Source organism: Phenylobacterium aquaticum, assembly GCF_022695515.1.
Taxonomy (GTDB): Bacteria; Pseudomonadota; Alphaproteobacteria; order Caulobacterales; family Caulobacteraceae; genus Phenylobacterium; species Phenylobacterium aquaticum.
In genome coordinates this window covers 1-55957 of record NZ_JALDPT010000017.1, presented here as the reverse complement: position 1 = coordinate 55957, position 55957 = coordinate 1, and the positions used below count along the sequence as shown (strand labels likewise).

General features: G+C 67.4%; 55 protein-coding genes. 9 read left to right on the top strand and 46 right to left on the bottom strand.

The features are described 5' to 3' along the window. Window positions 1–225: 225 nt before the first annotated feature. Window positions 226–483, bottom strand: a complete 258-nt coding sequence (locus tag MQH10_RS13930) for a hypothetical protein (RefSeq protein WP_242564642.1) — start codon at window positions 481–483, stop codon at window positions 226–228. A gap of 24 nt (window positions 484–507) precedes the next feature. Then, window positions 508–2031 carry an alpha/beta hydrolase family protein gene (locus MQH10_RS13925; protein WP_242564641.1) on the bottom strand — a complete coding sequence of 508 codons (1524 nt, stop codon included), beginning with the start codon at window positions 2029–2031 and terminating at the stop codon, window positions 508–510. A 188-nt stretch (window positions 2032–2219) separates the two neighbouring features. Here MQH10_RS13925 and MQH10_RS13920 point away from each other — a divergent pair, with 188 nt between their 5' ends. After that, complete coding sequence (locus tag MQH10_RS13920) at window positions 2220–2822, top strand: TetR/AcrR family transcriptional regulator (RefSeq protein ID WP_242564640.1); 603 nt, start codon at window positions 2220–2222, stop codon at window positions 2820–2822. Window positions 2823–3052: 230 nt separating this feature from the next. Here the strand turns inward: MQH10_RS13920 and MQH10_RS13915 are convergent, their stop codons facing one another. The 4 genes from MQH10_RS13915 to MQH10_RS13900 form a co-directional block, all read right to left on the bottom strand. Next, the gene (locus tag MQH10_RS13915; protein ID WP_242564639.1) at window positions 3053–4042 is read right to left on the bottom strand and encodes a hypothetical protein; all 990 of its coding nucleotides are present in this window, start codon (window positions 4040–4042) and stop codon (window positions 3053–3055) included. Between the two features lie 53 nt (window positions 4043–4095). After that, window positions 4096–6204 (bottom strand): hypothetical protein, encoded by a 2109-nt coding sequence (locus MQH10_RS13910; protein WP_242564638.1) that lies wholly within the window; start codon window positions 6202–6204, stop codon window positions 4096–4098. Between the two features lie 62 nt (window positions 6205–6266). Then, entirely contained in the window at window positions 6267–6926 is a 660-nt protein-coding gene (locus MQH10_RS13905; RefSeq protein ID WP_242564637.1) for a hypothetical protein, read from the bottom strand. After that, entirely contained in the window at window positions 6923–7717 is a 795-nt protein-coding gene (locus tag MQH10_RS13900; RefSeq protein WP_242564636.1) for a hypothetical protein, read from the bottom strand. Before MQH10_RS13900 ends, MQH10_RS13905 begins: the two co-directional genes overlap by 4 nt. 129 nt (window positions 7718–7846) lie before the next feature. Here MQH10_RS13900 and MQH10_RS13895 point away from each other — a divergent pair, with 129 nt between their 5' ends. Beyond that, window positions 7847–8443: a hypothetical protein gene (locus MQH10_RS13895; RefSeq protein ID WP_242564635.1), complete on the top strand. Its 597-nt coding sequence runs from the start codon at window positions 7847–7849 to the stop codon at window positions 8441–8443. Window positions 8444–8472: 29 nt separating this feature from the next. On the opposite strand, the gene MQH10_RS13890 is transcribed toward MQH10_RS13895, so the two are convergent. Together MQH10_RS13890 and MQH10_RS13885 are read right to left on the bottom strand one after the other, a co-directional pair. Next, window positions 8473–9033, bottom strand: a complete 561-nt coding sequence (locus tag MQH10_RS13890; protein WP_242564634.1) for a HEPN domain-containing protein — start codon at window positions 9031–9033, stop codon at window positions 8473–8475. Window positions 9034–9083: 50 nt separating this feature from the next. After that, entirely contained in the window at window positions 9084–12356 is a 3273-nt protein-coding gene (locus tag MQH10_RS13885; protein WP_242564633.1) for an NERD domain-containing protein, read from the bottom strand. A gap of 384 nt (window positions 12357–12740) precedes the next feature. Here MQH10_RS13885 and MQH10_RS13880 point away from each other — a divergent pair, with 384 nt between their 5' ends. Beyond that, window positions 12741–14234, top strand: a complete 1494-nt coding sequence (locus MQH10_RS13880) for a gamma-glutamylcyclotransferase family protein (RefSeq protein ID WP_242564632.1) — start codon at window positions 12741–12743, stop codon at window positions 14232–14234. Between the two features lie 31 nt (window positions 14235–14265). Here the strand turns inward: MQH10_RS13880 and MQH10_RS13875 are convergent, their stop codons facing one another. The 20 genes from MQH10_RS13875 to MQH10_RS13785 form a co-directional block, all read right to left on the bottom strand. Next, window positions 14266–14478 carry a hypothetical protein gene (locus MQH10_RS13875; protein ID WP_242564631.1) on the bottom strand — a complete coding sequence of 71 codons (213 nt, stop codon included), beginning with the start codon at window positions 14476–14478 and terminating at the stop codon, window positions 14266–14268. A 21-nt stretch (window positions 14479–14499) separates the two neighbouring features. Continuing rightward, window positions 14500–14763, bottom strand: coding sequence for a helix-turn-helix domain-containing protein (locus tag MQH10_RS13870; protein ID WP_242564630.1), 264 nt, complete (start codon window positions 14761–14763; stop codon window positions 14500–14502). Window positions 14764–14892: 129 nt separating this feature from the next. Next, the gene (locus tag MQH10_RS13865) at window positions 14893–15561 is read right to left on the bottom strand and encodes an LPD7 domain-containing protein (protein WP_242564629.1); all 669 of its coding nucleotides are present in this window, start codon (window positions 15559–15561) and stop codon (window positions 14893–14895) included. Further along, the gene (locus MQH10_RS13860; protein WP_242564628.1) at window positions 15551–17416 is read right to left on the bottom strand and encodes a type IV secretory system conjugative DNA transfer family protein; all 1866 of its coding nucleotides are present in this window, start codon (window positions 17414–17416) and stop codon (window positions 15551–15553) included. Before MQH10_RS13860 ends, MQH10_RS13865 begins: the two co-directional genes overlap by 11 nt. Next, window positions 17382–18383 carry a P-type DNA transfer ATPase VirB11 gene (virB11, locus tag MQH10_RS13855; RefSeq protein ID WP_242564627.1) on the bottom strand — a complete coding sequence of 334 codons (1002 nt, stop codon included), beginning with the start codon at window positions 18381–18383 and terminating at the stop codon, window positions 17382–17384. The genes MQH10_RS13860 and virB11 overlap by 35 nt, the downstream gene beginning before the upstream one ends. Before the next feature lie 4 nt (window positions 18384–18387). Continuing rightward, window positions 18388–19518, bottom strand: a complete 1131-nt coding sequence (gene virB10, locus MQH10_RS13850) for a type IV secretion system protein VirB10 (RefSeq protein WP_242564626.1) — start codon at window positions 19516–19518, stop codon at window positions 18388–18390. Continuing rightward, window positions 19515–20366, bottom strand: a complete 852-nt coding sequence (gene virB9 / locus MQH10_RS13845) for a P-type conjugative transfer protein VirB9 (protein ID WP_242564625.1) — start codon at window positions 20364–20366, stop codon at window positions 19515–19517. Before virB9 ends, virB10 begins: the two co-directional genes overlap by 4 nt. Then, window positions 20363–21037, bottom strand: coding sequence for a VirB8 family type IV secretion system protein (locus MQH10_RS13840; protein WP_242564624.1), 675 nt, complete (start codon window positions 21035–21037; stop codon window positions 20363–20365). The genes virB9 and MQH10_RS13840 overlap by 4 nt, the downstream gene beginning before the upstream one ends. Further along, window positions 21034–21276: a hypothetical protein gene (locus MQH10_RS13835; protein WP_242564623.1), complete on the bottom strand. Its 243-nt coding sequence runs from the start codon at window positions 21274–21276 to the stop codon at window positions 21034–21036. Before MQH10_RS13835 ends, MQH10_RS13840 begins: the two co-directional genes overlap by 4 nt. Continuing rightward, window positions 21276–22211, bottom strand: coding sequence for a TrbL/VirB6 family protein (locus MQH10_RS13830; protein WP_242564622.1), 936 nt, complete (start codon window positions 22209–22211; stop codon window positions 21276–21278). The genes MQH10_RS13835 and MQH10_RS13830 overlap by 1 nt, the downstream gene beginning before the upstream one ends. Window positions 22212–22219: 8 nt before the next feature. Continuing rightward, window positions 22220–22444 (bottom strand): EexN family lipoprotein, encoded by a 225-nt coding sequence (locus MQH10_RS27100; protein ID WP_419720776.1) that lies wholly within the window; start codon window positions 22442–22444, stop codon window positions 22220–22222. Continuing rightward, complete coding sequence (locus MQH10_RS13825; protein WP_242564621.1) at window positions 22441–23148, bottom strand: TrbJ/VirB5 family protein; 708 nt, start codon at window positions 23146–23148, stop codon at window positions 22441–22443. The genes MQH10_RS27100 and MQH10_RS13825 overlap by 4 nt, the downstream gene beginning before the upstream one ends. Continuing rightward, window positions 23145–25394, bottom strand: a complete 2250-nt coding sequence (locus MQH10_RS13820; RefSeq protein ID WP_242564620.1) for a VirB4 family type IV secretion/conjugal transfer ATPase — start codon at window positions 25392–25394, stop codon at window positions 23145–23147. The genes MQH10_RS13825 and MQH10_RS13820 overlap by 4 nt, the downstream gene beginning before the upstream one ends. Before the next feature lie 120 nt (window positions 25395–25514). Continuing rightward, window positions 25515–25859, bottom strand: coding sequence for a VirB3 family type IV secretion system protein (locus MQH10_RS13815; RefSeq protein ID WP_242564619.1), 345 nt, complete (start codon window positions 25857–25859; stop codon window positions 25515–25517). Between the two features lie 3 nt (window positions 25860–25862). Then, complete coding sequence (locus MQH10_RS13810; RefSeq protein ID WP_242564618.1) at window positions 25863–26183, bottom strand: TrbC/VirB2 family type IV secretion system protein; 321 nt, start codon at window positions 26181–26183, stop codon at window positions 25863–25865. Further along, complete coding sequence (locus MQH10_RS13805; RefSeq protein ID WP_242564617.1) at window positions 26180–26812, bottom strand: lytic transglycosylase domain-containing protein; 633 nt, start codon at window positions 26810–26812, stop codon at window positions 26180–26182. Before MQH10_RS13805 ends, MQH10_RS13810 begins: the two co-directional genes overlap by 4 nt. A gap of 120 nt (window positions 26813–26932) precedes the next feature. Beyond that, complete coding sequence (locus MQH10_RS26435) at window positions 26933–27136, bottom strand: helix-turn-helix domain-containing protein (protein WP_272886930.1); 204 nt, start codon at window positions 27134–27136, stop codon at window positions 26933–26935. A gap of 281 nt (window positions 27137–27417) precedes the next feature. Then, on the bottom strand, window positions 27418–27633 hold the full coding sequence (locus tag MQH10_RS13795; protein WP_242564616.1) for a response regulator transcription factor: 216 nt from the start codon (window positions 27631–27633) through the stop codon (window positions 27418–27420). Next, the gene (locus MQH10_RS13790; RefSeq protein WP_242564615.1) at window positions 27626–28015 is read right to left on the bottom strand and encodes a response regulator; all 390 of its coding nucleotides are present in this window, start codon (window positions 28013–28015) and stop codon (window positions 27626–27628) included. The genes MQH10_RS13795 and MQH10_RS13790 overlap by 8 nt, the downstream gene beginning before the upstream one ends. Window positions 28016–28148: 133 nt before the next feature. Further along, window positions 28149–29339 (bottom strand): acyl-CoA dehydrogenase, encoded by a 1191-nt coding sequence (locus tag MQH10_RS13785; RefSeq protein ID WP_242564614.1) that lies wholly within the window; start codon window positions 29337–29339, stop codon window positions 28149–28151. Between the two features lie 226 nt (window positions 29340–29565). Here MQH10_RS13785 and MQH10_RS13780 point away from each other — a divergent pair, with 226 nt between their 5' ends. The 5 genes from MQH10_RS13780 to MQH10_RS13760 all read left to right on the top strand — a co-directional run bounded on the left by MQH10_RS13780 (window position 29566) and on the right by MQH10_RS13760 (window position 34240). Then, on the top strand, window positions 29566–31215 hold the full coding sequence (locus MQH10_RS13780; RefSeq protein WP_242564689.1) for an AMP-binding protein: 1650 nt from the start codon (window positions 29566–29568) through the stop codon (window positions 31213–31215). Between the two features lie 28 nt (window positions 31216–31243). Next, window positions 31244–31996 (top strand): enoyl-CoA hydratase/isomerase family protein, encoded by a 753-nt coding sequence (locus MQH10_RS13775; RefSeq protein WP_242564613.1) that lies wholly within the window; start codon window positions 31244–31246, stop codon window positions 31994–31996. Next, entirely contained in the window at window positions 31993–32769 is a 777-nt protein-coding gene (locus tag MQH10_RS13770; RefSeq protein ID WP_242564612.1) for an enoyl-CoA hydratase-related protein, read from the top strand. The genes MQH10_RS13775 and MQH10_RS13770 overlap by 4 nt, the downstream gene beginning before the upstream one ends. Window positions 32770–32785: 16 nt before the next feature. Further along, window positions 32786–33190 carry a hypothetical protein gene (locus MQH10_RS13765; RefSeq protein ID WP_242564611.1) on the top strand — a complete coding sequence of 135 codons (405 nt, stop codon included), beginning with the start codon at window positions 32786–32788 and terminating at the stop codon, window positions 33188–33190. Window positions 33191–33268: 78 nt separating this feature from the next. Beyond that, entirely contained in the window at window positions 33269–34240 is a 972-nt protein-coding gene (locus tag MQH10_RS13760; protein ID WP_242564610.1) for a PaaX family transcriptional regulator, read from the top strand. On the opposite strand, the gene MQH10_RS13755 is transcribed toward MQH10_RS13760, so the two are convergent. From MQH10_RS13755 to MQH10_RS13690, 14 genes are all read right to left on the bottom strand, one after another. Next, entirely contained in the window at window positions 34237–35058 is an 822-nt protein-coding gene (locus MQH10_RS13755) for a Phenylacetic acid catabolic protein (protein ID WP_242564609.1), read from the bottom strand. The two genes, MQH10_RS13760 and MQH10_RS13755, sit on opposite strands and share 4 nt — an antisense overlap. A 51-nt stretch (window positions 35059–35109) precedes the next feature. Continuing rightward, window positions 35110–36297 (bottom strand): FAD-dependent oxidoreductase, encoded by a 1188-nt coding sequence (locus MQH10_RS13750; protein ID WP_242564608.1) that lies wholly within the window; start codon window positions 36295–36297, stop codon window positions 35110–35112. Beyond that, the gene (locus MQH10_RS13745; protein WP_242564607.1) at window positions 36294–37475 is read right to left on the bottom strand and encodes an epoxide hydrolase family protein; all 1182 of its coding nucleotides are present in this window, start codon (window positions 37473–37475) and stop codon (window positions 36294–36296) included. The genes MQH10_RS13750 and MQH10_RS13745 overlap by 4 nt, the downstream gene beginning before the upstream one ends. Window positions 37476–37481: 6 nt before the next feature. Beyond that, window positions 37482–38291 (bottom strand): AMP-binding protein, encoded by an 810-nt coding sequence (locus MQH10_RS13740; protein ID WP_242564606.1) that lies wholly within the window; start codon window positions 38289–38291, stop codon window positions 37482–37484. Continuing rightward, window positions 38288–39328: an AMP-binding protein gene (locus tag MQH10_RS13735; RefSeq protein ID WP_242564605.1), complete on the bottom strand. Its 1041-nt coding sequence runs from the start codon at window positions 39326–39328 to the stop codon at window positions 38288–38290. Before MQH10_RS13735 ends, MQH10_RS13740 begins: the two co-directional genes overlap by 4 nt. 59 nt (window positions 39329–39387) lie before the next feature. Then, window positions 39388–39912: a flavodoxin domain-containing protein gene (locus MQH10_RS13730; RefSeq protein WP_242564604.1), complete on the bottom strand. Its 525-nt coding sequence runs from the start codon at window positions 39910–39912 to the stop codon at window positions 39388–39390. 90 nt (window positions 39913–40002) lie between these two features. Then, window positions 40003–40965 (bottom strand): NADPH:quinone oxidoreductase family protein, encoded by a 963-nt coding sequence (locus MQH10_RS13725; protein WP_242564603.1) that lies wholly within the window; start codon window positions 40963–40965, stop codon window positions 40003–40005. A gap of 17 nt (window positions 40966–40982) precedes the next feature. Further along, window positions 40983–41531 (bottom strand): 3-phenylpropionate/cinnamic acid dioxygenase subunit beta, encoded by a 549-nt coding sequence (locus MQH10_RS13720; protein ID WP_242564602.1) that lies wholly within the window; start codon window positions 41529–41531, stop codon window positions 40983–40985. An 11-nt stretch (window positions 41532–41542) separates the two neighbouring features. Then, complete coding sequence (locus MQH10_RS13715) at window positions 41543–42862, bottom strand: aromatic ring-hydroxylating dioxygenase subunit alpha (RefSeq protein WP_242564601.1); 1320 nt, start codon at window positions 42860–42862, stop codon at window positions 41543–41545. A 45-nt stretch (window positions 42863–42907) separates the two neighbouring features. Next, window positions 42908–43726: a DODA-type extradiol aromatic ring-opening family dioxygenase gene (locus MQH10_RS13710; RefSeq protein ID WP_242564600.1), complete on the bottom strand. Its 819-nt coding sequence runs from the start codon at window positions 43724–43726 to the stop codon at window positions 42908–42910. Beyond that, window positions 43726–43998, bottom strand: coding sequence for a hypothetical protein (locus tag MQH10_RS13705; RefSeq protein WP_242564599.1), 273 nt, complete (start codon window positions 43996–43998; stop codon window positions 43726–43728). The genes MQH10_RS13710 and MQH10_RS13705 overlap by 1 nt, the downstream gene beginning before the upstream one ends. After that, window positions 43995–44840, bottom strand: a complete 846-nt coding sequence (locus MQH10_RS13700; protein WP_242564598.1) for an alpha/beta fold hydrolase — start codon at window positions 44838–44840, stop codon at window positions 43995–43997. The genes MQH10_RS13705 and MQH10_RS13700 overlap by 4 nt, the downstream gene beginning before the upstream one ends. Before the next feature lie 118 nt (window positions 44841–44958). Next, window positions 44959–46686, bottom strand: a complete 1728-nt coding sequence (locus MQH10_RS13695; RefSeq protein ID WP_242564597.1) for a class I adenylate-forming enzyme family protein — start codon at window positions 46684–46686, stop codon at window positions 44959–44961. A gap of 194 nt (window positions 46687–46880) precedes the next feature. Then, on the bottom strand, window positions 46881–47522 hold the full coding sequence (locus MQH10_RS13690; RefSeq protein ID WP_242564596.1) for a TetR/AcrR family transcriptional regulator: 642 nt from the start codon (window positions 47520–47522) through the stop codon (window positions 46881–46883). A 198-nt stretch (window positions 47523–47720) separates the two neighbouring features. On the opposite strand from MQH10_RS13690, the gene MQH10_RS13685 reads away from it, so the two are divergent. Beyond that, window positions 47721–51254, top strand: coding sequence for an indolepyruvate ferredoxin oxidoreductase family protein (locus MQH10_RS13685; protein ID WP_336605103.1), 3534 nt, complete (start codon window positions 47721–47723; stop codon window positions 51252–51254). A gap of 198 nt (window positions 51255–51452) precedes the next feature. On the opposite strand, the gene MQH10_RS13680 is transcribed toward MQH10_RS13685, so the two are convergent. The 4 genes from MQH10_RS13680 to hpaH form a co-directional block, all read right to left on the bottom strand. Beyond that, complete coding sequence (locus tag MQH10_RS13680) at window positions 51453–51728, bottom strand: hypothetical protein (protein ID WP_242564594.1); 276 nt, start codon at window positions 51726–51728, stop codon at window positions 51453–51455. A gap of 179 nt (window positions 51729–51907) precedes the next feature. Further along, the gene (locus tag MQH10_RS13675) at window positions 51908–54217 is read right to left on the bottom strand and encodes a TonB-dependent receptor (protein WP_242564593.1); all 2310 of its coding nucleotides are present in this window, start codon (window positions 54215–54217) and stop codon (window positions 51908–51910) included. A gap of 224 nt (window positions 54218–54441) precedes the next feature. Continuing rightward, a complete protein-coding gene (locus MQH10_RS13670; protein ID WP_242564592.1) occupies window positions 54442–55254 on the bottom strand; it encodes an aldolase/citrate lyase family protein in 813 nt (270 codons plus the stop codon). A 1-nt stretch (window position 55255) separates the two neighbouring features. Continuing rightward, window positions 55256–55909, bottom strand: a complete 654-nt coding sequence (hpaH, locus tag MQH10_RS13665; RefSeq protein WP_242564591.1) for a 2-oxo-hept-4-ene-1,7-dioate hydratase — start codon at window positions 55907–55909, stop codon at window positions 55256–55258. Window positions 55910–55957 lie beyond the last annotated feature (48 nt).

Sequence of the window (55957 nt, the reverse complement as noted above, 5' to 3'; positions counted from 1 at the left end):
GGCGACGCCGTTGCGTCGATCAGCGGGGCCGGTACGGCCCGAACCCCTCGGCTTTCTTGCGCCAAGAGAGGCGGCATGGGCCGGTCTGACACATCGCGGAGAACGGCGTGGCGACCACGCCGCCGTTCAAAGGACGCCTGCCCACGGACAAGAGAAAGACCGCACGCCTGACGACGCGCGGCCCTCCATGAAGTCTAGGTCGGAACCGCTGACGCGGCGCCCGTTCTATGCAGCCGCCCGGGCCTCCGCCGCAGCCGCCGGATCAACCGTCTCCGTCGCCGGGATGGGCGCTCGCAGCAGGCTCGGCAACCAGCCCTTGCCCGCGAGCAAGGCCTCAGCCTCCGACGCCATATCGGGCTTCTTCAGGCCCTCGATCCGGGCCGCCGCCTCTTCCGACACCGCCTCCCGCACGGCCTCGCCGATCCTGGCCTTGGTGACCCGGCCGAGATAACTGCCGACGCTGGGCGACCAGTAGCTGCTCATGTCCAACTCAACGGCTTGCGCCAGCTAGTCTGCATGGCCCCACGCCCCCGGCTTGCGGTCGAACGGCGCCCGCACGGCATTGACCGTCAGGCTCGCGCTATGCGCCAGAAGGTCCAGCAGGTCGGTCGCGGCCAGGGCCTGCACGAAGGCCCAAACGTCCCCCGCCTCCTTTGGCAGACGCACAGCCCAGCGCTCATGGCGCTCAGCGATGCTGCGTCCGGCGCGAGTGTCGTCGATGCCCGGCGCATGGCCGTCGAGGTAAGCGGACGAGCCCTTGATCTCCAGGCACGAAGCGCGGTCGTAGGGTGGGTAGAAGGCGGTCAACGCCAAGCTGTGAACCACGGCGCTCAGCGCCACGGTCGGCTGCGCGGCCAGGGCGTCCCGCAGCGCCAGGGTGCGGTGGGCCGTAAGGTCCAGAACCAGCCGCTCCGACAAAGGGGCGCCCGCATCGTCGTCCGCCTCCTCGTCCCGCACCGTCTCGGCGGAACCGCCCTCCCCGCCGTGTTCTTCCCCGCCTGCAGCTACGCCATCGGGCTCCACTTCGGCTGCGGGCTCGGGCGCCGGGACGTCCTCGGGCCGGATCAGGCCCCGCTCTACCCGGGCGACACCGTCCTGACCCAGGATGACGAACACCCCGCCCCGCGCGATTTCGTCGGGGTCGAAGGCGGTCCCATCACCGAAGGCTTCCAGCGCCGCGTCGATCTCGGCGAAGCGGGCTTCGATCTCGGGCGGAAGCGTCTCGACGGCATCCCACTCGCTGACCAGGGCGTCGTATTCCTCGGACAGCGCCGACATGCGGGCCGTCTCTTCCTCCGGGCGCTCCACCGGGTGCGGATAGACGCGGGCAAGGCCGAGCGCGCGCGGGTAGTCGATGTGGGCCTCGGCCCATTTCCATCCCTCCGCGTCCCGCACCGCCTGGGCGATCCCAGCCAGCTTCTCGGCGGCGAGCCGGTCCAGCAAGGCCGGGTCCTCGAACCAGCCGCCGCCGTCTTCTGTGAAGAGGTCGCGCAGGATGGTGCCGCCCGCCTCGCCGTAGGCCTCGGCGCCGACGAAGATCGCCCTCCGATCCGTCGCCATGACCTTGGCCTCGGTCATGGTGCGGCGGATCAGGTAGGACGGGCGATCCGGCCCGAGTTGATCGAACACCTGCTCCTGGCGCGCGTGATCCACGCTGACCGCATAGGCCATCATCTGGTCCAGGGTCAGCTCGCCCGCGCGATAGCGCTCCATCAGCACAGGGCTGACGGCGCCCAGCCGCCGACGCACCCACTCGGTCACCTCGATCCCGTCGTCGACGAAGCGGGCATAGGTGAGCGGACCGGGGTCGGCCTCGTTCTTCGACCAGGTGGCGCCGCCGCCAGGCTGGTCCCATTGGACGAGCGTGAAGCGCTTCTCCCACTCGGCGAAGACCGGCGCCATGAAGCTCATTGGGAACCCGGGACCCCCATGCAGGATGAGCAGCACCGGGTTCTTGAGGTCACGACCGCGGATGGTGATCCACTGCTCCTGGCCGTTGATGCTGACGAACTGACCTTCATCAATGGCCATGGCGGCCTCCCCCTTTGCAGTTTGACCATAGGCGGCCCCGGCCGCGCAAATACCGGCGCCAAGCGCGCCGAGGCTGAATTGACGTCGTGAAGGCGATGACATGCGGCTCTCCTTGCCAGCGATCCCGCAAAACAACATACTTCAGGTATGTAATGAGGGTACTAATAGTACGTACTATAGGTATGTCAATGACCGAACTGGGCAAAATGAGCGCGCGACGCGCCGCGACGCGAGGCAAGCTCCTAGAGGCCACGCTGGCGGTGATCGGCGAAAAGGGCCTGCACGGCGTCTCGGTCGACGGCGTCGCCAAACGGGTCGGCGTGACCAAGGGCGCGGTCTACGACAACTTCGAAAGCAAGGACGCGATGATCGTCGCCGCGCTGGCCGGTCTGCCCGACGAGGCGATGGCGCCCTTCGCCTGGCCCAAGGGACGGCAGGGTACTGTACGTGATCGGCTACGCCGGCTTGGCGAGGCGATCTACGAGGGCCGGGGGGACGTGGTGCGCGCGGCGGTCGGAGCGGCGGAGTTCCAGCTCTATGCCCTCACCCACGAGGACATGAAGAAGCGGTTGGCGGACATCACCTCGATGGGGCCTACCCGCACAAAGGCGCGGCTGTTGGAACTCTTCGATGAGAACGAGTTGCCCATGCCGGTCGAGTCCTTCGCCCTGTTGTTGCACGCCATCGTACCGGGCCTTAACCAGTTCCGCGCGTCCGCGCCGCGTCCGCCAAGTCGCGAGGTGGTAGTAGCCATGTTCGAGGGGCTGGCCGGTCAGCAGTCTGGAGCCTGACTGGCGGATGGGCCACGGCTCGCCTCTGCGGTACTGCCGAGCTTGACACCAAAATCCCCATGTGAGGCTGCAAGGAGCCTGCGCGCCTTCAGGCGCTGCAGGGCGGGAAGCGCCGTCGAGCGGCCGGCGACGCCGCAGGCGCCCGCAGGGGCGGACCCGTAGGAGCCGCGGCACGCGGCGGGACCGAGCACGCTCGCCGGCCGCTCTCCGTTAAGGACGGAAATCGGCCGCTAGTCTGGCACTGCGGTGCGGTCGTTTGAGAAAAACGCGTATTGAGAATCGACGTGCTGGAGGCATCGGGAATCGCCTTGCTCCCGATCCTCGTCGGTGAGGATTGCATTGCAGACCTCGCACCGGAGCTCGTAACCGCTTTTCCCGCAACAGGCGCATTCGCCCTCTTGGGCCACCACCGCGACTTCACGGCAGACATCGCATTTGAAAACCGGCGGCAGGCCTCCCTGGGTGGCGGCCTCATATAAATCCTGGCCGAAATACTGGACGAGGGTCGGCCAGATGCGTTCCTTGGCGGAGAAGGTCCACCCACAGGCCCGACACTTGAGCCGAGCCGTTTCCTGGTCGACGTTGTCGGGATTTTCGAGCTCAAGCAACTCCGAGCGGCAATTGATGCACGACAGGTCTGTTATCGCGGCGCGAGCCATCGTGGGGGACCGCCAGCGCATCATTTGGATCGACGCACGGCTGCGCGCGAGCTCTTCCTGGAAGACCGCTTCGTTCTCGAGCAGGAACTCCCAGCAGTCGGCATCAAGTATGTCGACGGGGTCTAGGCCCAAGACATCGAACAGCCTGCGGATCATTGTCGCCGACTGCGCCACCACCTCGCGGAGCTCCTCGCGGCTTCCCAAGTATCGGTAGTGCTCAAGGACGTTCCGATGGCTGGTCAGCTTGCGCAATGGCGACCAGTCGAGCTGAATCCCGAGCTGACCGAAGCGCTCGACGATCTGTTGTTCGTCGACGGTCTTTTCGCCTTGTCCTCTGAAGGCAAGCTGCCCCGCCGAATCCAGGCCTGGCGCGATCCGCGCTTTGATCAGGACCTCGTCGGTCCCTGGCGGCGATAAGCGGCGCAGCTTCTCTTTGCACAGGAGTAGCATGCCGGCCTGCACGTTCCGGACGGCCGAGACGAGCCTTCGCTGATCGGACGATCGGAAATCCTCGACGCCGATCTCGATGGACTGAACCGCGTTAGAGAGGAGTGAGTCCATGGGATCCTTGAGCGTCTACGGCGGATAAGGATCTCGCCTCCCTTTTGGCAACGCTACGCTGCTGGCACCTCTTTGGCGGGCGTGGCCGGCAGGCGCTCTACCTTCAGCTTTCGGAAGAAGGCCTCATTGCGAAGCGCCGCATTCTTGAGGACCTGGTCATAAGGAATGAACTCAAAATAGGCGTTCAAATCCTCAAGGTAAGCGAAGCGCCCGTCTCCGTCTGGAGTCGGTTTGTGGATCTGATGCTGCCGCAGCAATTCATATAGCTGCTGCGACGGTTCGGCGATTAAGAAGCACAGGAACGGCGTGCCCTTGTTGATGTCAGCGATGCGTTCACCGTCGTAGGAGTAACAGGTCTTCTCAAGCAGGGACTCGATGTACTTCCGAATTTGTATGACTGGATTGTCGCCCGGCGCGCCCGAATAGGCCGTCTTGCTGGGGGCTTTGAATTCGATAATGACCGCGGGGTCCATGGTGTTGGCGCGGCGGAATAGCATCGGCCGCTTGAAGATCGCCAAATCGGGTTCGCCGGCTTCGCCGAATGCCCCCATCGCTGTCAGGTCAGACCGACGCTCGACTGTCTCCGGCTCCGGCTCCGCTGTGTCGGCGGCGAACGACCTAATTGGGCGATCGGACGTGATGTAGCTGTAGTAGGCAAGGCGATCGTCGATGAGCCACAGATTGTGGTCGTCATAGTCCATGGTGTCGCTGGTGACGCCGAGTGGGCAGAAGACCTCGTGAACGATGTTCTCCGGCTCGTGCCGAGAGGTCGATAGATCAATCTTCCGACGTTCCTTGAGAAGTTCAATCACCCAGCGGCGCTCGACGACATATTGCGCCAAAGCACTTTTCTCGGCATCGCCCAGCTGCGCCGTGAGCCTGGATACGTGTGCCGCGAAGGTCTCGTCTGACATGCTGGCGGTGTTGGCTTCCAGCTTCTCGATCTGCTTGAAGAGCGCCTTGGTGTAGCGGTGTCGCTTCAGAGCCACGTCCTGAACTAGGCGCGTCTCATCCCAATTGAGCGGCATGCCTGCAGCGTAGCCTTCGATATCGTCGATTGCTGATGCGTAGAGCGGATTGGTCTCTAACAGCTTGTCGAGCATCTCCCGATTTCGGCGGCGCGGTTCCGCTAAGTAAGGGTCGAGGAAGCTCTTAGCGGTATCGACTAGCACCTTGTTCACGACCTCAAAGTCGATGTCGCCGAAGTCAAAACCGGTACGCTCGTGGTTCAGGGAGTCGTCGAAAAGCGGTCCCGACACGAGGCCGATGTAGATGAGCGGGCCGAGCGTGTCGTTCGGCAGCGCCTTTAGCCCGATCATCTCCGAAATAGGTTTCGTGATGACCGAGCGATCCGCTGCGCAGTAGATCAGGGAATTGCCGATCGGCGCCAGCTTCTTTGGGAGAAGCACGTGCAGGATCGAGGCTGCGTGGTGCTCGTCGATCACGACCTGGACCGGCACCTTTGAACCAACGATAGAGTCGAAGAACAGGTTGGAGAGGTTGGTTGTTTTCCGCTCGTCGATCAGGTCGATCTTAAGGCGTTTCGGCTGGGCGAACAGCGCAATGAAATGCGCTAGGAGACTATTCCGAATATCCGCCGGGTCGACATAGGCCTTGGCATTGTAGGTCTCCCGGAAGCTGTCCAGTTTGACCTGGGTGCCAGTTGCCGCATCGTCATCGCGTTCTGACTCGAGATACGAGTCGAACGGCCTCTCGTTGGAGAGCCGGAAGGCGAAGGAACGGGCAACCTTCTCGCCGTCTCGGTCAAACACCGACGAGACTTCCGCCGTGTTGAACACCTTGATCCAAGAGAGGCGGCCGATCCCGCGGCCTTTCTTGTCGGCGCGGTATTCAGTGTCCAGCTCGCAAAAATGTCCGAACAACGCGTCACCAAGGCCGATGCCGTTGTCGGTCACGAGGAACCCGGTCACTGGGGCATGCGCTCCAATGTCCGAGGATTCGCCCCTGAGAACCTCGATGGTGATCTTGCCGTCGTCGGCCCAAGTCTCAGGGAAACGCTCTTGAATGGCGTAGAGGGCGTTGGTCACGGCCTCATAGACCGGCATCATGCAGTTCGATGCGGTCGGCGGGAGGTTGAAATTCCTGACTCGGCCCGTGAAGCTGTGGCGAAGCTCGGGCAGCGGCAAAATCACTTCGGACATATCGTTCGTTCCCCTGCCCACGACGCTACGATGTTTCCCTTCCTCGATCGAGCGCCGGCCCCCTACGCGGGCCTGTGATCGGCCTTCCGCTTGGAAACCCTTGGTTTGCGGCGCTTCCTATTGGGCGGGATGTGCGTTCGCTTATAGCCGGCATCAACAAGCGCTAGCGACCGGAGAACAGGCCGCCGGGGCGCGGCTTTCCGCACGCCATCGACCGGCTTCAGGCGGCGCCACAGCTCGCCAACGTAGTGCTCGAGGCGCCGCAGGTCGTCGCATAGCGCAGCCATCAGCTCATGGAACGGGGTATCGATCCGCTGCTGCTTCAGGACTCGCCTGAGCGAGTTCTGCCCGGACGACAAATGTGTGGTCAGGCCATTCTCGGTGATCAGAAATCCAGGATAGCCGTGAACGATGTCGTTGCGGTGCGCGCCAAGTTTATCGGTTTGGTCGAGCACCCAGCCGAGGCGCTCTCTGTCCACCTCCCGGAAGCCGTCGGCCCAATCGACCGCTGTCTTTAGAAGGTCGCGCTGCGCCTTATCGCTGCCGGGTGTGAGCCAGAGCGCGTTTGAAACATGGGTTTGACGGTCGCCCAGCAAGGACATGAAAATGTAGCCAAGCGTCCGATGGAGAGCGTTCCATTCCCAGACCACCTCCCCCGTGACCATGAAATGTCGCTGCATCGCCGCCTTTCGGGCGGCGTCCATCTCGGAATGGTCGGTCATGCGGCCTTCCGGGGCAGGTTCCGGTCATCGGCGACGCGGTCGAAGGCATTGCGGATGGCCAGCGAAACATTGACCCGGACCCGCGTCACCGCGTTCTCACGCGCCCCCAGATAATCTTCCTCCAGGGCCTTGTAGCGCGCGGCCGACACCGGGTCCGTGGAGAAATCGAGGGTGTCGACTTCATCCGTGATCGGGACGATCTGAACTGAGGAACCCCGCCCGATGATGCGGTAGTCCGGATTCGCGTCCAGACCCTTGGCCGCGACCGGCGAGAAGATCTTGATTTTGGCGCCATGGTGCTCGGTCAGGACAAATTCATGGTCAGCGATGTCGATGACCATGTCGCCGACCATGGCCACGCCGCGGCGATAATCGACAACGCTATCGATCAAGCGGTTGTGGACCCAAAAGTCGTCGTCGACCTGGTCTGTCGAAGACGCCGTCCACGGCCTGAAGCCCGGGCGTGGGTTGTGAGGGGCCTGGATGTATGTCTGGATGTTGGAGAACAAGCGTCCGTAGGTATGCTTGGCTTCCTCGGCAAAGGCCTCCGCCAGCTTCGCCGCGACGAGAAGCTCGAACCCAGCCAGGTGCAGCGCTCCAATCAGGGCGGCCTGGGCCACAGCCGGGCTGTCGTAGGTGCGGTGCCCTCCCTTTCCGCCGCCGCCGCCGGCCGCGGCCGGCGCCAAACCCTGCTCGTGGAGGAGGCTGAAATTGCGGAGCGTCAGTCCGCCGGCGAGCGCCAGCTCACGGGAGGTGAAGGCGGATCCAGGATGTTTCGAAGGACGGCCCATGTAATTTCCAGTTGGTGGAAGTTTCCTTATCTTCCAGTTTGTGGGAGTTTTGTCAAGCCGCCCTTGGCTGCGTCCGGTTCTGACGTATCGTCCACCTAGCTTGGCCAAAGGCGGCTTGGAGGCGATTGAATGACAGACCGGCGTTTCGACACGGGTGACCCGGTGACGGACTTCAACCTGCGCCGGCTCGAAGGCCTGTCCAGAAACGACGCTCGCGGGGGCGATGTGGGTCTGTTCCAAATCCACATCCACGCCACCATCGACAGCTTCGAAATGCTGCCCGCGGTCGTGAAAAGGCACTTCCGACTGAACCCCTATGTCGGCGACTATGCGCGGCCCAGCGACGCTTGGCGGCTGCAGACGTGGACTGGGATCGCGAAAGACTTGGACGTAGGGCTGACCGCCGTCATGGAAGACGTCACCCTTCAGAAGGGCGGCGGCGCAAATCTAGGCGACAGGCCGCCTTCGCGTGGCGAGCAGATCGCGGCGATCTGCCAGAAGCTTGAGGCGATTTACGACCGAGGCGGCTCGTGGGATGCGGCGGTGGCGGAGTTGGAACGCGCCGCGAGCGGAACGAACGTGCGCAGCGAGGTTGAGGCCATGAAGCGTCTGATCGCGAAGAAGCGGATCCCGGACGTCGGCGCCTGGCGCTCGGACATGATCGGCTACATCTGGCGAGCGAACAGCGCTGCGCAGCATCTCCACCACCTGCGTGGGCCGCACTAGTCGGTGCCTGTAGGGCGTAAAACATGGATTCAAATGGGGCCGGCGGATTCGCGGACCTCGATCGCGGCTCCCTCGCACCAGGTCACGATGATCCAGTGCGCCTGGAAGAGCTCATCCAGGTCGACCTGGATACCCTCAAACGGTGTTCCATCTTTCGTCGTGGGGTAGCGGAAGCGGTCAGCGAAAGGATCGAACCTCTGAACGAGGTCGATCATTCGCGCCACGTCGCGCGCGAGATCGTCGTCGTCGTCGTGCCCGAGCGCGGCTCGCTCGGCGAGTAGCCGGTCGAATAGGCCTCGCAGATCGTGACTCAGCTTGCCGCTCATGCCCCCGGCGATTTCGAGGATAGAGGCCTTCAAAGCGAGTTCGACGCTCTGTCGCCACAGGGAGAGCAGCGGTCGCGTCAGAAGCCCCGAAGACTCAGCGCAGGCTTGGTCCCACATCAGCTCGAAGCCGCGCTGAAAGCTGAAGGACAGCAGATCCCACGATCCAGCGATCATATCGCTGGGAAGAGGCCGAACGAAGCTTACCAGGCGCGGTTGGCTTTCGACGATCTGTTCGACGAGGCGATCACGGCGATCGACCGACATGCCTTATCGGGCCTCTTGCCTGTGGCGGGTTACATGAGCTGGGGCCCGGCTCATGTCGCGGCCGCCGCTGAATCCAGGATTCTGAGGGCATCAAGCGCGTACCGGGAGTAGCGGTGCGCCCGCCCGAGGCGCCGGAGAACCTCCACATCGCTTCGGTCACCAAATCGTCCGAGCGTGCCGAAGACCAGGTCAGGCCCCCGCTCCCGTAACGGCACCTTGTGAAAATACTGGGGATCCGCGGCTTCTTCGACAAAGCGGCGCGCGAGCCGAAGGCATTCGGTGGGATAGGTGTCGCGCAGGTCAACGGGGGGATAGGGGCGATTATTGTCGTCCGCCCAGTGTCGCTCCATGAGCGCGGCGTTGACCTCGGAAAGGCATCCCACGACCAGGCCTGGAGCCTGCGAAAGGAGACGCGCCCAGGCGTCATGCGCCGCGGCCACGTCTCCAGTCCGGCGCGACTCGGCCGCATGCACCAGGACCCGGATGTCGTTGAGGCAGGCCTCCTCGGCGGACTCGCCTTCACTCGCCGGTAGCGGCGCCCCATGGCGGCCGAGGAAGCGAAGGCTGAGGGTGAAGGCACCCCACTCTTCCTGGGGAAACGGGTTGCTCCGGTCTGGCAGGGACACGAACCTTACGAATAGAGGCGCGTCGGCAGGGTCCTCGAGCCGGGCGACCTCCGCCGTGATCCACCCCAGGCTTAGGCTGCGCTTGATCTCCACCGAGGCCAGCGCCCGTCGATAGAGCGTTCGGCGCTGATCCTCCGAAAGCTCATGGATTTCTTCGTAGTAGATGGCGCTGAACGGGTGATCGAACATCCGGACATAGAGCGACAAGGCGTCGTTGCCGTCGGATCCGTCCACCAGCGCGTCCGCGATCTCGGCGCGAATACCCTCGCGCGCGTTCTCGGCGTCGTCCTCGAGCGCCCCGAGGAGGCCCAGGGCGTCGATGATGCTGGAGTTGATCGCCCAATTGTGTTGCGGCACCTCTAGGGCGTTGATGGCGCCCACCAGTTCGCCCAGGACCTCGTCTGGAGCCTCACGGGCGAATCCCACTGCCGACAGGGCAGCGAGCTGCACGTGGTAGGGCTCGCGCGCGAAGCGCTCGCCCAGGACGAAGATCAGTTCTTCGGCGAACTTCCCCCGGTCGTCAGCGCCGAAAAAGGCATGCCGGTTTTCCAGGTAGAAGTGCAGCTGGCCTGAGGTGAGCGTCGCCACGTCGAGCGACGGCAAGGCCTGGGACGTGTCGCCCATGCGACGGCGTGAGCCGTGGTGGTCGATGCGGTTGAACCCAATCCTGGTGCCCATGCCGTAATACGCCAGCGCGAAACTGGGACTTCTGATGCCAATGCCGGCGGCCTTCAGCGCCGGCGCGAGCCGGCGGCGTTCCTCGATCAGTCGGGCATCCATGACGGCGCACAGATCCTGATAGTCCTGGAAGCCCGCCAGCGACGTCGCCAATCTGCCGATGGCGCCGAGACGAGCTTCCTCTGGCGGCGTCCATTCACGCCGGCCCGCCTCTCCCCAGCGCGCCGCGTAAGCCTTGTTGTCAGGATCAAATTCCAGGGTGACGGCCTCAATCTCCTCGATGCAGGCTTGCTTGGTCGTTTCGATCAGCTTGCGAGCGTTGGATGCTGCGACGCGTCCCAGGCTCCCGGCCGCTGCAGCCGCGATAAGATCGGAACTGGTCGCCGACTCGAGCACGCGCATTGAGGCGTCCGCGTTCTCCATCGCGGTGACAATTTCGCCGGCCAGGGGCGCGAGTAGCGGCGTTGAGAGACGTTCCCCGAACCTTCCTGGATCTTGGGCTGCAATGTTCGCCAGGCCAAAGGCCGCGCACCCATTCAAGATCATCTCATGGGAGAAGGACACGCGACCGACGCGCCGGACAAGCAGTCCAGCTGCGAACATCGCATCGCACACGTCGAAGCCAACGGTCTCGTGGCGCATGAACTCATCAAAACGCGCCTCGGCCATGGAGAATGCGACGTCGGCGTGCAGGGCGACGGCGAGGCGCCGCAGACCAAAGGCGCCGGCGCGGGCGTGAGCGCCAAGCCGCGTCCGAATGTATTGATCGATGAGGGCAAGGCGGGTCGCCTCGCCCGCGAGCCTTGAGCCGACGTCGCCCACCATCTCCGCCTCGAAGCCGCTGCCCACGGCTTTCAGCAGGTCAGCGACGCTGCCGCTGACGCGTCGACCATTACGCTCGGCGATGCGTTGCTTGAGGTTATCGCTCGGCCGGGAAACCTCGAAGGTCGAGAGGCCGTCAAAGCCGGCGGCTGGTCCTTGTGACGTCAAAACGACTTTTGCGTCGAGCCGCCGCGCGAGCGCGCGTAGCCCCCGCAGAGCAAGAGCCTCGGTTCCGGCGAGCTCATTGATCCCGTCGAGGATCAGGAACACGGGGTGTCCGCCATTAGCGACGGCCCGCAGGAGTTCCGCGGGGGAGTCGTCCGTCAAAAGGCTGATTTCGCGACGGACGGCCTTGGCCCACTCACCGGCGAAATCCTTGGATGCGAAGAACAGAACAGGAGATCCAGCAGCGGCCAATCGGCTAGCCAGAGCCGCTGCCATTAGGGTTTTTCCGCAGCCGGACGGACCGACGATCACACATCCCCCGCTGTCCGACGCAGCGCGTTCGAGGGCGTCTGGAACACCCTCTTCGTGGAGCCACTGCTCACCAGCGCGGCCGTATTCTTGCGCAACGGCGGCGTTGTAGAGACGCAGGCGCTCGAGGTCGCGGCGGACCTGATCGCCGCCGACGGCTTCGTCTAGACTGACGGCCGCCAGCGACAAGGACGCCGCGAACGCATGCCATTGGTCCAAGCTCCAGGGCGGCCGCTTTGCCGGCCCGGCGGGAAAGTCGGCAAGGAAGTTCGTTAGGGTCGTGACACGGGCCTTGAAATCACCAACCGTGAGCTCTGAGCCTGCAGGCAGAGCGTCGGCAAAGATCACGCAGGCGTCGGGGTAGTAGTCGCCGACGGGAGCCACCGCCGACATCGCGTCCCTGAGGGCGTTCTTAGCCCCGACCGCCTGCTGATAGCCGTTTCGGAAAGGCCTCCATGACTCGCTGGCGTCTCGCCTTGCCCAGACGCCGTTGATGTCACCACGGACGGGCGTGCGTGAGGCCTTGACCTCGATGAGGGTGACAGAAGAGGCGGAGGCGACGACGCAGTCGATCTGCCGGCCGCCGATCTCCACGTTGGCGATGACGACATAGGGCGCCTGGTTCTGCTCCAGGCGCTTGGCCAAGGCGGCGACGACGACGCGCTCGGACGCGATCTCGATCGGTGCACTTATGTAGATCGTTCCGAAAGGGGCGTTGGGCACTAGGCGGCTCTCTCCCCAAGGTCCAATTCAACAAGCCTCCCCTCATTCCAAGGTTCGACCGACGCATAGAACGCGTCCATGTCGATATGGATGGTCTTGCGGATTCGGGCCTCACTCATGGGTTCAATGAATTAGCACAAGAACAAAGACGAAACATCTGACCATGTGAGGCGGCACCCGCGTGGCAACAAAGACGCGAGTGCGCGCTGCCGCCAAGCGCGCCTACCGGCGCTCTCCTTGCCGGGGCGTTGCGGGGTGTCCCCGCTGGAAGGGGTCGGCCGAGACTTCAAGGCTCGGCCGCAGGGGAAGGCTTTCCCCACCTCCCTCGATCACGCGCGACGGACTAAGGTCGGCGCAACACATCACTGCAGCCGAGGCCTGGGAATGCTGAAAGCCAGCGAGGAGGAGATCGAGACCGTTCGAGAATATTTCGAATGGCAGGCGCCCGATCTCGAAGTAACCTTCCTGCAGAAGGTCTATTCGGAGGCGGTGCTGAACACCCGCCACGACGTGTGGGACATCCATACGAACAAGGAGCGCTGGTGGGTCATCACCGGCAACACCAATCTCTACTCCCAGCAGCAGTTCCCCAACATGGACCTGGCGCTGACCTTCCATATCGGCCTGATCCTGCGGATCCCCCGCACGGAGGAGCAGCAGCGCGACGACGTCCGGCTGCTCCCGTTCGGCCGCGTCTACGAGATGATGGAAGAGGCCGGCGACGCGGTCGCCCAGGCCCACAATCTCGCCGGCTATCAAGCGGTCGGGGTCCGCTGCCGAGAAACCCTGCTCCAGCTGATCGGCGTCGCCCAGGACGCGGCGGTCTGGACCGAGGCCCCGCCCCAGCGCGCGAACTTTCGGGCCTGGACGGAGATCATCGTCAACGAGCTGATGCAGGGCGAGACCAACAAGGAGCGCCGCGGAGTCCTGAAGGGCGCGCTCGAGTCGGCCTGGACGTTCTCCAACTGGCTGACCCATTCGAAGTCTGCCACCTGGGTCGACGCCGAGCTGGCGCACGGCCTGATCCAGCACGCCATCGGCATGGCCTCGTCCCTGATCCTTCGCGGCCTGCGCGGCGTGCCCGAAGCTTGCCCCGACTGCGGCTCGCCGCACCTGGAACCCGAGCAGGGCGAGAACACCGCCGCGCCGGGGGTCCTGTGGGAGCGGCCTCGCTGCGCCGACTGCGGCTGGGCCGGCAGGCCCGTTCCGATCCTCGACGTCGAGGACAGCCAACAGATCATCACCCGCGAAGGCGAGGAGACCCATGACCACAGCATCATGACCGTTCCGCTGCGCGCCATCCGCCAGCCGGGCGACCCGGAGGTCGAGGCCTCGGAGGACACCGAAAGCGGCACCCCGGAGATGACCGAATATTTCGCCTACGGGTCCAACATGTCGACGGCGCGGCTGCGGGCGCGCACGCCGAGCGCCAAGCCGCTGGGCCTTGCCAACCTCCCCGGCCACACGCTGCGCTTTCACAAGCTCAGCAAGGACAAATCCGCGAAGTGCGACGCCTTCGCCACCTCCGATGATGATAGCGCCGTCATCGGCGTGCTGTTCAGCTTCGACCCGTCCGAACGCGGTGCCCTCGACAGGCACGAGGGCGCGGGAAAGGGCTATGACGCCAAGGTGGTCACGGTCATCAACGACAAGGGCCGCCGGCGGAAAGTGCTGACTTACCTCGCCTCACCGGACGCCATTGACGAGGCCCTGAAGCCCTACAGCTGGTATAAGGACCACGTCCTGGCTGGCAGCCAGGAGCACGGCCTTCCGCCCGACTACGTCGCCGAGTTCATCGAGGCAGTCGAGCCGGTTGAAGATCCCGACGCGAAGCGGGACAAAAGGGAGCGAGCCACGCTCGGATCGAGCGAGGGATAGGCTCTCGCTCAATCGAATTTCCGGCGATCCGCTAGTGCTTGGGCTGCGGCGGCAACATCGCGGCAACCGTCTCAGACCACAGCTCCAAAATCTCCGCCTGCTCGGCATCCGCTTCGCCAACCGTCTCGGCGAACACCTTCAGCAGCCGGGCGAACTCATCCGTGGTCGTGACGCCTGAGGCCTGCAGCACGCTGGCGACCATCGCCACCATCTTGCCGTGCGCACAGACGAGGGCCCGATCCACCGGCCCTACCCCGCAGCGCGATCAGTCGCGAGGGCGTCGGCCGCTGCGCAGGGGCTGGGGCTTGTCGGCGTCGGGGGCGGGTTCCGCGAACAGATCCGCGATCGGCACGCCGAGGGCCTCGGCGAGGCGGTCGAGCAGATCGACGGAAGTGTTGCCCTGCTCTCGCTCAAGTTCGCTCACCCAGGCTCGGTCGACGCCAGCGTCGATCGCCAGCCGCTCCTGCGAGAGCGACTTAGCGGTGCGTAACGCCCGCAGATTCCAAGCCAGAAGCGCCCTTCCCTTCATCAGGGAAGCGGGACACTTCTGTGGCCGATGAAACCACGGTCTCCAGACTACATATTACGAACCGGACGCGACGACTCAAGCCTGGGCCAATACTTCCTGCCGCCGACGATCACCTGCCGCGCCGATCCGCTAGCGGCTCCGCTGCCGGTCACGCGAGCGCTGGGAGTCCTGGACAGGCTGAGACCGGGCGACGTCGACGGGACGAACCCGGACGCCCTGCTCCAACCAGGACGCCAACCGTTCACGGGCGGCCGATAGCATGCGGTCCTGCGCCGGCCGGTCCCCGACCCTGGCGCGGACGACGGCCTCGACAACTCGCATATTGGCGCGACCGGCGGCGGCGCTGTCGCGGGTTTCGGCGTCACCCCGCTCCGGCCGTTCGTTCGCAGTGCGCGCGGCTTGCCGCGCCTGAGCCGCCAAGCGGCGTTCGAGTTCCTGGCGGTCCCGCTCGGTGGGTTGGTAGCCACGCACTTCCATGCCGAGGGCCGCCGACCTCAGCCAGGCTTCGCGGCGGAACTCCGCCTCGCCATGCACCACCACCACCGTCCAGCCGCGATGATGGGCCACCGCGGCCATGTCGCGGATCGCGTTGGGGTCGGCGCGGGGCGAGACCAACCGTGCGCCGAGGTCCCGGAAGGCCGCCGTTTGGATGCGGGCGTCGGCGTAGAAGCCGAGACCCGGGCCGCCACGCTCATCGACGTAGTACCGTCGGCGCACCGGATCGGGTACGTCGCCCTTGTTCATCGAGCGGCCACGGCCCTCGCTGTCGATCTGATTGCGATCTATGTCACCGGCCATGGTCGACCTCCTCTCGGGTCACCGACGCATCAATGAAGCGCTCCACCCAGCTCTCGACCTCGGCGTCGGTCGCGCCTTCAGTCGGCAGGGGCTCAAACCCAGCCGCCTCCAGGGCGGGAGCGACAAGGTCGAGACTGAGAAGGTCCGGGCCGGGCGTCGCGGCTGATACCGGCGGCGCGCTTGAGACGCCGGCGGCAATGGCCGGATGGGCGGCGACGACCGGCGGCGCGGCGACGCGCGTGCTGAACGCCTTCTCCCGCCAGTACTGGATCTTCCGGCCACGCACCGGCGGCATCCCGGCCCGAAGCAGGATCAGCTGGCCAGGGTCCATTTGGATCAGTTCCTGCGGCATCATCAGAGCCCGGCGCTGATCGGACTCGGTGGTGCTGCGCCGGCCTCCGGACAGCAGGGTTGGGCGGCTGTGGGAGCGGCTCGAGTAGGTCCAGAAGCCCAGGCGTTCGGAGAGGTCCTGGGCGACCTTCAGCTCCTTGGGCGCGAAGGCGATCTCCAGGCCGCAGTTAGCCATGATCTCCTCGGCCAGGTCCGGACCGTATTCCGCCCTCAACTGCGCGGGGCTTTGCAGTACAGGGAGAAGTCGCAGGCCATAGCCGGCGACATAGGAGAAGCCGTGGGCGATGACGGCGGCGTGGCCGAGCCGCGCGAACTCGTCCATGACCATCAGCACTTGGACGGCGTGCCGCTCGGCGGTCGGCCGCTCCCGGGTGTTTAAGTCCACGAGTTGCTGCAGCAGCAGATTGTAGAGCGGCGCCACGCGGGTCAGGTTGTCTGGCGAGACGCCGAGATAGAGCGACATCCGGCGCTCGCGCAGGTCCCGCAGGTCGAAGTCGCTGGCGTCAGTCGCGGCGCAGACGCGGGGATTGAGCCAGAGGTTCATCCGCGCGGTGATGGTCTGTTTGATCGAGGCGAAGGTGTTCTCGGAGGCCGAACAGAAGTCTGAGACGGCGCTGACGCAGCCGTAGGAGAGCGGCCGCCCGGCCGCGGCGCGCGCCTTCACTTCCTCCGGCAGGCGGCTGCGCGGATCACCGTGGGTGAGCTGGCGATAGATGGCGCCCAGGCTGAAGGGCAGCTCCGGGGTTTCGGCGACGTAGGCGCCGACGCCGATCAGGCCCGTCCGCGCCGCCTCAGCCCAGAACGGGTCGCCGTGTTGCGGCGGCGGAAACAACATCACGGCGAGCTTCTGTAGCTCGTCGAGCACGGCGACCGGGTCCGCCCGGTCAATATGACCCAGCGGATTGAACCGCGCCGTGCGGCCCTCCGGGTCGAGGGGATCGAACAAGACGACGTCCTGGCCATGGGCGGCGCGGAAGCCGGCGCTGGCCTCCCAGTTCTCGCGCTTGACGTCGAGCACCACGACCGAGTCCGGCCAGGTCAGCAGGTTCGGGATGACCACCCCGACGCCCTTGCCGCTGCGCGTCGGCGCATGGAGCATGACGTGCTCGGAGCCGCCGAACACCAAGAGCCGGCCGCTCTTTCGGCCGAGAACAATGCCCTGGCGCGACCGAAGGCTGGCGCTGACAAGCTCGGCTTCGCTGGCCCAACGGGCGGCGCCATGCAGCGGCGGCCGCTGGTTGCGGATGATCCCGACCGTGATGACACCGGCGCCGCCGAACGCGGACAGCAGGCCGACCCCGACCCATCGGCGCACCTGGGGGTCGTCGCGGAAGTACCAGAACCAGGCCGGGACCTGCGCCGGGTCGATGTCGGGCGACAGGCGCTTGAGCCCCGCCAGGGCGATGACGGCGGCGAGCCCGCCGAGCAAAGCGACGCCGGCCGTCGCCAGCGTGCCGACATAGGCGGCCTTAAGCGGCCAGGGCGCGCTTGCGAAGCGGGTCATACCAGACCTCCGTCATGCGAAAGCGGCCGTCGATCCGGCGCAGCTGAACCACGACATCGACGAGCATGTGCAGCAGCGAGCGGATGTCGTCGCGCGCCAGGTCCCGGCCGCCTTCGGACTCCTTCACCAGCAAGGTGAGTTGCTCAAAGGCGAGGGTGGCGCTGTCGGCGTGGATGGTGGTGATCGAGCCGGGATGGCCAGTGTTGACGTTGCGCAGGTAGAAGAAGGCCGTCCCGTCGCGCAGCTCCTGCAGCAATATTCGGTCGGGCCGCATGCGCAGGGCGCTCTCCAGAAGCTGCTTGGCGCCGACCTTGGCGAGCCCTTGCCCGTCCTTGGCGTAGAGCAGATGCACGGCGTTACGGTGCGGCACCGTGAGCTCGCGAGCATCTTCGATGGTGAGCAGCCGCTCGCCATCGGGGATCAGCCGCACCAGCCCCTTGGCGAAGGTGGTCTTGCCCGAGCCGGTGGCGCCGGAAATCAGCACATTGCGCCGGCTGCGCACGGCGAGCCGGAAGAAGGCCGGCCAATCGCCGGCGTCGCGTAAGGCCAGGAGGCCCGTTTCGTCGGCGGACAGGTCGTTGGTCGCCACAGCGACATCATCGAACAGGCCGTTGCGGGCAAAGGCGTCGAGGTCGAAGGTCGTCGCCGACGGCTTTCGCAGCGTCAGCGACAGCCGCTCGGCCGCCGGCGGGATGACGATCTGGCAGCGCTCGCCGCCTGGCAGCACCGTCGAGCAGATCGGCGTCTCGGGGGTGACGTCCTGGGCGGTGAAGGCGGCGGCGGCCTTGGCCAGGGTTGAGAGCCAGGTCTCGGTCAGGTCGGGCGCCGCGCGCCACTCCCAGCCGCCCTCGTGCTCGATCCCCAGCTCGCCCGGCCGGTTGACCACGACCTCCGTCACCCCGGCCGGCTGCAGGCAAGCCTGAAGCGGCTTCAGATAGTGCTCCAGGATGGCGGTGTCGTGGGCCATCGCCTCACCGGCTCTTCAGGCCGTAGACGCCGGAGAAGTCAAAGTCCTGGGCGACGAAGATCGACACCTCCGAGCCCTGAGCCTTGCGCAGGCTGGGCGGGATGTTGATCGAGTTCTGCACCGCGATCCCGGCGGCGTCCGAGGGCAGCCGCGTGATGTTGGATCCATTGTTGGGGCCGGCGACGGCGTAGGCCGCGTCATCGACGATGCTCAAGAGCAGCGCGCCACCGAAACGGTCCCAGAAGTGGGTGTCGATATCGCCGTCGAACCCCGCCCGCCCGATCGGATCGGCGGCGGGCGACCCAAGGGCGATGGCGACGCCGGCCGGGGTGACGGCCCGCGTCCAGAGCACGAACAGCCGCCGCTGGCCCTGGCGGAGGCTCGATCGGTATTCGCCCAGCACCTTGGTGCCCTTCTCCATCAGGACGACAGCCCCGTTGTCGGAAAGCACGTCCCGCGGGATCAGGCAGCTGACGTAGCCGGGGGTGGTGGTGTCCATCGCCGTCTGCAGGATGCAGGGGATGTTGGCGCCGGCGACGATGAGGAAGTTGCGGTCGGGCAAGCGGGCCGCCCGCGCCTGTCCGATCGATGAGCCGCGCCGCAGTTGGTCGAGTTCGGTCGCCTCTCGCGCCGGCCCGCCCTGGGCCGCCAGGATCGCGGGCATCGCCGATCCAGCGGCCCCCTCGCCGCCCCGGCTGTAGGCCAGGATCGGCGCGCCGCGGATGGCGCTGACCTCCGCCTGCCGACGCGCGGCGGAGTTCGCCGCCGCTGCCGATCCGCCCGCCGTTGGCTGAATCGCCGGGACCTGCTGGCCCGTATCGGTCGCGGCAAGTCTGGGGGCGTCGGCGCCCGGCGCAGCCAAAGTCGGCGACGACGTCTTCATCGCCGGCTCGAACGGCACCACCTGCCGCGCGGGCTCGTCGCGCTTAGGCTCGGCTTTTGGCTTCTCATGGCCCCAGGTGGCGGCCACGAACACGCCGCAGCCGGCGACGAGAGCGGCCAGAACGACGCCCTTGCCGGCGAGCCCCGACCCGAGCCGTCCGGCGATGGGAGAGATCGATCGCTCGAACGCGGGCGGCGCGCTGCGCTCGTCCCCGGTGGGCGAGACGTCGTTGAAATCGGCGGCGTCGGTCATGGCTTTGACGCTCCCTGGTCGGTGCGCTGGACGTCGGGCGCGGCCGTGCCGGTGCCCGGATTGACCCCGTAGGGCTCGAAGGCCTGGTTGTAGATGCAGAGCACGTCGCGCCCTCGGCGCAGCCGCAGCTGGCGCACCACCGCGTGGACCACCACGAACTCGCCGCGCACGTCGAAGGGGATCAGGCTCTCGGTCCCGCTGGACTCCACCTGGTAGATGGCGGGGACCTGCTGGTTCGCCGGGAAGCGCAGGACCGTGAAGCGGCCGTTGTCGGAGACCTCTGACGGCTGCAGAGCGGTCGCGCCCTGGACGCCGTAGTTGAGGTTGCGATGGCCCTCGACCACGGCGCGGTCCAGCTTCAACTCGACGATGCGCCGCTCAAGGGCGGCGGCCTGTCCGGTCAGGGCCGCGGCGGCCGCCGCCTTCTCATCCTGCGGGTAGCGGAAGCGAAGGCCAAAGACCGTGTCCGGCGTGTTCCGCGCCGAGGAGCCGGCCCGCGTCGCCAGCTCGAACGTATAGTTGCGGGTCTCGGCCCCGCGACTGGTGGTGACGATCAGGTTGGTCGGCGGCCGGGCAGCCTTGGGCTTCACGAACAGGATGTTCTTCTCGGCCGCCACGTCCCACCCCGTGGCGTCCCCGACGGCGACATGCAGGATGGTCTCATCCGGACCGAGCAGGATCTGGGTCGCCGTGCGGAACACGCCGGTGATCTTCACGACCGCCCAGGGATCGTAGTCCACCACCTTGATGCGAGGGTCCGACGGTCCCGACTTGGGGGTGTCCAGCGCAGCGGCGGGCGAGGCGATCACCAAACTCGCCGCGGCCAGGATCGCGAGCGACGCTCTCATCGCACCACCTCCGGGTCTGCCCGATAGCTGGTGACCTGGAAGCCCAGCGGATTGCGGAGCCGGTCGGCCTCGCCCATCGGCGCCTTGGTGTAGGCGTAGGCGATCGTCGCGATCCAGTCGCTCTCGGTGACCTGCTGGCTCTGACGCACGATGCGGTGGAAGCGGACGTTGGCGACGCCATCGGAAACGAAGCTCACCGCCCGGATGTCGACCTGCGCCTCGCCGGCCGGACCGTAGATGACCTGCGGGCTCTGCGGATTGGCGGGCCGGAAGGCGTCGCCCCAGCGTTGCTGCTCGGCGGGCGTCGACATGATCGAGACTTGGCGGAAGTTGGCCTCGGCCGCCGGTGCGAGCCAGCCCTCCCGCGCGCGGACGTACTGGGCCAGGAAGTGCTTGGTGACCGCCTCATCATAGGGGAGCGGCTTGTCGGACCTCAGCGCCGTCATGACGTCGACGGCCCCGGTGCTGCGGTCCACGCGGACCACGAACGGCTCGACGCTCTTCAGCGGCGCCAAGGCTGCGACCGCCCCCACGGCCACGGTCGCAACCACTGAAGCGAAAGCCGCCACGCCCCATGCCAGCCGGCGCGAGCGCTCGGCGCTGCGAAGCTGGTCGGCGTTCCAGCCCTTCGCCTCGGCGAAATAGCCTTTCAAATCGGCTTCGGCCTTCATGCGAGGCAGCTCCCGAACGTCCTCGGGGAGGTGTTGGAGGACAAGGTCTTCGGCTTGGCCGCGTCAGGCGCGGGAGCCGCCGCGGTCGGCCCGCCCTGCCCTGGAAGCGCCAGCACGGTGCCGTAGGGATTGGCGGGACGCAGGTGTTTGCCGTCACAGACCGCGAGCTTGCCGCCGCCGGTTGAAGCGCAGCCCGCGAGGGCCAAGGCCGTTGTGACTGTGATGATGGGGATGCGCATCAGGCGCGACCTCCGGCAGGACGAATGGAGCCCCCGCCCCGTGGCGCGCTGCGGCCAGCCTCTTGCGGACCCTGGGGCGCGCCCGCACGGGGCACGCCGCTGAGCGAGGCAGCATTGGCGAAGTCCGCCAGGCCTGCGCTGGCGCCCCCTGCGATGCCGGCGGCGATGGCCGGCGTCTGCAGGAAAAAGATCGCGCCCAGCAGGCAGAGCGCGACGAACAACAGTCCGCCGGCCATGGGGTCAGAACCGTCGATGCTGCCCCACTGCTGGGCGACCAGCGACAGGATCAGCTGGAAGACGGTGATGATCAGGGCGAACAGCACCAGGTAGTTCACCGCCTGGCTGAGCCAGCCGAAGAAGAACCGGCGGGTGGCGTCGAAGAGCGCGCAGGCGACGAAGATCGGGCCCAGCGCCACGAGCAAGGCGAGCGCCACCTTGGCGATCAGGACTACCCCAAATCCGATAGCGGCGGCCAGCGCGCCGACGATGTAGACGACAGCACCGAGAATCCAGGGCCCGAAGTCGACCGGACTCGCTTGCTTGGTGATGGTCTCCGCGAGATAGGCCGCCCGATTGAAGAAGTTATCGAACGCCGAGCCGACGTCAGGGACGCCTCCCCCACTGATCGCCTGGGTCAGGGTGTCCGGCAGAACGTGGAAAAGCGGTTGGGTGACGTAGGCCGAATAGGCGACGGTTGTGGCCAGCATGTAGACGAAGGCCAGCTTTAGGCTCCGCACCACGAAATCCATGAATGGCTCCTGGATCGTGCCGCGCAAGATCGCGAAACCGTAGAGCAGGACGTAGAGCACCAGTGCGGCCCGCAACGGGCCAGAGACCTGGGCCATGACTGAGCTGGCGCGCTCGTTCAGGAAGACGTCGAGCTTGCTGTCGACGAAGCCGTAGGCCGGCTGGAAGATTTGGAGGGGCTCGGCCATCGCCGCACTCAGAAGCCCTTCTTGTAGGCGTCGATCCGCGCGTCTCGCTTGGCCGCTGCCGAACCGGCCTTCGCATTGACGCACTCGTCGCCGCGGTGAGCGCCAGTCGCACAGTCGGCGACGACCTTCTCCGCCTCGTCGGGATGTGCAGTGAAGTAGTCGGCGCTCCGTGGTTGAGGCGAACACGCAGCGAGCAGAGCTACGGCGCCGAGGGCAGATAGAGTCCGAGTCATTGGAAACCGCTCCGATACAGGGCGATCCGCGCGTCGCGCGCTGCCATCATGCGCTCTTGTTGCCGCTGCCTTTCAAGTCGATCCTCGGCCGCCTGAGCCATGGCGATACCTTGCAGCCTCATCTGGTCGTTGGCGATCATGGCTTGTTCGGTCGTGGCGCGCGCCTGCAGGTCCATCACGGCCCGGGCGTTTGGTGCGGTATCGATGGCCGCCTGGAGATCCTTCAGGCCCTCGAGCCGCTGGGCGCCGGCGTCGGTTACGCTCTGGCCCAAGGCCAGGTCGCGGGCTGCGCGCTGGCCGGCCGCCTCAAGGTCGGCGCCCAGCGGATCGTCCGCCGAGGCGGTGTAGAGCCGGTTGGCGGATCGGATCGCGTCAGCCTTCGCCCCGATGGCGCCTAGCGCCGAGAAATCACCCTTTGCGGCCGCGCTAAAGGCGGAGGTGTCCGGAAGGAATGACCGCAGTGAGGGGACGCCAAGCGCGCTGGCGATGCGGTTCACGCCCGAGGCGTCATTTAGACTTGAGAGGAGCTGCTGACCCTGGCTGACCTGGGTCTTGAGCTCGTTCAGCTGGCTCACGGCCGTCGTGGCCTGCTGGATCAGCTTGGCGTAGCTGGCCGCGTCATAGACCGCGAGCTGGGCGTGAGCGGCTGAGCCGCCCAGGCTTACGGCGCCGGCCATGGCGATGGGGATCAAGCGCCGGTTCATGGGATCATCCTGCGTTCGCGGTGGAAGGGGTCGAGCCAGTCTTGGGGCTGGTCGCCGACGCGCGCTCGGATGCGGTCGAGCAGATCAACCGTCTCGGTGCGTCCGGAAAGCACGGCCAGTTGGTCCTCGAGCCCGTCGAGGCGCAGCTCGGCGACTACGGAGTTGAGACCTTGCTTGATCAGGAACTGCCGCGACTCCGGCGCCAACTCCTCGCGCACGAGGGCGAACTCGCGCCGGGTCAGCCCAAAGCCCTCGATGTAGTCGCGCTCGGCGGCGTGGGCGTTGGGCAGGAAGATCTTCGTCGCGCACTGCTCCAGGATGGTGTGGGCGATAGGCGAGCGCAGCACGTCGGCTGGCGACTGCGTGCCGAACACCATGAAGGCATTTTGCTTGCGGTAGGTCTTCAGCCCACCCTGGGCGAGGCCGCGGAAAGCTTCGTCGCCTAGCGCCTTCCAGAACTCGTCGATGTCGATGACCAGGCGGCGGCCATCAACCAAGGCGGCCAGCCGATGGAAGAGGTACATCATCATCGGCGTGCGGACCTCGGCGTTGTCCAGCACGTGCGTCATGTCGAAGCCGAGGAAGCGGTCCTCGAGGCCGAGCGCATCCTCTTCGTTGTCGAGCACCCAGCCGAGCGCGCCGCCCCGGCACCACTTCTCGAGCCGGGCGCCGACGCCACCGGCGTCGCGCTGGCCGAGCAGCGCGCGGAGTGCGGACAGTGAGCGCTGGCTCGGCGGCAGCGGCCCCAGGGCGACGACCGCCGCATCGATGGCGTGCTCTTCCTGGACCGACAGCGGACGTTCGCTGGCGCCGACCAACTGGCGGATCAGCTGACCAAGGAACGCCGCATTGCCCGGCGTGAAGTCCAGGGCCTTGAGCGGGGCGAACCCGGTCGGCTCCCCGTTGCGCAGGGTCAGATAGGCGCCGCCGCAGGCACGGACGAAGATCTCCGCGCCGCGGTCCTTATCGATGAAGACCTGTTGGGCGCCGAACTTCTCCAGCGCGGCCAGCATGAAGTTCTGGACCACCGTCTTGCCCGAGCCCGACGGCCCACAGATGAAGGTGTGGCCAAGGTCGCCAACGTGGAAGTTGAAGTGGAAGGGTGAGCCAGCGGACGTGCGCAGCAACGCCACCGCCGGGCCCCAATGGTTCCCCTCGGCGCGGCCCGCAGGGTGGGTGTGGAAGGGCGCCAGCGCCGCAAAGTTGCGGGAGGTGATCGCCGCCGGCCTAACCCGCCGGCTGAAGTTCCCCGGGAACTGCGCCCAGAACGCGGCTTCGAGGGCCAGGTCCTCGCGCGCCGTGACAAGGCCGGAGTCGGCCAGCAGCGCACGGGCGCTCGAGAGATTGTCGCTGAGCTGGCGTGGGTCGTCGCCGTAAACCAGGACCGACGCCTGGTGATCGCCCATCGCGAAGCGGTTAGACATCAGGTCGTCCAGGGCGTCGCCTAGGCCGGCGATCTGCGAGGCGGCCCGGTCACGGGCCGAAAGCATCTGGTTCTGCTTCCTCTCCATCACCGCCCGAGCGGCTGTCTTTGAGAGGAAGGTGAAGGACTGGCTGGCCACAAACGGGAAGCGCGCGGAAAGCAGTCCATTCCAGAGACCGGGCCGGGTGACGGCGGGATATTCCTTCACCCCGAACATGCCGGCGAAGCGCGCCTCGGCAGCGTCTCGGATTTCCAAGGCCTCTCGGCCGAAAATCACCCTCGCCGAATAGATCGCGGAACCCAGGTGCCCGCGGATCAGCGGCACGCGTTCACGCCGTCCCGTCAGGACGAGCCGCAACATCTCGAGCGGTTCGGAGAACCAGCCGCCGTCCCGCTCGTAGAGCCCCAGGGTCCGCACGCCATAGCGACTGAGGTATTGTGCGAGATCGCGGCCGGCATCCTGCAGACGTTTAACCGCCTCGTCCTCGTCAGCCTCAGAACGCCGACGCTTGGAGAGCCACGCTCCCGCGCGCTCCGTGGCGTCGCGTCCTGGATGCAGCACCAGGGTGACGTAGAGCTCGTTGACGTACATCTGGGTCGCGCCGAGGCGAGCCCGGTAGCGGGCGTCGAGATCGGCCGCGAAGTCGGAGCGAAAGGCGCCCGCGGGGTAGCCCTCATGCCGGCGGCGAACCAGATGGTGCCAGACCGCCAGATGGTTGTTGGCCAGGTTGCGCCATGCGCTGTTGAGCTTGGCGTGCCAGTCGTTGAGGTCGCGGACGTCGGCGGTCTCGAAGCTCGCCCCGTCGAGTTGGAAGGTGATCATCAGGCCTGGGTATCCAGGCCGATGATTTCCCCAGTGACGTGACGGGCATAGGGAAGCGCGCCGCGCGGATCCAGGTCGCGCCCCAGCGAAGACGGGGCCGCCCGAGGCTGCAGCATTAGGCTAGCCACGGATCACCTCCGCGACGACGTAGCGACGCTTCAGCGGCAACGGCGTTGAGGAACTGCCGCCCCAGGTCGCGCCATTGCGGGCGCGGCCCTTCGTGTCGACGAACATCCACAGGACCCGGAAGGCGTTGTGGTCGTGTTTGCAGATCGCACGGAAGACGACGTGGACGGCCGGCGCGATCAGGAGGTAGGCCGGCGAGTGCGCCGCCAGGAAGACCGTGGCCGTCACCATGAGGTTGAGGCCCATGGCTTCCATGGGCACCCCGGCGACCATGGCGGGCCGCGTGCAGGCCAGGAACAGGGTGTCCTCAGTCAGGCGGTCCTCGGCTTCGGCGGTCATGATTCATGCGGCTCCGCTGCCGCCGGTGATCAAATCGACGATCGCCGCGGCGCTGAAGATGACGATGATGCCGACCACGACCGTGCCGGCGCGGCGCATATCCAGGTGCCCAAACATCCAGGCGATGCCGGTGATGATGATAGCGATCACCGCCAAGCCACGAATGACGTTGCTGTTGAGCAGGTCGATGATGTTCTGGATGAAGGTGCCGATATTGCCGCCCACGCCAGCTGACTGGGCGAAGGCGGGACTGGCGCTGGCCAAGGCGATGACGCCGACGAGGGCCACGCGGCCGATAAGTAGTTTCTGCCTGCTCGCGCTCACTTGAATCCTCCGGACGATAGAGCTGAGACGGTGGTGACGAAGCTTCGGTGGTCGCGCTGGACATCGCCAAAGACATCCCAGGCCAGCCGCGGGCTTTCAGGGGGCGCGGGCGTCGTGACTTGGGAGGAAGGGAGCGCGGGTTGGCCGCTGATGGCCGGCACGATGCGGGCCGAGGCCGCCTCGACCTTGCCGACATAGCCGTTCCTGACCCCGCGGCTGGGATGGCCGGTGTTGTAATAGGAAAGCGTGGTCCTCAGGGCGACCTGCTCGCCAACCGCTCCGGGATCGCTGCGGCCATAGCCGTCTTGCAGCACCCGGGCGGCGGCCGAGAGGTTGGCGCAGGGCTCGAACACCTGCCGAAGGCTTAGCCCAAGCCATTGCAGGTTCTTGCTGTTGATCTGCGCGAGGCCGAGATCGATGCTGCGGCCGGCGGCGATCAATTCCCCTGCCCTGGCGACGGCTTCATCGACCGAAGCCGGCGTAAGCGCTACCCGGGGTAGGCCGTTCACGCCAATGGCCAAAGGCTCGAACCGGCTTTCCACCTGCACCACCGACAAGAGCGTTTCGGGTGCAACGGTCGGCGCGCACTGGGCGGCCAGGGTGAGGGCGGCGGCGAGGCTTAGGGCCATGAGAAACGCCTGACGAAAAGGGGCTTCAACACCGAGGCCACGTCGAGGCCTCCACCGTGATGTTGGCGGTCAGGGGCGCTGGGCGCGAGGCGTAAGCCTACGCGTCGTGGGCGGGTAGGCTTACGGCTGCGACTGACCGATCAGGCCGAGTTCCCGGGCGCGCACCACGGCCTGCACCCGCGTCTTCACGCCGAGATGGCCGCAAAGCTTGATCAGGTGGCCTTCGACGGTCCGACCCGACAACCCGAGGATGCCGCCGATGTCGGTCGCGCTTTTGCCTTCCTGAACCCAGGCCAAGCATTCAAGCTGCCTTGGTGTGATCAACCGCGTCGATGTGGGATAGTTCTCGATGCAAGTGTGCGGGTGAAAAGACCGGGGTTCATCCCGGTGCGGGGAGTTGCTTTGGCTGGCCAATTGACCGACCTCCTAGTCAAGGTCTGCCCCCTAACTCGACCGGTTGAGCGCCACGAGGCGCGTAAGGCGGCCATCAACCAGCTGAGCCTCATGGGCTCGCAAGCAACGCCAGTGACACCACTAGCGATTGATTCCCCACAACCAACAGAGCGGTCAATTCCGTAGAAATGCGGCCCGGGATTTTACGGAGGTTAGTTAGATAGAAGGCCCAATTCTAAGGCCTTCGCCACCGCTTGTACGCGGTTACGCACCTTGAGGCGTTCGCAGGCCTCGCCAACATACTGATCTACAGTGCGCGAGGACAGCCCGAGCGCAGCGGCTATCTCGACAGAGGTTCGCCCCGACGCAGCGAGGCGCAAACACTCGATTTGCCGCGGGCTCAATCGGGCTCTAGCGTTGTCAGACACGGTCGGTCCTCGACGAGACGAACCGCATAAGTCCGTTCCCTCCTGCCCACACCAGCCGCTCAGGCAAGAACGGCTTGGCGAGCAGCATTGCGCCGGCCACACCCTGCTGACGCACGGCGGCCTCGGAATCCTCCGTGATGAAGCTGACGGCCAGGTCCGGGTTCACCTCAGGGGCGGCGCGGGCGAAGCCGAACCCCCACCCGCGCTCCGTCACATTGATGTTGGTAACCAGGACGCGGAACTCAGGCCCTTGCCGTTGGAGCGCATCGTAGGCCTCGAGGGGCGTCAACGCGTCGGTTTCGGCGCGGCCGGCATCGGAGAGGGCCTCCGAAAGCAGCAGGCAGATGGCCGCTTCGTCTTCCACCAGCAGGACCAGCGTCATCGAGACCAAGCCTCCGAAACAAGGGCCTCTCCCCCGCGCGGGCCTCAGGCGCGGCCCGGAGGGCGGCTGAATTGAAGGCGGCCCGACACTGGCTGAGCGCCGCACGGCCATCGGAAGGACCATCAGTTTCGCCTTAGAACGCGCCTTCCCCTGTGATCGCGCGGCCGAGGATCAGGGCGTGGACGTCGTGGGCGCCTTCGTAGGTGTTCACCGTCTCGAGGTTCGAGGCGTGGCGCATCACGTGGTACTCGCCGGAGATGCCGTTGCCGCCGTGCATGTCGCGGGCGACCCGGGCGATGTCGAGCGCCTTGCCGCAATTGTTGCGCTTCAGCATCGAGATGGCCTCCGGCACCCAGGCGCCCTCGTCGATCAGCCGGCCGAGCGCCAGGGCGCCCTCGAAGCCCAGGGCGATCTCGGTGGACATGTCCGCCAGCTTCTTCTGCACCAGCTGACGCGAGGCCAGGGTGCGGCCGAACAGGCTGCGGCTGGAGACGTAGTCGCGGGCGGCGTGGAAGCAGAACTCCGCCGCCCCCAAGGCGCCCCAGGCGATGCCGTAGCGGGCCTTGTTGAGGCAGGAGAACGGCCCGCGCAGGCCCTGCACGTTGGGCAGCATCATGTCTTCCGGCACGAAGACGTCGGACAGGGCGATCTCGCCTGTGACGGAGGCCCGCAGGCTGAGCTTGTTGAGGATCTTCGGGGTCTCGAACCCCTTCGATCCCCGCTCCACCAGGAAGCCGCGGATCACCCCGTCCAGCTTAGCCCACACCAAGGCCACGTCGCTGATCGGCGAGTTGGTGATCCACATCTTCGCGCCGTTGAGCACGTAGCCCCCGTCGACCGGCTTGGCGACCGTGCGCATGGAAGCCGGGTCCGAGCCGCCGTCGGGCTCGGTGAGGCCGAAGCAGCCGATGATCTCGCCGCGCGCCATGCCGGGCAGGAACTTCTGCTTCTGCGCGTCCGAGCCAAAGGCGTAGATCGGGTACATGACCAGCGAGGACTGCACGCTCATCGCCGAGCGGTAGCCGGAATCCACCGCCTCGATCTCGCGGGCGATCAGGCCATAAGCCACGTGGCTGACGCCCGCGCCGCCGTATTGCTCGGGAAGCGTCGGGCCGAGGAAGCCCAGCTCGCCCATCTCGGTCATGATCTCGCCGTCGAACCGCTCCTCGGCGTAGGCCGAGACCACGCGGGGCAGCAGCTTCTCGCGGGCGTAGGCGCGCGCCGCCTCCCACACCATCCGCTCCTCTTCCGAGAGGCGGGCGGCGAGGTCCAGGGGATCGTCCCAGCGGTAGGTCTTCTGGCCCGCGGCGGTGTCGAGCGGCATGACGAGGCTCCAATGGCAGCACGGCGGCGGGCCGCTCTGTAGCCGATGGCATGACCATACGCTACTGTCTCGTGGATTCCTCTCGCTGCCCCGCCCTACTCGGGATTCAAGGTTGGCCGACGCGGAGCGGTCCCATACAACTTAGTCTGGATGGACTACATTTTGATTGTCACTCCTCCCAGATTTGCCGCATATTGAGTTCCATCGAAGGTTAGAAGCGCCCGTGATGCAGCACGCACCAGACGAACCGCACCTGTTGTCCAGCCTGGCCGAATGCGAGCGCGCGACGCCGCCGCCCGAGCCCTTGACGCACCTGCTTACGCGCGCCGCCGAGCGGTTCGGAGACCGGCCGCACCTCACGTTTCAAGAGCGCACTTGGACATTTCGCGAAACCGAGTTCCTGGCGCGTCGGCTGAGCGCAGGCCTCCAGGCGCTGGCCGTCGCCACAGGGGACCGTGTCGGCGTCTGCCTGGCCAACCTGCCGCACTATCCCCTCGCCTGTTTCGCCCTCTGGGGCATAGGCGCCGCCGGCGTCGGCATGAACCCGCTCTACTCCCTGCGCCAACTCGCCCAGATCGCCGCGGATTCAGGCGCACAATGGGTCATCGTGTCGGACCACCCGGCCAGCATCGGCAAAATCCGCGAGCTTGCCGCGCAGGTGAACTGCCGGCTGATCATCTGCCGAGCCGACGGCTCGGATCTGGCGGGCGGTCCCGGCGCAGCGACGGAAGCCGGCGAGGTGGCGCTGACCGAACTGCTGGCCGCCGACCGCGCGGGAGCCTGGGGCGTGGACGATACTGAACGCCTCGCAATGATCCAGTATACCGGTGGCACCACGGGCGCGCCCAAGGGCGCCACGTTGAACCACCGGAACATCTGGCACGCCGCCCATCAGATCCGGAACTGGCTGCACCGGATCCGCGACGGACGCGAAGCCTGGTATGCGGCGGCGCCCTTCTCCCACATCACGGGATTGATCAACTACATCGTCGAGCCGGCGATCGTTGGCGGCGAGGCCATCCTCACCGAGCGGTTTTCTCCGCGCGAACTCCTCGACCTGGTGCGGCAGGGCCGCATGACGATCCTCACGGCCATCCCGACGATGCTGAGCGCCATCGTCGCCGAGCCTGACGCCGGGGACCTGGACTGGAGCGGCGTGATCCACGTCCTGGTCGGCGGCGCTCCGGTGCCGGCCGAGCTCGCCCGGCGCTTCCACGGCCTTACCGGGCTTTGGCCGCAGCAAGGCTACGCGATGACCGAGACCACGGGCAGCGGCGTGGCCATGCCGAACACCGCGGTAGAGGGACACGAGAGCGCCACGGGTATTCCGATGCCCGAGGTGACGATCGAGATCCGCTCCGCGGAAGACCCCGGCCGCAAGATGCCGCCAGGCGAGTCCGGCGAGGTCTGCTTCGGGGGCCCCAACGTCATCGCCAGCTACTGGAACCGGCCGCTCACCGGGCAGGAACTGACGCCGGACGGGCTCTTCCGGAGCGGCGACGTCGGTTACCTGAGTGAAGACGGGGCGCTCTACGTGGTCGACCGGCTCAAGGACGTCATCATCTGCAGCGGCTACAACGTGTATCCCCGGACCATCGAGGAGGCTGTACTCGAGCACCCCTCCGTGGCCGAGACCGTGGCCGTCGGCGTGGCCGACGAGTACCGCGGCGAGACGGTGCTCAGCGTCGTGACGCTGCGGCCGGGCGTGAGCCTCTCGCTGCCGGAACTCCAGAGCTTCCTCCGTGAGAAGCTGTCGCCGATCGAGATGCCAAAGAGGCTCGAGATCATGGACATGATCCCGAAGACAGAGAACGCCAAGCTCTCGCGCCAGGCGATCCGCGCGTTGTTCAGCCGGTCGGTCCATGCCCCAGCCTGATCCTGCGCAGGCCGCGTTCGAGGCCGACGTGGCCGATGGTCTCCTGCGGGTGCGGCTAAGCCGTCCGGAGAAGATGAACGCCCTGGCCGACGAGGATTGCCGCGCGCTCACGAGGCTCTTCGAAGGCGCCGCCAAGGACCAGGCCGTCCGCTGCGTTCTGATCACCGGCTCCGGCCGTGCTTTCTGCGCGGGGCGCGACCTCTCGAGCGCCACCGCGAGCGAGGACGCGTCGGCGATCCTCTCTGAGGTCGTCAATCCGATGCTTCAGACCCTGCACGACCTGCCTCAGCCGACCATCGCCGCGGTGAATGGCGCAGCCATGGGCATCGGCCTGGGGCTGGCGCTCGCCTGCGACATCGTCTTCGCGGCGGAGGGCGCGCGGTTCGCCTCCCCCTTCGCCCGACTGGGCGCGGCGCTGGACAGCGGCGGCCACTATTTCCTGCCCCGCCGCCTCACGCCCGGCCGGACGCTCGAGATGATCTACACTGGAGATGCGATCGAGGGCGCCGAGGCGCTCCGGCTGGGCCTCGTCGATCGCTTGGCGCCCGATCGCCTGCTTGAGCCGGCGGCCGAGACGCTGGCTCGCCGGTTCGTCGATGGCCCGCAGGCGGCCTTCCGCGCGCAGAAAGCCCTGATCCGCGTCAGCGAGACCCTCGGCCTGGCCGGCGTCCTGGCGGAGGAGGCCCGGATCCAGGGAGAACTCGCGCGCACGCCAGACTACGCGGAGGGCGTCGCGGCCTTCCAGGCGCGTCGGGCTCCACAGTTCCGCAGGGTGACATGAGCTCCGAACCGATCCTCGTCGAGCGCCGCGGCGCTGTCGCCATCATCACCCTGAACCGGCCGGAGGCCCGCAACGCGCTGAGCAGCGCGCTCATGAAGGGTCTCGGCGCGGCGCTGATGGAACTGGAGGATGATGAGGCGATCGGGGTGATCGTGCTCACCGGCGGCGACCGCATGTTCTCGGCCGGCGCGGACATCAAGGAGATGACCGCCAAGACCTTTGCACAGGCCTACCTTGAGGATTTCGTCACCCGGGACTGGGACGTGATCCCCAAATGCCGCAAACCCGTCCTGGCCGCGGTCGCCGGTCACGCCGTCGGGGGCGGCTGCGAGGTGGCCTTGATGTGCGACATGGTGATCGCCGACGAGACCGCCAGGTTCGGCCAACCCGAGGTCCGCGTGGGCACGATCCCGGGCGGGGGCGGCACCCAGCGCCTCGCGCGGCTCTTGGGCAAGAGCAAGACGATGGAGCTATGCCTGAGCGGACGTTTGATCGACGCCTACGAGGCCGAGCGCATCGGGATCATAGCGCGGCTGGTTCCCGCTGGTCAGGCGCTCACCGCTGCCGTGCAGATCGCCGAGGAGATCGCGAGCTACTCGCGGCCGGTGGTCATGATGATCAAGGAAAGCGTCAACCGCGCCTTCGAGACATCCCTGGCTGAGGGCCTGCGGTTCGAGCGGCGCATGCTGCACGCCACCTTCGCACTGGAAGACCAGACCGAGGCGATGACGGCCTTCGCGGAGCGTCGCGCCCCGGTGTTCCGCAATCGATGAAGCTGGAGAACCACAGATGAGATCCGCACCGCTCGCCAACGAGGAGGGACGCCGTGGGGTCCTCAGGAAATTCGGCTACCAGCCGGCCAACCGGCCGGCTCCCGCGCCGGTCCCAAGCGCGGCCTGGGACCTGCTCCGCACCGACTTCACCGTCGGCGGCGACGACACGGCGCCGGCGCTCGACCAGCTGCCGCCGGACCTGCGGGAGCAGGCCTTGGGCTACGTCGAGCAGCGCGCGCGCCTGGACCGGCTGATGGACGCCTGCGACGCGGCGCACCTGTGCATCCTGAAGGAGGGGCCGCAGCCGGCGCTCGTGGAGGCCTATGCCGAAGACCGTGACGCCTACGAGGACGCCGTCGAAGAGTTCGGCGTCCTACGCGTCCGGATGCAGGACGCCCTTATTACCTTGCGGCTCGGCTAGCTTTCCCGATTATCGTGATACCCGTGACCGCGCGCCGGCACCGCCCGGCGCGCGTCACTCATGTTGTACGGAGTTTCGATGGTCCGCGGCCCCATCAGGAAGCCTATTGAGCGGCTGCTCGGAACCCTTCGGATCAATCCCAAGAATCTGATCGCCACGATCTATGGCGACATGCTGGTGCCCCATGGGGGCACGGTCTGGCTGGGCAGCCTTGTGAAGATGGCCGAGCCGTTCGGGATCGCCGAATATCTGTCACGCACCACCGCCCTGCGCCTCGTGAAGGACGGCTGGCTCCATCCCACCCGAGTCGGCAAGCTCAGCTTCTATTCGATGACGGACGAGCATGTGCGTAACGTCATTGCCTACTATCCGCGGGTCTACGGGCAGCCGTCCGTGGGCCGGACAGCGGTGTGGCGCCTGCTTCTCACGGGGGCGGCGGGGCTGGACGCCAAGGGATACGCCACCCTGCGGCGGAATCTGCTCTGGAGCGGCGTTGGCCAGGTGGCGCCGCATGTGTTTATCAGTGCGGCGGAGGACCTCGCCCCCCTCCAAGCGCTGCTGAAGTCCGTGGGCCTGCTGGACCGCATCCAGATCCTAGACGCTGCGGCGGCATCCCCGGCCGGCCCCGCACTCATGCGGGCGATCGTCGCCGATGCCTGGGACATCGAGGCGCTCGAGAAGAGCTATCAGGAGTTCCTCGCCCGGTTCCGCCCGATCTGGTCGCACATCGAGGGCACCCGATCCCTCGATCCCGAGGCGGCCTACGCCACCCGCGCCCTGCTCATGATGGAATACCGCCGGATCGCGCTCCGGGACCCGCGCCTGCCACGCGACCACCTGCCGGCGCTGTGGGCGGGCGAAATGGCATTCGCGCTTTGCCGCAACATCTATGAGGCGGTGTTGGAGCCGTCCGAGGCTTATCTCGCCAGCGTCGTGCGCACCGCGGACGGGCCCCTTCGCCGCCCCTCGCCCGAGCTATATGCGCGCTTCGGCGGCCTCACCCCGCGTGTGTGGACCACGCAGGAGCCGGTCGCCTCCGCGTCGGCCTAGGCGGCGCCCGCCACGCGCAGTTCCAACTCGGCGTCGTCCATGGCGTAGCCTATGCGCTGGTCGTAGTCAGGGACGACACCCTCCACGTATTCCAGCCCCACGTCCTTGAGCCGCTGCTGAACGAGTTCCAGGTACTCCGCTTGGCACTCCTCGGGCCTCATGATCTTCAGGCCCATCTCGTAGTATTTGTCGAAGTACTGAGACTGCACCGAGCCGGGCTCGGAGGGGCGGCCGTACATGCCCATCCCCATGGCGATGAACTTCGGTACGCGCCGCTGCAGCCTCGCACGGGCTTCTTCGCCGCCGAATTCGATGATCCGCTTCACCGCCCATACGCCGAAGCCCATGTGGCCCACCTCTTCGCGCGCGATGCGTTCGGAGACCCGGGCCCAGGGCAGGTAGGAGCACTTGGTGTACTGGCCCAGGAAGATCACCGCGCCCGGCGTGGCGACACAGGACATCATCGCCACGTCTTCCCAGCACTGGAACTGGTCCCGCCAGTAGGAGCGGCGGAAGCCGTTGATGATGTTGACCTTCTTGGGGTCCGGACTCTCCGGGTTGTCGCGGAGCTCCTCCATGCGCGACTTCACGTCGACGCCGAGGTCCTCGACCAGGGTCCACAGGTAGAAGGCGTGGCCGTACTCCTCCATCGTCTTCTTGGCGAGACGATAGGCCTCCTCCGGACGGGGCGCGAATTGCAGGTTTTCGCCGACCCGCTGGGCGCCTGCGTATTCGGAGTCCGCCTGGAAGGTGAGCAGGTGCAGCAGCGCCTGGCGGTATTCTGCCGGCAGTTCGTCACTCTTGTCGTAGGTCTTCATGGCGGTCCTCCGCGGTCTCATCTACTACAATTTCATACTCATATCGTACTATTATGTTTCATACAATCGCGCAGTGTCACGCAGCGCATCCCACGAAACGAGCTTTTCGCGCGGCCGCGGCGCGACGGCGGCGGCGCACTCGGCGACGTCGATCCGCCGCCAAGCCGCCCAGTCCAGCACCCCGGCCCCGGAGTCCTGCAGCCAAGCCGCCAGGCGTGCGCGGGCCACCGCCCGCGGCGTCGCGGTCGCGCCGGCCAGCATCCGCCGCGCCGTTTCCGCCGCCTCCATCCGGGCGCGTGGAATGTCGCCGCGCCCGCCGCCCGCCCAGCCCACAGGACAGGTCCGCTCCATCGCCACGGGCGGTGAGGCCTCCTGCCCGATCGCGACAATCAGGGTGTCGGCAGCCACCACCTCGTCGCCGCCGGCGCCGCGGAAGCGCACCTGCTCCACCCGTCCACGTCCCAGAACCTCAATGGGCTGCAGGCCGAAGCGGAAGCGGATCCGCGCCGCCGCTGCGGGAGACCCGCTCGGCAGGCGCGCGAGGGCCGCGACCACCTGGACGGAGAGATCGGCGGTTGCAGGCAGCTCGACCGAGACGTTCGCCGCCTCCAGGCGGCCGAGCGCGGCCAGCTCGGTAGGGGTGAACCGCGCCCCCTCCGGCGGCGCCCGCACGACGACGGTAATGGTCTGGGCCGCGCCTGTGACGCGCCGAGCATGGGCACAGAGGTCGCTGCTCGCCATCTCCGCCTCGCTCTTGGCGAGCACGCGTGTCACGTCGAGAGCGACATTGCCGCCGCCGACGACGACCACCCGCTCGCCCACCTGTGGCTCAAGATCGCGATGGTCCGGGTGGCCATTCAGCCACGCCATGAAGGCGGCGGCGCAATAGACGCCCGACAGCTCCTCGCCCGGAACCCTCAGCCTGCGGCCGCGCGGCGCCCCCGTTGCCAGGAACACGAGATCGTACGCCTCCCGAAGGAGGTCGAGCGGCAGCGCCGAGCCCACATCGCAGTCCGCAATCAGCCTCACGTTGTCGCGGGCGAACGCGCGGTCGAACTGGCGGACCACCGCCTTGACCCCCTGGTGGTCGGGCGCCACGCCGCTGCGGATCAGGCCGTAAGGGGTCGGAAGCCGCTCGTAGACGTCGACTTGGACGTCGGGGGCCTGTCGGAGCAACGCATCGAGGGTGAACAGGCCAGCCGGTCCTGCGCCGACGATGGCGGCCGTCAGTGGGGTCACGAGACCTCGCCCACGAACCTGAGCAGGCTGCTCGCCAGCGGCCCGGGGGTCAGCCAGGCGGGAAAGTGCCCGCCGTAGGAGTGTACGTCCCAGCTGCGCACGGCATAGGCCCGCTCGGCCCAGGCCCTCGGCGGCACCGGGAAGAAGCCCCGGTCGAAGAGAGCGAAGCCCGTTGGGGTCAGGATCCGCTGGCCGGGCTTCAGCCCGATGCCACCCTCGTGCCGGTCGGCCCAGTAGATCCAGTTGGCGGCGGGCAGATCGCCCAGGGTCCAGTAGAGCGTGGCCGAAGTGAGGAGCGCGTCGCGGTCGAACGGCGGCGGCTCGTCGGGGCCGGCGCCGGACCAAGCGTGGTACTTGTCCACCAGCCAGGCGCAAAGCGCCGCCGGCGAGTCCGAGAGGCCGACCGCGAGCGTCGTCGGCCGCGTCGCCTGCTGCTCACGGTACCCGCCGTCCCGGTCGAGACGGCGCTTGGTCTCGCCGAGCCAGGCCGTTTCCGGTTCGCTGAGCGGCGCCCCGACGCGGTCGAGCGCGGGCCGCAGACCCAGCATGCTGAGATGCAGGCCGGCGAGCACTTCCGGATGATCGACCGCCAGCCAGGAGCTGACCACGGCGCCCCAGTCGCCGCCGTGGGCGACGAACCTCGGAACGTCGAGCACCTCCACCATAAGCTGGCGCCAGAGGCCCGCCATCTGGCGCGGCGCCATGGGCTGCGCGGGCGCCTGCGACAGCCCGAAGCCCGGCAGTTCCGCGGCGACCACCGTCACGGCCTGGGCTGGATCACCGCCGTGGCGCTCGGGGGCCGAGAGCCGGCCGATGAGGTCCTGGAACTCCAAAAGGCTGGACGGCCAGCCAGGGGTGAGCAACACGACCGGCGCGTCGGGTCGGGCGGCCGGCTGCACGATCAGGTGCACATCGAGGGGGCCATCCGCCTCGCTGGTCAGCGTCGCCCTGTAGTGCGGCAGCGCGTTGAGCCTGCGCTCCGCAACCCGCCAGTCAAAGCCTTCGCGCCAGTAGTCCAGGAGCTCGGCGAGATACCGGCCATCGACCCCATACCGCCATCCGCCGCCATCCGGCTCACGCGGCGGCCGATAGGCGGCGAGGCGATCGCGGAGGTCCGCCAGCGCCGGTTCCGGGGCGTGGATCTCAAAGGGTTTCAGCTGCTTCAGGGTGAGCGGCATGCGGTGCTAGGCCTCGCCAACGGCTGGGTACATCTCCGCCACGAGATCCTGGTATTGCTCGATCAGAACTCGCCGCTTCAGCTTCAGCGTCGGGGTCATCGCCTCGTCCGTAGGGCTGAGCTGCCGCGGGATGATCCGAAAGGCCTTGACGCCCTCGGCGCGCGAAAGCTGGCGGTTCGCCTGCCGCACGGCTTCGGCGACCAGCGCCTGGGTGCTCTCCGCCGCGGCCAGCTCGGAGAAGCTCGTGTATGACCCCCCGCTCGCGGCCAGGGCCTGCTGCGCCACGGCGGCGTCGATCATGACGAGGGCCGTGACGTAGTTGCGCCCGTCGCCCACGGCCACGGCGTCGGCGATGACCGGGGAAGCGGCCGTCAACGCCCCCTCCACCTCGGAGGGCGTGATGTTCTTGCCGCTGGACGAGATGATGATGTCCTTGATCCGGTCCAGCAGGACCAAGCGCCCAGCCTCGTCGAACCGGCCTACGTCACCGGTGCGGAACCAGCCGTCGCGAAAGGCTTCCGCGGTCTTGTCCGGCAGATTGAGATAGCCCGCGAAGACGTGGGGCCCCTTGACCAGGATTTCGCCGTCGGGACCGAGCGTCACCTCACCGTGTGAGAACGGCTGGCCTACCAGGCCCGGCACGGTGCGGAAATCTTGGTTCAAGGCGATCGTGCCGCACTCGGTCATCCCGTAGATGTCGTCCACGCGCGCGCCGATGGCGTGCAGCCACTGCCCGAGCTCCACCGGGAACCGCGCACCGCCCGACATGAGCATGGCTACGCGGTCGAGACCGATCGCCGCGCGCAGGATCCTCAAGGGTCCGTCCTGGTCCCGCCGCCAGGCGGCTGCCGCTTCGCCCGAAAGCTGCCCGCGCGCAGCCAGGTCCGCGGCAGCGACCGCCCTCCCCCCCGCCAGCCGGATCTCGGTCCGGAGATCCTCAGGCTGAGCCGCGAGCCAGGCCATGGCATGGCATGGAGCTTTTCGTAGACCCGGGGCACGGCGAGCATGAACTGCGGCCGCAGTTCGGGCATCGCGGCCAGGAGTTCGTTCGGCCCGTCGACGAAGCAGGAGATCATCCCGCCAGCCATCGCCATGTAGGTGAACAGGCGCTCGGCGACGTGGCAGAGCGGCAGGAACGAGGGTCGGCGCCAGCCCGGCTGCAGGCCGATCACCTCCGGCGCATGCGCCAACTGGTAGACGATGTTGCCGTGGGTGACGATCGCGCCTTTCGGCGGCCCGGTCGTCCCCGAGGTGTAGATCAGGATGGCGGGCGACGCGGCGCCGGCTGAGGCGCGGGCCGCCTCCAGCACGGACGGCCGGGCCTCGATCAGCTCGCGTCCGGCGCGCCGCCACTCGGCGAGGCTGACGAACCAGGGGTCGTCGGTCGGCGTAGCGGAGGGCTCGATGACCACGACGGCCTCGACCTGCGGGCACTTGGCGCGTGCTGCCCTCAGCTTCTCGGCCTGTTCGGCGTCGTCGACGAAGACGACGCGCGCACCGCAGTCGTTGAGGACATAGGCGACCTTGTCGGCGGGCTCGGTCGGGTAGATTCCCGCGCAGACCATCCCGCAGGTGACGGCCCCGAGGTCGGCCGCCAGCCACTCTGGACGCGTTCGCGCCAGGACGCAGACGACATCGCCGGGCGCGAGGCCGAATGCGAGGTTCGCGGCGCCGATCTCGGCCACTTCGGCGGCGAACGCCGACCAGGTGAGATCGCGCCAGCCCTCCCCGCGCCAGTGGCGGAACGCCATGGCGTCGCCGTCGGCGTACGCCAGCGTCCGGAACACCTCGCCGACATTCGCCCCCAAGCCCGCGCTGCCTCTCGCGGCGACCGTCATCGTGTTGGTTTCCACCCTGGCCTCCTCACCTGTGATCCGGTCTTCGCGTCCCAGTCCTGCCGCCCCGCCGCCGGTCAGAGACCGTGCAGCCATGCTTCGAGCCAGGCGAGCGCGTCCTCGTCCGGGAAGGGCTGGCTCGAAGCGTCGATCGTGCAGGGCGGCCCGATCCGCCGGGCGCCGAGTTCCTGCAGCAGGCCGTCGACCTTCCAGGCGCCGCCGCAGAACGTGGTGTAGGTGCGATCGCCCAGGCCGATCAGCCCATACCGCAGGTGCGACAGGTCCGGCCGCCCGTCGGCAAGCGCCCGATAGGTGTCGAGGAACCCGTCGGGCACGTCGCCCTCGCCGTGGCTCGCCACGCAGGCGACCAGCACGTCGCTCTCCGCCAGGACCGTTTCCGGCTGCAGCCCCTCGTCGATCACGCACGCCGTCCTGGCGCCGCGGAGCATCAGCCGTTCCGCCACCATGTCGGCGACCAGCAGGGCGTTGCCGGACTGCGTCGCCGCCAGCACCGCAAACCGCAAGGCGCCGATCCCCGTGGCCCCGGCCCCCGGATCACCGTCCGGGCCACGCCCGTCGCTCAGGTTCGTCGTGTACGCCATTGCCGCCTTTTATGAGACATTTATCGTCTTCACAAATCATATTTTGTCCTACGACGACCGCAGCCGGCCGCCGTCTCGGCGCCAGCCTGGCTACAGTTCGAGGACCACCTTGCCGGTGGTGCGACCGCCCTCCAGAGCGTCCAGGGCCGTGAACAGGTCGGCCACGGGATACCGGGCGCCGATCCGCGGACGGAGCTCTCCGGCCGCAGCCCGATCGGCCAGTTCGGCCTGGACCGCCTTCACCAGGGGCCCGTCCTCCTCGTAGTTCCAGTAGATGCCCATGGCGGCCGCGGCGCCGACCAGCAGGCGGTTGGCCGGGATCTGCGCGGGGGCGCCCGAAGCGAAGCCGATCAGCAGGATACGTCCGCGCCAGGCCAGCAGGCGGAGGCTGTCCAGCGTGATCTGGCCGCCGACCGGGTCGACCACCAGGTTCACGCCATCGGGGCACACGCGCCGAACCTCGTCCGTCCAGCCGTCCTTGCGATAGTTGATCAGCACCTCGGCGCCGTTCGCCTGGGCGATGGCCAGCTTCTCGTCCGAGCTGGCGGTGGCGATCACCCGCGCCCCGGCGGCCCTGGCGAGCTGGACCGCCGCCACCCCGATGCCGCCGGCGGCGGCATGCACCAGCACCGTCTGGCCGGGCGTCAGCCCACCGTCGCGGAAGAGCGCGATATGGGCGGTGGTGTAAGAGACCGGCAGAGCCGCCCCCTCGTCGAAACCAAGGCGCTCCGGCAGCCGGATCAGACGGCCCTCCTCCACGGCGCAGTACTGGCCGTAGGCGCCGGTCCAAACCTGCGCCGCGACCCGCTCGCCGACCTGGAACGCCGAGCCGGGCGGGGTGGCGACCACGACGCCGGCGAGTTCGGCGCCGAGCACGAAGGGCGGCGTAGGTCTCAGCTGGTAGCGGCCGGCGATCATCAGGCCGTCGGCGAAGTTCATGGCGGCAGCGCGCACCTTGACCAGCACCTCGCCGGGTCGGACCGCCGGCACAGGGCAGGTCGACCAGGCGAGGTTGCCGCGGTCCCCGAAGCCGGAGAGGACCCACGCCTGCATCTCGGACGGCAGCGCCATCAAAGGAAGGTGTTGAAGTTCTTCGCCATCAGCACCGACTGCGTGACGAACACCTTTCGGCCGGCCAGCTTCAGGCCGGCCGAGGTCTCGCGCACCAGGTCCTCACGGCGAGCGCCCAGCCAGTTCTCCTCGTCCTCGTTTCGGTTGCGCAGGCTGATCACCACCGAACGGACCAGCCACTCGCCCGCGGTCTCCGTGGGCTCCACCTCGATGTTGGTCACGTAGTGGACGTGCCGCGTGGGAGGGTCCTCGCTCCAAGCGGTGGCTTCCTTCCAGCGCGAGGCCCGCAGCTTCAGCTCGGTCAGGCTGTCGTCGAAGTGGGCCATCCGACCGTGTTCGTAGATGCCCTTGCTGTCGCGGCGGTAGCGGGACTGTGGCACGGGCACCCAGAACCGGAAGTCCTCGGTCATCAGCTCGAACCAGTCGTCGTACCGCTGCTCGTCGAGCAGGCGGGCGTCCTTGTACAGGAGCTGCTGAACGTCATGGAACAGCTGCAAGGAGGCCTGGCGGGCGCCGGCGGCGGGGGATTCCAGTGTGTTGACGCTCATGGGGCGGCTCCTCAGCGCTCGGGGACCTCGGCCCAGCTGGCCGCGGACATCAGGTCGGCCCAGCGCTGGTAGAAGGCCCGCTGGTTGGCGTCGTTCAGCTGCACCTTGTGGATGGCGCCTGGGAATTCCTCGTGCTCGATCCGCGAGTCCATGCCGAGACCGTAGTGCAGCTTCTGGCGCCGGGTGACGACGCCAGCGTTGGAGCGGGTGCAGTGCTCCCAGTTCTCACCGTCGTCGGACTCGAACATGCCGGTGGGCGAGAAGGTGCGCGACACCCCGCGCCGATAGGCCTCCTTCAGCCGCTCGGGCATGTCCTTGTTCACCAGCACCCAGGTGTGCAGCTCGATCTCGTGCGGTCCCTTGGGGGTCCAGGTGCGCCAGGTGTTGAAGCCCGTGAGATAGGCCAGGTTTGGGAACACGTTGGACGAACTCATCCCCCCGACCATGCGCGAGCGCAGTTTGCCCAGGCGCTCCGCGAAGCGCGCCTCGTTCTCCTTCAGGTACTCGACGACCTCGGGCTCCGCGAGGCCCATGGCGTTGCCGATCAGGTCGAGACCGAACTCGGTGCCGTGGCCATTGACGTTCGCCTGGTAGGATCGCTCGACGTTGACCTTCACGTCCTTCTTGAAGATCGCCGCCGCGGCCGACGCATGGGTCCAGCCCGCGTGGTAGGCGTCGCCGACGAAGTTCTCAGCGGCGAATTTCCAGTTGCAGCCCAGCCGCGACTTGACGTTGCCTTCGATGAATTCCGTGCCCCCCGCGTCGTTGTCCAGGAGCACGTCCAGGTAGTAGCGGTAGTCCCCCAGATAGGCGTCGAGGGAGGGCGCCTCGGCATCGAAGGTGGCGAACACCAGGCCCTTGTAGATCCCCACCCGGGCGCGGTGCAGACCGAGCTTGGACTTGTCGAAGGTGGCGCAGTTCGCATAGTGCTCCTCCTCGTGCGCCCCTAGCAGGCCGCCGTCGAGACCGAAGGCCCAGCCGTGGAAGTTGCAGGTGAAGCGGCGGGTGTTGCCGGCCTCGGCGAAACACACCCGGTTGCCCCGGTGCGAGCAGGAGTTCAGGAAGACGTTGACGTTCCCGTGGCGGTCCTTCGCCGCGATCACCGCGTCCTGGCCGATGTAGGTGGTGACGAAGTCGCCGGGATCGGCGAACTGCGACTCGTGCCCCACGAACGCCCAGCACCGGGCGAAAATCCGCTCCAGCTCGAGCTGGTAGATGCCCTCGTCCCAGAAGATCCGCCGGTCGATCCATCCGTTGTCCACGTCCACCAGCCGGTGGTAGTCTAGGTCTGCTGCGGGCGACGTCTGTGACGCCTGTAGGATATCAGCCATTGGGATGTCCTCGAACCGATAGGAAATGTCCGGAAGGCCGCGGGCTCATGCTGCGGACCGAAGCTCGGCGAAGCCGAGGCCGGTGACGCCCCCCGGCCAAGCCTCGTAGGCGATCACTTGACCGCCGCCTTGCGTCGCGCCCATGGCGCAGAGCAACTGGCGAATCTCGAGGGCCCCATTGCCGCCGTGCTCGAGCACATAGGCGTCGGGCATCGCGACCAGGCTCTCGGCGTCGCCGCGTTCGACGGCGTCCAGGATCATCTTGTCGAACTCGCGATTGATGCGGCCCATCTGCGGCAGCCCAACCCAGTGGCTGAGCCCGCCGGACCCGATCACCACCACCCGCTCCTCGCCGGGGAAGCTAGCGACCGCACGGCGGATGGAACGGCCGAGCTCATAGGCCCGGCGCGTCCGGATCAGTGGCTCGACGCCGGCGGCCAGATAGACCGGCACGGTCGCGACCGACCCGTCCTCCGGCAGGCAGCGGCGGACCGGCACGCCAATGGAATGGTCCACCCCCATGGTCTTGGCGGCGGTCCAATCGAATCCTTCCTCGTGCCCCACGTCCAGGATGTGCCTGGCCAGGGCCGGATGGCTGGTGATCGGGCCCCGCGGAACGCCCGGAAGCGGATCGACCGGTCCCTGCACGTCCCCGATGCCGATGGCCATCTGCGGCAGGCAGTTGGGTCCGAACAGGATGTAGTGGTCCGCCCCGATCACGACAGCCGCCGTGGCGCCGAGCTCGACCACCCGCGCGCGGATGGCTTCATAGCCGGCCAAAGCCCGGGTGGGGTCCTCCTTCCGGGGATTGAGGAACAGGAGGGGATCGTGAGAGACCAGGAAACCGCCGACGATCTCGGCCATCAGGGCCTCCCTTGGTCGTGGCCGGCGACAGCTTCCAGATAGTCGAGCAGAGTCTGGGGCCCGCGCAGGCACATCCACAGCCCCAGGGTCAGCATCGGGCTCACCCCGGCGTCGAGCAGGCGGCCCACGTCCAATTCCTGCAGCATCGCCTGCTCGTCCGCCTCGAGCGCATAGCCCGCCACCGCCGCCTCGGGCGCGGCGATGAACTGCTTGCGCACCGGGCTTTTGGTGGTGATGTCGTACAGCGCCATCTCGAGGCCGTAGACGCTCACGCGGTCACCCTCTCGGAAATCCGACGGGCCAGGAAGTCGCGCGCGAGCAGCACGAACGCGTCCGGCCGCTCCAGCTGCACCCAGTGCCCGCATTGGCCGAACAGGTGAAGCTCGCTGTCCGGAATGTGCCGCGCGGCGTTCACCGCCACCTCCATGGGGATGACGATATCCTCGCGCCCGTGCAGGATCAGCGTGGGCTGGGAGATGGTGGCGAGCCGCTCGAACGGGGCGCCGCGGACGATCACCGGCTGCCCGTCGCCCGGCTTCTCCGGCATCAGCGCGCGCAGGGCCGCGTTGTCGGGGTGGCGCAGGCTCATCTCGTAGCGGGTCTGCACCATCTCGTCGGTGATGATCGACGGATCGTGCGGAAACTTGGCGAGCACGCCGCGCATGTTCTCGAGCGAGGGCGTGTACCCGGTTCCCTGTTGCAGGGCGGCCGTCTGCTCGAAGCGACCGAATGGCGTGCCCATCAGGATGAGGCCCCGCACGCGCGCGGGATCACGGAAGGTGGTCGCGAGCGACAGGCCGCCGCCGAACGAGTTGCCCACCAGCACGGCCGGCCCGACGTTGAGGGCGTCCAGGAAGCCCATCAACTGAGTCACCCAGAGCTTGATATCGAGCGTCTGGCCGGCCTGCAGCTCGGTGAGGCCGAAGCCCGCCATGTCGGGCGCGATCACCCGATATCGATCCGCAAGCCGCGGGATCACGCCACCCCAGTTCTCCCATGCGCTGACGCCCGGGCCGGAGCCGTGCAGAAGGACCACCGGGGGGCCGGACCCGACGTCATGATAGTGCGTGCGCACATCCCCGACCGAAATGAACGATCCTTGCTGGCTCGCCATGGCGTGTCCTCCCGGGGCCCAAGGGCCATAAACATTCGCTACCGTATGGATTGAATGTCCCTTCCCCCGGGCCTTGTCAAGCCAGGGGTGCGCCGGGCAATCCGAGGCATGGCGGGCGCTACCCGGCAGCGCCGGGCGCGGAGACGCCGGTAAGTTCGCGCTCACGCTCGCGCAGCGCCTGACGCGAGACCTTCATCGCCGGCGTTCGCGGCAGCTCCTCCAGGATCTCCAGGATCTTCGGCATCTCGACGGGCGAGAGCTTGCCCGCCATGTCGGCCTGCAACTGCGCGAGCGTCAGCTGCGCGCCCGGCCTGAGCCGCACCACCGCCTTCACTGTCTCGCCCCGATACGGGTGGGGCGAGCCGATCACCGCCGCCTCGGCGATCGCCTCGTGCTCGGCCAGGACGCTTTCCACCTGGGCGGGATAGATGTTGTTGCCCCCGGCGATGATGACGTCCTTCAGCCGATCGATGACGTGGACGAAGCCTTCCTCGCTCACGTATCCGACGTCGCCCGTCCGGAAGAAGCCATCGACGAAGAACATCGCGTTCTCATCGTCCCGGTTCCAGTAGCCGCTCGTCACCTGGGGACCGGCGAAACACAGCTCCCCGGCCTCGCCCAGCGCCAGGCAGCGGCCGGGGTCGTCCTTTGCCCGCACCTGGACCCGGGTCAGGGGAAGGGGACAGCCGGTGGCCAGTTCGCCGCCAGTCGCCGTCGGCATCCCATAGACCACCGCCGGGGACGTCTCGGTCATGCCGAAGAGATTGACGATGGGCTGGCCGGTGATGGCCTGGAACACCCGCATTAGGTCCGGCGTGAGCGGGGCGGCCCCGCACTGGATCAGCTTCACCCGCGACCAGTCGGTTGGGCGGCTCTCCATCAGGTCGCGCATGCCGACCAGCATGGTGGGCGTGAGCAGCAGCAGCGTGACTCGGCCCTCGTCCACGGCCTGAAGCAGGCCCGCCGGATCGAAGCGCGGCTGTATGATGATCTCTCCGCCGATGAGCGTCATGAAGTTGAGTATGGGGCTGATCCCGGCGATGTGGGTGATCGGCGCCCCCACGCACGTAGCTTCCACGCCGGAGCCCAGCTGCGGATACCAGCTCTTCATCTGCTGGCAGTTCATCGACAAGTTGGCGTGGGTCAGCATCACGCCCTTTGGCGCGCCCGTGGTGCCGCCCGTGTAGGCCAGCGCCGCTAGGTCGTCAGGCTCGACGTGCGCCGCGGCGACCTCGGCCGTCGTGGCCACCAGGTCGGACAGCCGCACGGCGCGCGCGGCGGCGGCCGCCTCCGAGAGCCGCGCGGGCTCACGAACGTCACCGGCGTCATGTCGGGCGAGGATCAGCCGCGGGCGCAGCGGCTCCACCTCGGCCAGCGGCAGGAAGCGGTCGCCCACCTCCGGCTCGTCGGTGACCAGGATCGCCTTAACGCCAGCGTCCGCAGCCTGACCCGCCAATCGGTCCAGCGGGTAGAGCGGGTTCATGCTCACCGCCACCGCGCCGATCCTCCACAGCGCGAAGTGGAGCAGGCCGAAGGCGCAATGATTGGCCATGCAGTAGCCCACACGGTCGCCCTTGCCGACGCCAAGCCCGGCCAGCCCCGCGGCCAGCCGCTCCACGAGCTCGAGCGCCTCCGCATAGGTGACGGTGTGGTCGCGGAACGTCAGGTAGGGACGGTCGGGGAAGTGCCGCTCAGCCCAGGCCAGCAACGCGAACAGCGGGAAGGGCCGCAGCCGTTCTGCACGATGCGCCGTATCGCCGTAGTGCGCGCGCCACGGGGCGGCCGCGTACTGCGCGACTGGGTCGAGAGCGGCCAGAGAGGCTTCCGATTGGGTAGGCTGGGACATGCACGTTTCCTCGCCGGCTGTCCTGGGCGCCCAATCGACAGCCGAGCCGTGGCGTCTGGGCGGAGTTGCAGCCGGTGTGTGGACCCTAACCCACCCCCACGCCCCACACAATACGCACGCGTATTGCCCCGGGGAGGCTCACGCTCCCTAGCGCGCGGCCAGCCGCGCGGCCCGGAACGGGTGGAAGGATTACACTAGCCCGCGGGCTTGGTCGTCTTGGCCGGACGTTTACGAGCGGCCCTGGGAGGAGCCTGCTCTGGCGGATCCGGCTGTTTCGTCCCCCTCCCCTTCGGCCGCGCCTGCACCACGGGCTCGTCGATGAGGAATTGCAGCAGGTTCTCCAGGCGACCGCGCTGCGCCCGCTTCGCCTCGTCACGGAAGACGTTCCGCTCGCCCACCGCAAAGCCGAACAGCAGCGCGCCGCGGGCCTCCGCCTCCCGCTCACCGAGTCCGCAATCGCGGAACAACTGCGCGAGGTAATCCATGCGCTCGCGGTCGCATTCCGTAAGCACGGCCCGCACGCGGGCGTCGCGACGGGCCCAGGCCCTCATCGCCACCTCCATCCGCGCCAGAGCGTTCGCCGGCGACATGTCGATTGCGATCTTCGAGAGGAGGTGCAGCTTGTGCACTGGTCCCTGCCCCTTGGCCTCGACGTAGCGGATCACGTTGCGGGTGGAGTTGTCGCGCCAGTACTCGATCACCGCCGTGAGCAGATCCTCTCGGTCCTTGAAGTGCCAGTAGAAGCTGCCCTTGCTGACGTTCAGCGAGCGAGCCAGCGGCTCCACGCTCACCGAGTCGACGCTCTGGTGGACCAGGACGTCCAGCGCCGCCTTCACCCAGTCGTCACGGTCCAGTCGTTTGCGTGGCTCTAGCCCTACGTTCATACGGCACCGTATTGACCGGCGGGAGCCTGCGACCTAGGCTTGCCGGAAGGCTGGAAGGCGCCGCGCGTCCGCTCCGCCGAAACCGAAACTCTCAAGAATACTCTCCAAGGACCTGGAGCTACCGCATTCCTGCCCGACGGCCCCGCGCTCGTGGGAACACCATACGGCTCCGAATGTTTCGCGCCAAAAATTGAATTCAAGGGCTTGTCGATGCTGCAGAACCTCACCCTGGAAGACAAGTACGAACTGGACGAGGGACGTGTTTTCGTCTCCGGCACCCAGGCGCTCACGCGCGTGCTGCTGGCGCAGCAGCGGGCCGACAGGGCCGCGGGGCTGAACACCGCGGGCTTTATCTCCGGCTATCGCGGATCGCCGCTGGGCGGCCTCGACATGGCCCTGTGGCGCGCCCGCAAGCAGCTGAAGGCGCACGGGGTGGTGTTCCAGCCCGGCGTGAACGAGGAACTGGCCGCCACCGCCGTCTATGGCTCGCAACAGCTCGACTTCTTCCAGGGGGCCAAATACGACGGCGTCTTCGCCGCCTGGTACGGCAAGGGCCCCGGGGTGGACCGCGCGGGCGACGCCCTCAAGCACGGCAACCTCGCCGGCGCCCACCGCAACGGCGGCGTGCTGGTGTTCGCAGGCGACGACCATGCCGCGAAGTCCTCGACCACCGCCCACCAGTCGGAGCAGGCGCTCGCGGCGGCCCTGATCCCGGTGCTCTACCCCGCCAACGTCGAGGAGTTCCTGGCGTTCGGCGCGTTCGGCTACGCCCTGTCCCGCTTCACCGGCCTCTGGGCCGGATTCAAGTGCGTCAACGACACGGCCGACGCCACCATGAGCGCGCGGCTGGGGACCGTTCCCCACGGCTTCCACAGGCCGAACGACGTGGCCATGCCTCCGGAGGGCCTGAACATCCTGGTCGGCGAATCCCAGCTCGGGATGGAGCGCCGCACGGTCCAGTTCCGGCTGCCGGCTGCCCAGGCCTTCGCGCGGGCCAACAGCTTCGACCGGACGATCTTCGACGCGCCGGCAGGCGGCCTGGGCATCGTGACGGCCGGGAAAGCCTACCTCGACGTGCGCGAGGCGCTGGCGGCGGCCGGCATCGATGAACGGCGCGCCGGCAAGCTGGGCCTGCGCCTGTTGAAGCTGGGCCTCACCTGGCCGGCCGACGGCGAGACGATCCGCCGCTTCGCGGAGGGCTGCCTCGAGGTTCTCGTGATCGAGGAGAAGCGAGCCTTCATCGAACCGCAGGTCAAGGAAGCGCTCTACCACCTTCCCGCACAACGGCGGCCGCGAGTGTCCGGCAAATCCACGCCGGAGGGCGCGCCCCTGCTGCCCGGCTTCGGGGAGTTGTCGGCCGGCCCGATCCTCGCGGCTCTGGCTGAGCGGCTCGAGGCGCACGACCTCCTGGACGACGAGGCCCGCGTCCGGATTGCGGCGGTCCGCACGCGCTGCAGCGACGTGGTCACCTCCCCGCTGACCGAGCACGCGCGGGCGCCGTTCTTCTGCTCGGGGTGTCCGCACAACACGTCGACGGTGGTGCCGGAGGGCAGCGTCGGCCTTTCGGGCATCGGCTGCCACGTGATGGCCGCGCTGATGCCGCACCGCAAACACGCCTGGCCGGTGCAGATGGGCGGCGAAGGCGCCAACTGGATCGGCGCGGCCCCGTTCACTGAAACCCAGCACGTCTTTCAGAACCTCGGCGACGGCACCTATTTCCACTCGGGCGTCCTGGCCGTGCGTGCGGCGATCGCCGCCGGCGTCAACATCACCTACAAGCTGCTCTACAACGACGCCGTGGCCATGACCGGCGGCCAGCCGGTCGAGGGCACGCTCACCACCCTGCAGATCGCCCAGGAGCTCAGGGCGGAGGGTGCGGCGCGCGTGCTGATCATCGCCGACGATCCGGCCCGCTATGATGAGGTCAAGGCTCAGCTCGGCGACGTCCCCCTCCACGGCCGCGAGCGGCTGGATGCGATCCAGAAGGAGCTGCGCGAGGTCCCCGGCGTCACGGTGATCATCTACGACCAGGTTTGCGCAGCCGAGAAGCGCCGGCGGCGTAAACGCGGCGAGTTCCCCGATCCGCCGCAGCGGGTCTTCATCAATGACCTCGTCTGCGAGGGCTGCGGCGATTGCGGCGTGAAGTCGAACTGCGTCAGCGTCCAGCCGCTGGAGACTGAGTTCGGCCGCAAGCGGAAGATCGACCAGTCGTCCTGCAACAAGGACTTCAGCTGCGTCAAGGGGTTCTGCCCGTCCTTCGTCACCGTGGAGGGCGGCAAGCCCCGCGCGCGCACTCCGGTTTCGAGCGGCGTCAGCGTCCCGGCCCTGCCCGAGCCTGTGCAGGCGGTGGGATCGAGCTCAATCCTGATCACCGGGATCGGCGGCACCGGCGTGATCACCGTGGGCGCAGTTCTCGGCATGGCCGCCCACCTCGACGGCATGGGCTGCTCCATCGTCGACATGACCGGGCTGTCGCAGAAGAACGGCGCGGTGATGAGTCACCTGAAGATCGCGCCCAGCGTGGACGAGGTGTACGCCGCGCGCGTCGACACCGCCTCGGCCGACCTGCTGCTGGCCTGCGATATGATTACGGCGGGCGGCGGCGAGGCCGCCCAGATGCTGCAACGCGGCGTCACCGCCGGGGTGGTCAACAGCGACGTCACGCCCACGGCCGCCTTCACGTTCACGCGCACCATCAACTTCAACGAGGCGCAAACCGCGCGGAAGCTGCAGGACGTGCTCGATCCCCGGCGCAGCGCCTTCCTCCCCGCCACCGCGCTGGCGGAAGGCCTTTTTGGAGATTCCATCGCCACCAACATGATGATCGTGGGCGCCGCTTGCCAACTGGGCCTGCTGCCGGTCCGCCGCGCCTCTATCGAGGAGGCCATCCGGCTCAATGGCGTGTCCATCGAGCAGACTCTGCTGGCGTTCTCTCTGGGGCGATGGGCCGTCGTCGAGCCGGAGGCCGTGGCGGCCCTCGCCGCCCCGGCGCGCACCGACGCGGCGAAGGGTTCAACGGCCCTTTCGGGCTCGTTGGAAGAGGTCCTCGAGCGCCGGACGACGTTCCTGGCCGCCTACCAGAACCGGCGCTACGCGGAGGCCTACAGCGCCTTCGTCGACCGGGTGCGTCGGGCGGAGCAGGCCGTCTCGCCGGGCGCTGACGCCCTGACCACGGCCGTGGCCCGCAACCTGTTCAAGCTGATGGCCTACAAGGACGAGTACGAGGTCGCCAGGCTCTACACGAACGGCGAGTTCACCGAGAAGCTGAAGGCCCAGTTCGACGGCGACCTGAAACTCACCTTCCACCTCTCGCCACCGATCATCGCTCCCAAGGACAAGGACAGCGGGCTTCCGAAAAAGGTCACGTTTGGTCCGTGGATGATGACCGGCTTCCGGATGCTGGCCCACCTGAAGGGCCTCCGAGGCACGCCGTTCGACCCGTTCGGCCGCACCCCGGAACGGCGCATGGAACGGCGGCTGATCGAGACCTACCGCGCCGACATGGAGCGGGCGCTGGAACGGCTGACGCTTGCCAACCTGGGCGTCGCGGTGAAGCTCGCCGCCTTGCCCGCAGAAATCTACGGCTACGGCCATATCAAGGAAGCGCGGGTGGCGGAGGCGGAGCGCATGCGCTCCGACCTTCTGGCGGCGCTCGCGGCGCCGCACACCATCGCCGCCGAATAGACCACCTGCTGCCCGGCGGCCGCCCAGGCGGGCGGCCCGGGCAGCCTGACGCCGCTCTGGCCTTCCGCCGGGGCGGCCGCCCGTCTGGCCACAGCCAGCGGGCCCTTGTCCCCCGCCGCGCACGAAAAAGGCCCCGGGCGGGAGCCCGGGGCCAGTTCTTCGCCGCCCCGGGGAGATCGGGGCGGCCTGCTTTCGCGCCTAGAAGGGCGTGGAGAGCTCCACCCCGACTTGGCGGGTGCGCTGGGTGTCGCGGAACCTGGCGCCCGTGACGCTGGGCCGTCGGTTCCGTAATCGCCATAAAGTTCGTCGATCAGGTTCTTTTCCGAAGACAGCCACCGTCCACCGCTCGTCGGCCGTCGCAAGGGCCAGCCGGGCGTCGAGCAGGCCGAACGCCTTCTGGATTTGCATTGGGTCGTTCGACAGGCCCAGGTTGGACTTGGTGCGATAGCTGTAGTTCGCCTGCGTGCTTAGCACGTACGGCCCCAGCTCCGCGGTATGGCTGACGCCGCTCCGGCCCTTCCGCCGGGGCGGACGCCCGTCTGGCCACAGCCAGCGGGCCCTTGTCCCCCGCCGCGCACGAAAAAGGCCCCGGGCGCGAGCCCGGGGCCAGTTCGTCGCCGCCCCGGGAGGATTGGGGCGGCCTGCTTTCGCGCCTAGAAGCGGGTGGAGAGCTCCACCCCGACTTGGCGGGTGCGCTGGGTGTCGCGGAACCTGACGCCCGTGACGCTGGGCGCGTCGGTTCCGTAATCGCTATAAAGTTCGTCGGTCAGGTTCTTTCCGAACAGGGCCAGGGTCCACCGCTCGTCCGCGGTCGCCAGGGCGACCCGTGCGTCCAGCAGGCCAAACGCCTTCTGGATCTGCATCGGGTCGTTGGAGAGACCCAGATTGGCCTTGGTCCGATAGCTGTAGTTGGCCTGGGTCGTGAGCACGTAGGGCCCGAGATCCGCCTTGTGGCTGACGCCGATCGACGCCGACCACTTGGAGTTCACGGGTGCGGGCTTGCCGGTCAGGTCCTGCCGGCAGACGGTGCCCGCCGGCGTGGCGAGGCGCTGTTCGACGTAGCAGGCCGAGTTCGGATAGCTGACCCAGTAGGCGTCGCTGTAGGCCAGCGCGCCGTTGATCCGCAGCGCCGCGGTCGGCCGCCAGGTGAAGTCGGTCTCGACCCCCTGCGCCCGCTGCTTGGCGGCATTGCCCACCACGTAGCTGGTGCGGCCGTCGAACACGCTGACCTGCAGGTCCTCGATCTCCGTCCGGTAGATCGTGGCTCCGAAGTACAGGCGACCGTCCAGCAGGGTCCCGCGGTAGCCGGCCTCATAGGAGGTGGCCTTCTCGGGCAGGAACTTCAGGGCGTTCCGGTCCGGGCCGGCATAGACCCAGTCGAACCCGCCGGCTTTCGCGCCGCGGACCACCTTGGCGTAGAACATGCCGTCGTCGATTTTGTACTGCAGGCCGACTTCCGGCATGAAGTGCGATTCCGACAGCTCCAGGTCGCGGAAGATGTGCGGGAAGCCGTAGACGCGCGAGTAGATCGACGGGACCCCCGGGGCCGGCGACTGCTCGATCGACGGATCCGGGATCGTGGTGTTGATCCGCACCGAGTAGGAGCCCTGCTCGGCGTCCTTCTCGACGCGCATATAGCGGGCCGCGACGTTCACCTTCAGGCGATCGGTCAGCTGGTAGTTGGTGTCGAAGAACACCGAATAGTTCTTCGTCCGCTGGTCGAGGTAGCTGAGCCGCGCGATGGGCGGCAGGGGCGAGCCGAACGGCGCCGGCTGGGCGGACAGATTGAGCTTGTTCTGCGCCGAGGGGTTCAGGTCGTCGCTCTGGTAGTAGGCGCCCAGGATGTAGTTCAGCCGCTGGTCGCCGCCCGAGGTGAGGCGGATTTCCTGGCTGAACTGGTTGTAGTGCTCATGGTGGTCGTAGTCGAAGATCGGCAGAGGGCTCATGTCGCCCTCCGTGTCCTGTGAGAAGCCGTACCAGGTGTAGGCGGTCACTGAAGTGATCGTGCCCAGCCCGACCTCATAGTTCACCGTCGCCTGGGCGGTCTGGTTGTTCATCCGCGCAGTGTCTTCGGTCTTGCCGTTCTGCGGCGGGCCGCTGCCGAAGGAACGGACGCGGTCGAAGCGGAACTCGGTGACGGCGCCGTTGCCGATGTTGGCGGTCGCCTGGTTCGTGCCGCCAAGGCCGAGCAGGGAATAGGAGTCGTACTTAAGCTCGATCGACAGATCGTCGGTGGGCTCGATCTCCGCGGAGATGCGGCCGGCCCGGTCGTGCCGCCTCGGGTCGTGGGTGACGCCGGTCGGCCGCAAGGTCTTCAGCCAGCCCTTGTTCAGGTCGGCGTAGTAGCCCGCGGCGCGGATGCGGAACCGGTCGTTCACGGGAAGCGTCACGCCGCCCTGCACGACAGTCTCCTGATGCTGGGTCTCGTAGCTGACCGAAAGGTCGCCCTCGAAGGTGTCGCCCGGCTTGCGGGTGATCACGCTGATCGCGCCGGCGATGGCGCTGTTGCCGTAGAGCGCCACCTGCGGTCCGCGCAGGACTTCCACGCGCTCCAGGTCATAGTAGGGGAACCGCGACTGCTGGCCGCGACCCGCATAGACGCCGTCGACGAAGCTCGCCACGGACTGCTCGAAGGAGGGGTTGCCGCCCGACCCGACGCCGCGGATGAAGGTATAGGTGTTGACGCCCGCGGTGGTCTGCTTGAACGCCGGAACGCGCATGGCCAAGTCGACCTGGTTGACGATCTTCTCGTCACGCAGGGTCCGGCCGGTGACCGCCGCCACGGACACCGGAACGTCCTGCAGGGTCTCCTCGCGCTTCCGCGCGGTGACCACGAGCTCCTCCAGCGCCACGCTGTCGCCGTCCGCCGCGGCGGTTTGAGCAGCCGCGCCGTTCGGCAGGCTGGCGAGCAGCCCGGCGCAGATCGCCGCGGTCGAGAAATAGGCTTGCCGTCGGAGCTTCATTAATTTCCCCCTGGGTTTCCGCGACCCTGTTCCGGGCTCGCGAGATTACATCACATACAACATACGCTATCGTATCTTGCAATCACATTGTTCGAACCGGGGCGGATTTTGGGAGTGGTATCACCCCCGCAACCCAGTGTTTTTGTGTAACAACCTCCGGGGCCAACTGGACTGCAGCGGGGCCGGCGGCTCCGGTCTGAGACAGTTCAGAGCTAGACGATCACTCAATTCGCCTCATTCGATCGCCCATCAGCCGGTTTCCGCCGCGCGGGCCCGGAAGGCGCGCACGAGGCGGTCTGCGCCCCGGGCAAGCAGCTGCACGTCGGCGCCGACCGCGACGAAGGCGCAGCCCTTCTCGACGAGGCCGCGCGCGACAGTCTCGTCGACCGACAGGGCGCCGCTCGCCGGCCGAGCGCCCGCAGCCGGGCGATCGCGTCGTCGATCGCCGCCACCACCTCCGGCTGCCCAGGCTGCCCCAGATGGCCCATGTCCGCCGCGAGGTCGGCAGCGCCGATGAACACGCCGTCCACGCCCGGTGTCGTGGCGATCTCCTCGAGGTTCTCGAGACCGCGCCGGGACTCGATCTGCACCAGCAGGCAAACCTCGGCGTCGGCCCGTTGAAGGTAACCGCCGATGCGCATCCAGCGGGATGCGCGGGCAAGCCCCGCCCCCACGCCGCGGATCCCATCCGGCGGATAGCGGACGGCGCGGGCCAGGCTTGCAGCCTGATCGCCGCTCTCGACCATCGGGACCAGGAAGGTCTGCACGCCGAGGTCCAGCAACTGCTTGATCGCGTCGGGATCGCTCGAGCGGGGCCGCACGACGGGATGGGTGTCGTAGGCGGCGAGCGCCTGCAGCTGGGACAGGATGGTGCGCAGGTCGTTGGGCGCGTGCTCGATGTCGAGGAGCATCCAGTCGAACCCGGCGCCGGCGCAGACCTCGGCGGCCAGGGCGTCGCCCATGACCGACCAGAGGCCGAGCTGCAGCTCGCCCGCGGCGACGCGGGCCTTGAACCGGTTGGTGAGGCGGTCTTCCATACTAGGCAAAGTGGCAGGAGATCGAGCCGAACGGCCCGTACTCGGCGTGGAAGGTGTCGCCGCGCTTGATGGGCACGGCGCGGGTGAACGATCCGGCGAGGACGACCTCCCCGGCTTCCAACCGCTTGCCGAAGCGGGCGATCTTGTTGGCGAGCCATACGATGCCGTTCGCGGGATGGTTCAGCACCGCCGCGGCCACGCCCGATTCCTCGATCTCGCCGTTCCGGTACAGCAGGGCCGAGACCCACCGCAGATCGACCTCGTCCGGCCGCCTGGGCTGCCCGCCGAGGATCACCGCGCCATTGGCCGCGTTGTCGGCGATGGTGTCGAACACCTTGCGTGTCGCGCCGGTCTCGGGATCGACCCGCTGGACCCTCGCATCGATGATCTCGAGCGCGGGCGTCACATAGGCGGTCGCCTCAAGCACGTCGAACAGCGTGCAGTTCGGGCCTTCCAGGGGCGCCTTCAGCAGGAAGGCAAGTTCCACCTCGATCCGGGGCTCGATGAAGCGCGACATCGGAATCCGCGCGCCGCTCTCCAGCATCATGTCGTCGAGCAGGACGCCATGGTCGGGCTCGTCGATCTGGGCGAGCTGCTGCATCGCCTTGGACGTGAGGCCGATCTTGTGTCCCCGCACGTCGCGCGGCCGCCGCACGTCCAGCCTTCACCCATTCTTCCTACGGACATCGTCCGTGACAGCCTG

Excerpts from the sequence above, each read along its gene's own strand:
- MQH10_RS13675 (WP_242564593.1), bottom strand. The coding sequence starts at position 54,217 with ATGAAGCTCCGACGGCAAGCCTATTTCTCGACCGCGGCGATCTGCGCC.
- MQH10_RS13790 (WP_242564615.1), bottom strand. The coding sequence starts at position 28,015 with ATGACGCTGGTCCTGCTGGTGGAAGACGAAGCGGCCATCTGCCTGCTG.
- MQH10_RS13925 (WP_242564641.1), bottom strand. The coding sequence starts at position 2,031 with ATGGCCATTGATGAAGGTCAGTTCGTCAGCATCAACGGCCAGGAGCAG.
- MQH10_RS13780 (WP_242564689.1), top strand. The coding sequence starts at position 29,566 with ATGCAGCACGCACCAGACGAACCGCACCTGTTGTCCAGCCTGGCCGAA.
- MQH10_RS13870 (WP_242564630.1), bottom strand. The coding sequence starts at position 14,763 with ATGAAGGGAAGGGCGCTTCTGGCTTGGAATCTGCGGGCGTTACGCACC.
- MQH10_RS13755 (WP_242564609.1), bottom strand. The coding sequence starts at position 35,058 with ATGAAGACCTACGACAAGAGTGACGAACTGCCGGCAGAATACCGCCAG.
- MQH10_RS13785 (WP_242564614.1), bottom strand. The coding sequence starts at position 29,339 with ATGCCGCTCGACACCGCCGCGGGCCAGAAGACCTACCGCTGGGACGAT.
- MQH10_RS13770 (WP_242564612.1), top strand. The coding sequence starts at position 31,993 with ATGAGCTCCGAACCGATCCTCGTCGAGCGCCGCGGCGCTGTCGCCATC.
- MQH10_RS13720 (WP_242564602.1), bottom strand. The coding sequence starts at position 41,531 with ATGAGCGTCAACACACTGGAATCCCCCGCCGCCGGCGCCCGCCAGGCC.
- virB9 (WP_242564625.1), bottom strand. The coding sequence starts at position 20,366 with ATGAGAGCGTCGCTCGCGATCCTGGCCGCGGCGAGTTTGGTGATCGCC.
- MQH10_RS13880 (WP_242564632.1), top strand. The coding sequence starts at position 12,741 with ATGCTGAAAGCCAGCGAGGAGGAGATCGAGACCGTTCGAGAATATTTC.
- MQH10_RS13890 (WP_242564634.1), bottom strand. The coding sequence starts at position 9,033 with ATGTCGGTCGATCGCCGTGATCGCCTCGTCGAACAGATCGTCGAAAGC.
- MQH10_RS13815 (WP_242564619.1), bottom strand. The coding sequence starts at position 25,859 with ATGACCGCCGAAGCCGAGGACCGCCTGACTGAGGACACCCTGTTCCTG.
- MQH10_RS13715 (WP_242564601.1), bottom strand. The coding sequence starts at position 42,862 with ATGGCTGATATCCTACAGGCGTCACAGACGTCGCCCGCAGCAGACCTA.
- MQH10_RS13745 (WP_242564607.1), bottom strand. The coding sequence starts at position 37,475 with ATGCCGCTCACCCTGAAGCAGCTGAAACCCTTTGAGATCCACGCCCCG.
- MQH10_RS13930 (WP_242564642.1), bottom strand. The coding sequence starts at position 483 with ATGAGCAGCTACTGGTCGCCCAGCGTCGGCAGTTATCTCGGCCGGGTC.
- MQH10_RS13820 (WP_242564620.1), bottom strand. The coding sequence starts at position 25,394 with ATGATCACCTTCCAACTCGACGGGGCGAGCTTCGAGACCGCCGACGTC.
- MQH10_RS13760 (WP_242564610.1), top strand. The coding sequence starts at position 33,269 with ATGGTCCGCGGCCCCATCAGGAAGCCTATTGAGCGGCTGCTCGGAACC.
- MQH10_RS13710 (WP_242564600.1), bottom strand. The coding sequence starts at position 43,726 with ATGGCCGAGATCGTCGGCGGTTTCCTGGTCTCTCACGATCCCCTCCTG.
- MQH10_RS13835 (WP_242564623.1), bottom strand. The coding sequence starts at position 21,276 with ATGCGCATCCCCATCATCACAGTCACAACGGCCTTGGCCCTCGCGGGC.
- MQH10_RS13865 (WP_242564629.1), bottom strand. The coding sequence starts at position 15,561 with ATGGCCGGTGACATAGATCGCAATCAGATCGACAGCGAGGGCCGTGGC.
- MQH10_RS13830 (WP_242564622.1), bottom strand. The coding sequence starts at position 22,211 with ATGGCCGAGCCCCTCCAAATCTTCCAGCCGGCCTACGGCTTCGTCGAC.
- MQH10_RS13695 (WP_242564597.1), bottom strand. The coding sequence starts at position 46,686 with ATGTCCCAGCCTACCCAATCGGAAGCCTCTCTGGCCGCTCTCGACCCA.
- MQH10_RS13765 (WP_242564611.1), top strand. The coding sequence starts at position 32,786 with ATGAGATCCGCACCGCTCGCCAACGAGGAGGGACGCCGTGGGGTCCTC.
- MQH10_RS13860 (WP_242564628.1), bottom strand. The coding sequence starts at position 17,416 with ATGACCCGCTTCGCAAGCGCGCCCTGGCCGCTTAAGGCCGCCTATGTC.
- MQH10_RS13730 (WP_242564604.1), bottom strand. The coding sequence starts at position 39,912 with ATGGCGTACACGACGAACCTGAGCGACGGGCGTGGCCCGGACGGTGAT.
- MQH10_RS13910 (WP_242564638.1), bottom strand. The coding sequence starts at position 6,204 with ATGTCCGAAGTGATTTTGCCGCTGCCCGAGCTTCGCCACAGCTTCACG.
- MQH10_RS13825 (WP_242564621.1), bottom strand. The coding sequence starts at position 23,148 with ATGAACCGGCGCTTGATCCCCATCGCCATGGCCGGCGCCGTAAGCCTG.
- MQH10_RS13900 (WP_242564636.1), bottom strand. The coding sequence starts at position 7,717 with ATGGGCCGTCCTTCGAAACATCCTGGATCCGCCTTCACCTCCCGTGAG.
- MQH10_RS13725 (WP_242564603.1), bottom strand. The coding sequence starts at position 40,965 with ATGCAGGCGTGGGTCCTCTCCGGCTTCGGGGACCGCGGCAACCTCGCC.
- MQH10_RS13915 (WP_242564639.1), bottom strand. The coding sequence starts at position 4,042 with ATGGACTCACTCCTCTCTAACGCGGTTCAGTCCATCGAGATCGGCGTC.
- MQH10_RS13905 (WP_242564637.1), bottom strand. The coding sequence starts at position 6,926 with ATGACCGACCATTCCGAGATGGACGCCGCCCGAAAGGCGGCGATGCAG.
- MQH10_RS13670 (WP_242564592.1), bottom strand. The coding sequence starts at position 55,254 with ATGGAAGACCGCCTCACCAACCGGTTCAAGGCCCGCGTCGCCGCGGGC.
- virB11 (WP_242564627.1), bottom strand. The coding sequence starts at position 18,383 with ATGGCCCACGACACCGCCATCCTGGAGCACTATCTGAAGCCGCTTCAG.
- MQH10_RS13920 (WP_242564640.1), top strand. The coding sequence starts at position 2,220 with ATGACCGAACTGGGCAAAATGAGCGCGCGACGCGCCGCGACGCGAGGC.
- MQH10_RS13805 (WP_242564617.1), bottom strand. The coding sequence starts at position 26,812 with ATGGCCCTAAGCCTCGCCGCCGCCCTCACCCTGGCCGCCCAGTGCGCG.
- MQH10_RS27100 (WP_419720776.1), bottom strand. The coding sequence starts at position 22,444 with ATGACTCGGACTCTATCTGCCCTCGGCGCCGTAGCTCTGCTCGCTGCG.
- MQH10_RS13700 (WP_242564598.1), bottom strand. The coding sequence starts at position 44,840 with ATGGCGAGCCAGCAAGGATCGTTCATTTCGGTCGGGGATGTGCGCACG.
- MQH10_RS13840 (WP_242564624.1), bottom strand. The coding sequence starts at position 21,037 with ATGAAGGCCGAAGCCGATTTGAAAGGCTATTTCGCCGAGGCGAAGGGC.
- virB10 (WP_242564626.1), bottom strand. The coding sequence starts at position 19,518 with ATGACCGACGCCGCCGATTTCAACGACGTCTCGCCCACCGGGGACGAG.
- MQH10_RS13895 (WP_242564635.1), top strand. The coding sequence starts at position 7,847 with ATGACAGACCGGCGTTTCGACACGGGTGACCCGGTGACGGACTTCAAC.